The organism is Mycobacterium sp. 1245499.0 (assembly GCF_001673615.1).
GTDB classification, from domain to species: domain Bacteria; phylum Actinomycetota; class Actinomycetes; order Mycobacteriales; family Mycobacteriaceae; genus Mycobacterium; species Mycobacterium europaeum_A.
Map to the genome: position 1 here is coordinate 1 of NZ_LZMG01000038.1, position 43,827 is coordinate 43,827.

At 67.0% G+C, this 43,827-nt stretch carries 48 protein-coding genes; 17 read left to right on the forward strand and 31 right to left on the reverse strand.

Features of this window, described 5'->3' with window-relative positions; translation table 11 throughout:
* The coding region (locus A5646_RS29315; protein ID WP_197505086.1) for an HNH endonuclease signature motif containing protein at positions 1-234 on the forward strand (234 nt) is incomplete at its 5' end.
* Between the two features lie 474 nt (positions 235-708).
* On the opposite strand, the gene A5646_RS01595 is transcribed toward A5646_RS29315, so the two are convergent.
* Positions 709-1,260 carry a hypothetical protein gene (locus A5646_RS01595; protein ID WP_066881544.1) on the reverse strand — a complete coding sequence of 184 codons (552 nt, stop codon included), beginning with the start codon at positions 1,258-1,260 and terminating at the stop codon, positions 709-711.
* Positions 1,261-1,380: 120 nt separating this feature from the next.
* Positions 1,381-1,902 (reverse strand): DoxX family protein, encoded by a 522-nt coding sequence (locus tag A5646_RS01600; RefSeq protein ID WP_067019389.1) that lies wholly within the window; start codon positions 1,900-1,902, stop codon positions 1,381-1,383.
* A gap of 209 nt (positions 1,903-2,111) precedes the next feature.
* Here A5646_RS01600 and A5646_RS01605 point away from each other — a divergent pair, with 209 nt between their 5' ends.
* Both A5646_RS01605 and A5646_RS01610 read left to right on the forward strand, forming a co-directional pair.
* Positions 2,112-3,692: a pyruvate, phosphate dikinase gene (locus A5646_RS01605; protein WP_067019392.1), complete on the forward strand. Its 1,581-nt coding sequence runs from the start codon at positions 2,112-2,114 to the stop codon at positions 3,690-3,692.
* Positions 3,689-4,303, forward strand: a complete 615-nt coding sequence (locus tag A5646_RS01610; RefSeq protein ID WP_067019395.1) for a hypothetical protein — start codon at positions 3,689-3,691, stop codon at positions 4,301-4,303. Before A5646_RS01605 ends, A5646_RS01610 begins: the two co-directional genes overlap by 4 nt.
* On the opposite strand, the gene A5646_RS01615 is transcribed toward A5646_RS01610, so the two are convergent.
* The 3 genes from A5646_RS01615 to A5646_RS01625 all read right to left on the reverse strand — a co-directional run bounded on the left by A5646_RS01615 (position 4,304) and on the right by A5646_RS01625 (position 7,055).
* Positions 4,304-5,545, reverse strand: coding sequence for a wax ester/triacylglycerol synthase domain-containing protein (locus A5646_RS01615; protein ID WP_231998211.1), 1,242 nt, complete (start codon positions 5,543-5,545; stop codon positions 4,304-4,306).
* Between the two features lie 16 nt (positions 5,546-5,561).
* Positions 5,562-6,470, reverse strand: a complete 909-nt coding sequence (locus A5646_RS01620; protein WP_066869156.1) for an alpha/beta fold hydrolase — start codon at positions 6,468-6,470, stop codon at positions 5,562-5,564.
* Between the two features lie 108 nt (positions 6,471-6,578).
* Complete coding sequence (locus A5646_RS01625; RefSeq protein ID WP_066869050.1) at positions 6,579-7,055, reverse strand: VOC family protein; 477 nt, start codon at positions 7,053-7,055, stop codon at positions 6,579-6,581.
* A 122-nt stretch (positions 7,056-7,177) separates the two neighbouring features.
* On the opposite strand from A5646_RS01625, the gene A5646_RS01630 reads away from it, so the two are divergent.
* A complete protein-coding gene (locus A5646_RS01630; protein ID WP_067019398.1) occupies positions 7,178-8,041 on the forward strand; it encodes an alpha/beta fold hydrolase in 864 nt (287 codons plus the stop codon).
* Positions 8,042-8,092: 51 nt separating this feature from the next.
* Here the strand turns inward: A5646_RS01630 and gnd are convergent, their stop codons facing one another.
* Positions 8,093-9,115, reverse strand: coding sequence for a phosphogluconate dehydrogenase (NAD(+)-dependent, decarboxylating) (gnd, locus tag A5646_RS01635; RefSeq protein ID WP_066869058.1), 1,023 nt, complete (start codon positions 9,113-9,115; stop codon positions 8,093-8,095).
* A gap of 16 nt (positions 9,116-9,131) precedes the next feature.
* Positions 9,132-10,541 carry a glucose-6-phosphate dehydrogenase gene (locus tag A5646_RS01640; protein ID WP_066869061.1) on the reverse strand — a complete coding sequence of 470 codons (1,410 nt, stop codon included), beginning with the start codon at positions 10,539-10,541 and terminating at the stop codon, positions 9,132-9,134.
* 121 nt (positions 10,542-10,662) lie between these two features.
* Between A5646_RS01640 and A5646_RS01645 the strand changes: the two genes are divergently transcribed.
* Positions 10,663-11,496, forward strand: a complete 834-nt coding sequence (locus tag A5646_RS01645; RefSeq protein WP_066869064.1) for an adenylate/guanylate cyclase domain-containing protein — start codon at positions 10,663-10,665, stop codon at positions 11,494-11,496.
* On the opposite strand, the gene A5646_RS01650 is transcribed toward A5646_RS01645, so the two are convergent.
* Entirely contained in the window at positions 11,448-11,657 is a 210-nt protein-coding gene (locus A5646_RS01650; RefSeq protein ID WP_066869068.1) for a hypothetical protein, read from the reverse strand. The two genes, A5646_RS01645 and A5646_RS01650, sit on opposite strands and share 49 nt — an antisense overlap.
* Before the next feature lie 153 nt (positions 11,658-11,810).
* On the opposite strand from A5646_RS01650, the gene A5646_RS01655 reads away from it, so the two are divergent.
* Positions 11,811-12,491, forward strand: a complete 681-nt coding sequence (locus A5646_RS01655) for a guanylate cyclase (RefSeq protein ID WP_066869070.1) — start codon at positions 11,811-11,813, stop codon at positions 12,489-12,491.
* A 7-nt stretch (positions 12,492-12,498) separates the two neighbouring features.
* Here A5646_RS01655 and A5646_RS01660 read toward each other — a convergent pair whose 3' ends face one another.
* From A5646_RS01660 to A5646_RS01690, 8 genes are all read right to left on the reverse strand, one after another.
* Positions 12,499-12,822, reverse strand: a complete 324-nt coding sequence (locus A5646_RS01660) for a putative quinol monooxygenase (RefSeq protein WP_066869073.1) — start codon at positions 12,820-12,822, stop codon at positions 12,499-12,501.
* Positions 12,823-13,181: 359 nt separating this feature from the next.
* Positions 13,182-13,805 (reverse strand): C40 family peptidase, encoded by a 624-nt coding sequence (locus A5646_RS01665; RefSeq protein WP_231998208.1) that lies wholly within the window; start codon positions 13,803-13,805, stop codon positions 13,182-13,184.
* Positions 13,806-13,933: 128 nt separating this feature from the next.
* A complete protein-coding gene (locus A5646_RS27675) occupies positions 13,934-14,293 on the reverse strand; it encodes a hypothetical protein (protein ID WP_082984599.1) in 360 nt (119 codons plus the stop codon).
* 83 nt (positions 14,294-14,376) lie between these two features.
* Complete coding sequence (locus tag A5646_RS27680; RefSeq protein WP_082976117.1) at positions 14,377-14,748, reverse strand: hypothetical protein; 372 nt, start codon at positions 14,746-14,748, stop codon at positions 14,377-14,379.
* 52 nt (positions 14,749-14,800) lie between these two features.
* On the reverse strand, positions 14,801-15,229 hold the full coding sequence (locus tag A5646_RS01675; RefSeq protein WP_156749079.1) for a hypothetical protein: 429 nt from the start codon (positions 15,227-15,229) through the stop codon (positions 14,801-14,803).
* 95 nt (positions 15,230-15,324) lie between these two features.
* A complete protein-coding gene (locus tag A5646_RS01680) occupies positions 15,325-15,723 on the reverse strand; it encodes a VOC family protein (protein WP_066869085.1) in 399 nt (132 codons plus the stop codon).
* 990 nt (positions 15,724-16,713) lie between these two features.
* Positions 16,714-17,265, reverse strand: a complete 552-nt coding sequence (locus tag A5646_RS01685) for a VOC family protein (protein ID WP_067019404.1) — start codon at positions 17,263-17,265, stop codon at positions 16,714-16,716.
* Between the two features lie 140 nt (positions 17,266-17,405).
* Positions 17,406-18,158 (reverse strand): SDR family NAD(P)-dependent oxidoreductase, encoded by a 753-nt coding sequence (locus A5646_RS01690; RefSeq protein ID WP_067019407.1) that lies wholly within the window; start codon positions 18,156-18,158, stop codon positions 17,406-17,408.
* 124 nt (positions 18,159-18,282) lie between these two features.
* Here A5646_RS01690 and A5646_RS01695 point away from each other — a divergent pair, with 124 nt between their 5' ends.
* Entirely contained in the window at positions 18,283-18,936 is a 654-nt protein-coding gene (locus tag A5646_RS01695) for a TetR/AcrR family transcriptional regulator (RefSeq protein ID WP_197505089.1), read from the forward strand.
* Between the two features lie 25 nt (positions 18,937-18,961).
* On the opposite strand, the gene A5646_RS01700 is transcribed toward A5646_RS01695, so the two are convergent.
* Complete coding sequence (locus A5646_RS01700) at positions 18,962-19,558, reverse strand: TetR/AcrR family transcriptional regulator (protein WP_066869096.1); 597 nt, start codon at positions 19,556-19,558, stop codon at positions 18,962-18,964.
* A gap of 103 nt (positions 19,559-19,661) precedes the next feature.
* Between A5646_RS01700 and A5646_RS01705 the strand changes: the two genes are divergently transcribed.
* Complete coding sequence (locus A5646_RS01705) at positions 19,662-20,399, forward strand: SDR family NAD(P)-dependent oxidoreductase (protein WP_066869099.1); 738 nt, start codon at positions 19,662-19,664, stop codon at positions 20,397-20,399.
* Between the two features lie 71 nt (positions 20,400-20,470).
* Here the strand turns inward: A5646_RS01705 and A5646_RS28680 are convergent, their stop codons facing one another.
* The 5 genes from A5646_RS28680 to ychF form a co-directional block, all read right to left on the reverse strand.
* The gene (locus tag A5646_RS28680; RefSeq protein WP_156765490.1) at positions 20,471-20,617 is read right to left on the reverse strand and encodes a hypothetical protein; all 147 of its coding nucleotides are present in this window, start codon (positions 20,615-20,617) and stop codon (positions 20,471-20,473) included.
* A 131-nt stretch (positions 20,618-20,748) separates the two neighbouring features.
* Positions 20,749-20,931 carry an alpha/beta fold hydrolase gene (locus A5646_RS29325; RefSeq protein WP_066869102.1) on the reverse strand — a complete coding sequence of 61 codons (183 nt, stop codon included), beginning with the start codon at positions 20,929-20,931 and terminating at the stop codon, positions 20,749-20,751.
* A gap of 161 nt (positions 20,932-21,092) precedes the next feature.
* The gene (locus A5646_RS01715; RefSeq protein WP_082976116.1) at positions 21,093-21,659 is read right to left on the reverse strand and encodes an alpha/beta fold hydrolase; all 567 of its coding nucleotides are present in this window, start codon (positions 21,657-21,659) and stop codon (positions 21,093-21,095) included.
* 72 nt (positions 21,660-21,731) lie between these two features.
* Positions 21,732-22,688, reverse strand: coding sequence for a DUF1214 domain-containing protein (locus tag A5646_RS01720; protein WP_067019410.1), 957 nt, complete (start codon positions 22,686-22,688; stop codon positions 21,732-21,734).
* Positions 22,689-22,701: 13 nt separating this feature from the next.
* Entirely contained in the window at positions 22,702-23,793 is a 1,092-nt protein-coding gene (gene ychF, locus A5646_RS01725) for a redox-regulated ATPase YchF (RefSeq protein ID WP_067019414.1), read from the reverse strand.
* Positions 23,794-23,935: 142 nt separating this feature from the next.
* Here ychF and A5646_RS01730 point away from each other — a divergent pair, with 142 nt between their 5' ends.
* The gene (locus A5646_RS01730; RefSeq protein ID WP_197505090.1) at positions 23,936-25,126 is read left to right on the forward strand and encodes a DUF6542 domain-containing protein; all 1,191 of its coding nucleotides are present in this window, start codon (positions 23,936-23,938) and stop codon (positions 25,124-25,126) included.
* A gap of 14 nt (positions 25,127-25,140) precedes the next feature.
* Here the strand turns inward: A5646_RS01730 and A5646_RS01735 are convergent, their stop codons facing one another.
* Positions 25,141-26,151, reverse strand: a complete 1,011-nt coding sequence (locus A5646_RS01735) for a 4-hydroxy-3-methylbut-2-enyl diphosphate reductase (RefSeq protein WP_067019417.1) — start codon at positions 26,149-26,151, stop codon at positions 25,141-25,143.
* Positions 26,152-26,240: 89 nt separating this feature from the next.
* On the opposite strand from A5646_RS01735, the gene A5646_RS01740 reads away from it, so the two are divergent.
* The 4 genes from A5646_RS01740 (at position 26,241) to A5646_RS01755 (ending at position 29,502) form a co-directional block, all read left to right on the forward strand.
* On the forward strand, positions 26,241-26,840 hold the full coding sequence (locus tag A5646_RS01740; protein WP_067019420.1) for a lipid droplet-associated protein: 600 nt from the start codon (positions 26,241-26,243) through the stop codon (positions 26,838-26,840).
* The gene (gene xseA / locus A5646_RS01745; RefSeq protein WP_067019423.1) at positions 26,837-28,081 is read left to right on the forward strand and encodes an exodeoxyribonuclease VII large subunit; all 1,245 of its coding nucleotides are present in this window, start codon (positions 26,837-26,839) and stop codon (positions 28,079-28,081) included. The genes A5646_RS01740 and xseA overlap by 4 nt, the downstream gene beginning before the upstream one ends.
* Positions 28,071-28,340, forward strand: coding sequence for an exodeoxyribonuclease VII small subunit (locus tag A5646_RS01750; RefSeq protein ID WP_067019425.1), 270 nt, complete (start codon positions 28,071-28,073; stop codon positions 28,338-28,340). The genes xseA and A5646_RS01750 overlap by 11 nt, the downstream gene beginning before the upstream one ends.
* A 61-nt stretch (positions 28,341-28,401) precedes the next feature.
* Positions 28,402-29,502, forward strand: a complete 1,101-nt coding sequence (locus A5646_RS01755) for an NAD-dependent epimerase/dehydratase family protein (protein ID WP_067019429.1) — start codon at positions 28,402-28,404, stop codon at positions 29,500-29,502.
* Here A5646_RS01755 and A5646_RS01760 read toward each other — a convergent pair.
* From A5646_RS01760 to A5646_RS01770, 3 genes are read right to left on the reverse strand one after another with little or no spacing between them, the layout of a single operon-like run.
* On the reverse strand, positions 29,499-31,043 hold the full coding sequence (locus tag A5646_RS01760; protein WP_066869130.1) for a carboxylesterase/lipase family protein: 1,545 nt from the start codon (positions 31,041-31,043) through the stop codon (positions 29,499-29,501). The two genes, A5646_RS01755 and A5646_RS01760, sit on opposite strands and share 4 nt — an antisense overlap.
* Before the next feature lie 26 nt (positions 31,044-31,069).
* Positions 31,070-31,867 carry a dienelactone hydrolase family protein gene (locus tag A5646_RS01765; RefSeq protein ID WP_067019432.1) on the reverse strand — a complete coding sequence of 266 codons (798 nt, stop codon included), beginning with the start codon at positions 31,865-31,867 and terminating at the stop codon, positions 31,070-31,072.
* Between the two features lie 31 nt (positions 31,868-31,898).
* Entirely contained in the window at positions 31,899-32,597 is a 699-nt protein-coding gene (locus tag A5646_RS01770; protein ID WP_067019435.1) for a DUF4245 domain-containing protein, read from the reverse strand.
* Positions 32,598-32,652: 55 nt separating this feature from the next.
* On the opposite strand from A5646_RS01770, the gene glpX reads away from it, so the two are divergent.
* From glpX to A5646_RS01785, 3 genes are read left to right on the forward strand one after another with little or no spacing between them, the layout of a single operon-like run.
* A complete protein-coding gene (gene glpX, locus A5646_RS01775) occupies positions 32,653-33,732 on the forward strand; it encodes a class II fructose-bisphosphatase (RefSeq protein WP_156749083.1) in 1,080 nt (359 codons plus the stop codon).
* Between the two features lie 31 nt (positions 33,733-33,763).
* Entirely contained in the window at positions 33,764-35,179 is a 1,416-nt protein-coding gene (locus A5646_RS01780) for a class II fumarate hydratase (RefSeq protein WP_066881564.1), read from the forward strand.
* Between the two features lie 54 nt (positions 35,180-35,233).
* A complete protein-coding gene (locus A5646_RS01785) occupies positions 35,234-36,259 on the forward strand; it encodes a hypothetical protein (RefSeq protein ID WP_067019438.1) in 1,026 nt (341 codons plus the stop codon).
* A gap of 10 nt (positions 36,260-36,269) precedes the next feature.
* Here A5646_RS01785 and A5646_RS01790 read toward each other — a convergent pair whose 3' ends face one another.
* From A5646_RS01790 to A5646_RS01810, 5 genes are all read right to left on the reverse strand, one after another.
* The gene (locus A5646_RS01790; RefSeq protein ID WP_067019448.1) at positions 36,270-37,733 is read right to left on the reverse strand and encodes an adenylate/guanylate cyclase domain-containing protein; all 1,464 of its coding nucleotides are present in this window, start codon (positions 37,731-37,733) and stop codon (positions 36,270-36,272) included.
* A 135-nt stretch (positions 37,734-37,868) separates the two neighbouring features.
* Positions 37,869-38,744, reverse strand: coding sequence for a polysaccharide deacetylase family protein (locus A5646_RS01795; RefSeq protein ID WP_067019441.1), 876 nt, complete (start codon positions 38,742-38,744; stop codon positions 37,869-37,871).
* A 55-nt stretch (positions 38,745-38,799) separates the two neighbouring features.
* A complete protein-coding gene (locus A5646_RS01800) occupies positions 38,800-40,101 on the reverse strand; it encodes a PhoH family protein (protein WP_066881567.1) in 1,302 nt (433 codons plus the stop codon).
* A gap of 252 nt (positions 40,102-40,353) precedes the next feature.
* Positions 40,354-41,181 (reverse strand): acyl-ACP desaturase, encoded by an 828-nt coding sequence (locus tag A5646_RS01805; RefSeq protein ID WP_067019451.1) that lies wholly within the window; start codon positions 41,179-41,181, stop codon positions 40,354-40,356.
* A 122-nt stretch (positions 41,182-41,303) separates the two neighbouring features.
* Complete coding sequence (locus A5646_RS01810; protein WP_066869151.1) at positions 41,304-42,773, reverse strand: glycine hydroxymethyltransferase; 1,470 nt, start codon at positions 42,771-42,773, stop codon at positions 41,304-41,306.
* A 116-nt stretch (positions 42,774-42,889) separates the two neighbouring features.
* Here A5646_RS01810 and coaA point away from each other — a divergent pair.
* The coding region (coaA, locus tag A5646_RS01815; protein WP_231998209.1) for a type I pantothenate kinase at positions 42,890-43,827 on the forward strand (938 nt) is incomplete at its 3' end.

The following is a 43,827-nucleotide window of genomic DNA, read 5'->3' on the forward strand; positions in this document are numbered from 1 at the left end:
TGCGAAGTCCACCACGTCCAAGACTGGGTCAAGACTGAGCGCACCGACATCGACCAACTCACCCTGGCCTGCGGACCACACCACCGCCTCCTCGAGAAGGGCTGGACCACCCAAAAACGCGCCAACGGCGACACCGAATGGATCCCCCCACCACACCTCGACCGCGGCCAACCCCGGGTGAACACCTTCCATCACCCCGAGGATCTATTGGGCGAGGGAGACGGCACGACGTAAAGCCCGAGCGGTCAGAGCCGAGCGAAGGCAGCGCCGGGTAAGACTATTGCTGCGGAGGAGGCGGAGGAAGGGGCGCCGGCGCCGTCCGGCGAGGACGCGGCCGAATTTGGCCGCAGTTCAGGCCGATTATGCAGTCCGAGCCGCTTGCTTGGGGTTGGACGGCGTCGTTGCAGCAAACGCCGTCGGGCGATGCGGGCGTCGGGGCCGCGATCGGCGCAGGGGCGACCTCGATCGGCGCGGGGGCGGCGTTGGTACGCGGAATACCCACACCACCGATGCCCCCGAGTCCCAGTGCAAGCACGGCACCGACGCACATTGCGGCCCTGCCCGTTCGATTCGCCATGGCACCCGATCCTAATTTTTCGCTGGTGAATATATAGAGCCGCAGCGCGGCTTTGTGGCGCGGTGGCGCACCCCGAGTAGCTCTTTCCTCCGAGACCATTCGACCACCTCCACAATTGGTGCGAACTCGAATCAGCGAACGCCTTCGGCCTGCCACCAGTCGTACAGAGCGGCTTGGGTGCTCTCCGGGGCGATGCCCTGCTCGGCGACCACCAGCGTCCGCGCGGGGATGTCCGTCCAGACCAGATAGACGCCGTCGTCTCGGCCCGTGCCGAGGAACACCACCGACCCGTTATGGCCGCCGCGATTCCACTCGGTGGGCCCCTTGGTGCCATCAGGGAACGGTTGCGCCGGAGTCTGCGGGGCCTCCGTGAGGCTGCGCTGGAAGTCGGCGTTCAGATCGTCGGTGTTGGCGTACAGCAGGTAATCCGCGTTCCAGGGGCCGCCGGGATCGTGACTGTAGTTGTCACAGTTGACCGCGGCTACCGCCACGGCGGAGTGCGCGCCGGCGGGGTGGCAGTCGGCGGGGGTGTAGCCGCCCGAGAGGTGGCTCATCAGCGTCTGCACGTCGGCCGGATTATTGGCGGGGTCGGCCGCGGCCGTCGTGGCTAACCCAGTGGCGGTCAGACCGGTCATGGCGGTAACCACGCCCGCGCGGGCCAGTCGGGAACGCAGGCGGGCCATGGGTGCCTCCTTTGCTGGGCAAAGAGCTACGGCGGTGAGTTTAACTCCTAGTCGCGCACGGCGCCTCTTATAGAGGCGCTCTGAGCTGCAGCGCATCGCCAGGCGACATCAGCGGCGAGATCAACCGGCTTGCTTGGCCGGCGGCCGATAGAAGATCGCCAATTGGCCGATCGCCCCAAGCAGGCCAAGCCCCGCCGAGATCGCCAGACCCTGCCAGCCGTCGAACCAGTTCTTCCCGAAGACCAGGTAGTCCAGGCTGTACTTGCCCGCGCCCAGGGTGGCCACGCCCACGGCGCTGACCGCCAGCACCAGGTTGTACTCCCAGCCCTCCTTGACGATGAAGAAGCCGTTGGCGCGGTGCACGGTCCAGGCCGCGACCAGCATCAGCGAGACGAAGCCCGCCGCGGGGATCGGGGTCAGAAAGCCGGCGGCCAGTCCCAGGCCGGCGGCCAGTTCGGTGGTCGCCGCCACGGTGGCGTGGAACTTACCGGGCTTCATGCCGATGCTTTCGAACCAGCGCGCGGTGCCAGGGATGCGTCCCCCGCCGAAGAACTTGTTGTAGCCGTGCGCAGCCAAAGTCACGCCCAACACCAGCCGCAGGATCAGTACTCCGACGTCATGGAACGTGTCATATGAAGTCATAGTTGTAAACCTAGATCATGGGATGGGTGGCAGGACAAGAGCCGCCGAGCAGCTACGTCGCTTAATCCGCTGGTCCGTGTGGGAACATTGCGGGCGTTCCGACGTCGGCCCGATCAGTAGTTATGCCACAAAGGGGGTGCACCACGGCTCGTACCGCACGAGGCGGCACCCACGCGTCAAGCAGACGAGTCCCGCCCATCGAGCACTCCGTGGTGTTGCTGGACGGAAGGTCGAGCCACCCGCGGGAGTTGCTGGGCAACAAGGGCCACGGTATCGACGCGATGCGCCGGCAGAACCTGCCGGTACCGCCGGCGTTCTGCATCACCACCGCGGTGGGACTGCGCTATCTCGCCGACCCGGTGGCCACCATGGACGCCATCTGGGACGACGTTCTGGACCGGATGCGCTGGCTCGAGGCGCAAACCTCGCGCACGTTCGGGCGTGGCCCGCAGCCCCTCTTGGTCAGCGTGCGCTCCGGAGCCACCCAGTCGATGCCGGGCATGATGGACACCATCCTGGACCTCGGCATCAACGATGCCGTCGAGCAGGCGCTGGCGGCAGCCGGGAACCAGGCCTTCGCCCGCGATACCCGACGGCGGTTCACGGAAATGTTTCGGCGCATCGTCGGCGTCGGTGAACACGAATCGGTGCCCTCCGATCCGTATGCACAGTTACGCGCGGGCATCGAGGCGGTGTTCACCTCCTGGAATTCGCCGCGCGCGATCGCCTACCGCGCCCACTACGGAATCGACGATCAGCACGGCACCGCGGTCGTCGTGCAGGCCATGGCTTTCGGCAATCTCGGCCCCAATTCCGGTGCTGGAGCGTTCTTTTCGCGTAACCCCATAACGGGTGACAACGAGCCGTTCGGCGAATGGCTGCCCGGCGGCCAGGGCGACGACGTGGTCTCGGGATCGGTCGACGTCGAACCGATCGTCGCGCTGCGCGACGAACAGCCGGCCGTTTACGACGAGTTGCTTGCTGCCGCCGGCAGCCTGGAGCGGCTGGAGGCCGACATCCAGGAGATCGAGTTCACCGTCGAGGACGGCAAGCTGTGGCTGCTGCAGACCCGCTCGGCGGAGCGTTCGGCACAGGCGGCGGTGCGCTCGGCGCTGCAACTGCGGCACGAGGGACTCATCGACGATGCGGAGATGCTGCGGCGGGTGACCCCCGCGCATGTCCGGACCCTGCTCCAACCGGCGCTGCAGCCCGAGACACGTTTGGCGGCACCGCTTTTGGCCAAGGGAGTGCCGGCCTGCCCGGGCGTGGCCTCGGGAACGGCGTACACCGATGTCGATGAGGCGCTGCGCGCCGCCGATCGCGGCGAGCCGGTGATCCTGGTGCGTGACCACACCCGGCCCGAAGATGTGTCGGGCATGCTGGCCGCGCAGGCCATCGTCACCGAGGTCGGCGGGGCCTCCAGCCATGCGGCCGTGGTCAGCCGCGAACTGGGCCGGGTGGCGGTGGTGGGCTGCGGCCAGGGGGCCGCGGCAGCGCTGGTCGGCAAGCAGATCACCGTCGACGGCGCGGAAGGCGAAGTGCGCGACGGCAAGTTGAGCCTGTCGGCTTGGTCGGAGGACGATACGCCGGAACTGCGGGAACTGGCCGACATCGCGCGGCGGCTCAGCCCGCTGCGCGCCCACCCGGCGGGCGACCACGTGCGGCTCGACGACAGCTCCGAGGCCGCCGTGCGCGCCGCCCTGGACGCCGGGCACGCCGACGTGGTTTCGGCGACCCCGTTGATCGTGATGCTGACCGCGCTGCGCCTGGCATCGAAACCAGCACAATGACGGAATTGGAGGTGCTGCAAGCGGTTCGGCTCAAGGGCCGGGTGAGTCCGGCCGACCTGACCGCGACCCTGGGCACCGACCTGGCCGCCATCACCCCCACCGTCGAGCGGCTGGCCGCGGCCGGACTGCTGACCGAAGGCGTGACGTTACGGATCACCTCCGCCGGCAGCGACAGGCTCGCGGCGTTGCTCGCCGAGGAGCGCGCGGGCATCGATTCGACCGCCATGGCCGCCGCCTATGCCGACTTTCGCGCGGTCAACGCCGACTTCAAACGCCTGGTGACGGATTGGCAGCTCAAGGGCGGCCCCGGCGGCGCTCCCAACGCCCATGACGATGCCGACTACGACGCCGCGGTGTTGGCCCGCCTCGACGACGTGCACGCCCGCACCATGCCGATCGTCGAGGCGGCCGCGGCGCAGCTGCCGAGGCTGCGCGCTTACGGCACGAAACTGGTTGCGGCGCTGGACAGGGTGCGGGCCGGGGAGACGACGTGGCTGACCCGTCCGCTGATCGACTCCTACCACACCGTGTGGTTCGAGCTGCACGAAGAGCTGATCGGCGCCGTCGGTTTGACCCGCGAAGAAGCCGCCAGATCCGGTGATGCGCAATAGCTAGAGCGCCGCGTCCAGCAGCGCCAAGTAGGCATCGATATCGGGCACGGCCGATGCCGCCGCGTGCACGCTGATCGCGATGGTGTCGCCGATGCCGTGCACACCGTGCGTCAGCCCCATCATCGGCGAGAGCGCCGGATATCCCGACGTCAGCACTACCGGGGCCGCGCCGAAGCTCAGATCGGCCGCCCCCCGGTTGACGCTGGACACCACGGTGTTACCCGACACCTGGGTCGCGCGCTCGTGTACATCGAATTGCCCGATGCCCCACCGCAATAGGCCGGCGGGCACCGCGGCGAACGCGAGGTCGGCGGCCCTGGTGGCCGGGTGCTCGAACCGGCGCCGGCCGTTGGCCAGGTCGGCCGCGATCCGTTCGGCGCGCGCGTTCGGTCCGAGGCTGGGGTACAGCCCCACCACGACGTTGCCGAAGTGGTTGTACGCCCGCGCCGCGCCGGGCTTGGCCATCGGCACCTCGGCGCCCAGCGAATCGCATTGCCCACCAAGCAGGTTGGCGAGGGCCTGGGATATCGCGCTCAGCACGCCCACGGTGACCGTCGGGCCCGGCAGCTGGGAGCGATGACGCACCAACGTCCGCGCCGCGCGGGCGCCGCCGGGACATGCGTTCGTCTGCAGCACCGGACGCGACCCGGCCCCGGCGGCCAGCCGGCCCGCGCGGATGTCGCGTTCCAGCGCGCGGTGGGTCCGCGCCGCGTGGACCGCCCGCCAGGGCAGGAACCCGGGGCGTGGGACGGGCACCGGCGGCACCGGCTCGGACCTGCCGAACAGCCAGGCCGCCATGGCCGCGGAGCGGGCGCCGTCGGCCAGCGCGTGCGCGACCTGCAGCACCGCGACCGTCCCCGGTCCGGCGACGCCCGGAATGCCGCGCACCGGGGTGAAAACGTGCAGCCGCCAGGCCATCCGGCGAATGTCCAGCTGGTCGGCCGCGAGGCCGGCGACCGCGGCCAGCACGCCGTCCCAGCTGTCATGGGCCAACTCGTGGCGGACGACCTGCTCGGGCGTGACGGCCGCCGGCACCCACCGCGGGTAGCGCAACCGGCCGCGGTCTTTCAGCCGTATCGTCAGCGCCGGCTCGGCGTGGGCCCGCCCGCGGAGTCGCTCGACGGCGTGCGGGTAGTCGGCGGCCTCGCCGTCGAAGGCGTACAGCAGAAACTCGTCGTTGGGGATCTTGGCCGACATCCAGTAGAACTGCGCGTCGACGGCGGCCATCCGGTGCCCCGGCACGGCGATGGCCACGGTGTCAGCCCGGCGAACCGATGAACCCGAGCACCAGGTCGGCGACCTTGTCGGGCTGTTCAAGCTGCAGGAAGTGCCCGGCATGTTCGACGATGCCGACCTCGCTGCCCGGGGGCAACACCTTTTCGGCCCAGCGCGTGAAAGCCGGTGTCATGCAACCGTCGTCGCGGCCGTGCAGGTACAGGCAGGGCAGCAGGGGTTCTTCGGTCCACAGCTGATTCAGCTCGGCATACCGCGCCGACGGCCGGGTGTTGCGGATGGTGGCGCGGTACGGTCCCAGCGCCGCCCGCCAGCTCTCCGGCGCCCCGATCGCGGCGTCGACGTGCCGCAGATCCTCGTCGGCGCGATAACCGGGCGACCACCGCCGCCACAGCAGCGGCAACACCCAGGACGCGGAACGCTCAGGCAGCCAAGGCAATTGGAAGTACACGATGTACCAGCTGCGGAACACCTGGCGCGCCAGATGCGCGGCCAGCCGGCCCCGCTCGGCGGCGCCACCCCCGCGCCGCCGGAACGCCGCCGACGGTGGCACCGACATGATCACCGCCTTGGTGAACGGGCTGTCGGGCATGGCGGCCAGCCCGGTCCCGGCGATCGCGCCCCAATCGTGGCCGATGATCACGTCGTTGTCGGTGCCGCCCGCGGCCTCACGGACCCGCAGGGCGTCGTCCATCAACGCACCGACCTGATAGCTGCCGTCGACCGGGATCGACGACGGCGCGTATCCGCGCATGAAAGGCGCGACCACCCGCCAGCCCGCCGACGCGAGCCGCGGCGCGACTTTGCGCCAGCCATAGGGCGTGTCGGGGAAGCCATGCAGGCACAACGCGATAGGACCGTCGTTCGGCCCCCAGGTGAGGCACTTGAGATCGCCCGCAGGCCCGGTCACGTCGATCCAGCCTGGTTCAGCCATGTTCACTCCCTGCTCGACGTCTCCGCAGGGATCAACCTAACCTGTGCGGCCGCGCGACGCACCGACCCTGGTCGATATGGCGTCAAAACACCGCTGTATCAGCGGTTTTCACTGTTGCAGTGCGGCGGCCCGCTCCAGCTCGGCGACGACGATCTTGCGCATGCCATACATCGCGTTGGTGGCCGCCGCCGCCCGGTCGCGATCCGGATCGCTGATCAGTTCGTAGAGCCGGTCCGGGACGATTTGCCAGCTCAGCCCGAAGCGGTCCTTGAGCCAGCCGCATTGCGATTCCTCGCCCCCGTCGGTCAACCGGTCCCAGTAGTAGTCGACCTCGTCCTGGTCCTTGCAGTGGATCGTGAAGGACACCGCTTCGCTGAACTGGAAGTGCGGACCGCCGTTGATCCCGATGAACCGGGTGCCGTCCAGCACGAAGCTGCCGGACAGGACGGTCCCGGGTTCGCCAGGTCCGGCGTCGGTGGTCTGGTTGAAACCCTCGATGTGGGAGTTGGGGAACACCGAGGTGTAGAACTTGGCGGCTTCCTCCAGGTTGTCGTCGAACCACAACGACGGGGTGATCGATGGCATGTCCTTCGGCCTCCTTGACGGCTCGTGCGTTTCTGCATTGCTAGACCCGGGCGCCGACGAAAACTCACCGCGTCGTCCACCCGCGCAACAGTGCTTAACCGGCCTATGTAACGTCAGATCGCATGAGTACCGTCAGCAGCAGTCCCGAGACGGTTGAGTTTGCCGGTATCGGCGGGATCACCCTGGTCGCCGACGAATGGAATCGCGGCTCCGGCGGTGCCGGGCGGCCGAGCATCCTGATGTTGCACGGGGGCGGCCAGAACCGGTTTTCCTGGAAGAACACCGGTCAAACGCTGGCCGATGAGGGGCTGCACGTGGTAGCGCTCGACTCGCGGGGACACGGGGACAGCGCGCGCTCGCCCGACGCCGACTACGAGATCGAGACGCTGACGGGCGACGTCATGCGGGTCCTCGAGGCGATCGGTCGCCCGGTGACCATCATCGGGGCCAGCATGGGCGGCCTGACCGGCATCCTGGCCGCGTACCGGGCCGGTCCGGCGAGGGTCACCCGATTGGTGCTCGTCGACGTGGTGCCCCGGTTCGAAAAGGGCGGCAGCGCCCGCATCCGCGACTTCATGTTCAGCGGCCTCGACGGCTTCGACTCGCTGGAGCAGGCGGCCGACGCCGTCGCCGCCTACCTGCCCTACCGGAGCAAGCCACGCAGCCCCGAGGGCCTGAAGAAGAACCTGCGCCTGCGCGACGGCCGCTGGTATTGGCACTGGGACCCGGCGTTCATGACCAAGCCCGGCGACGATCCCGAACTGCGCACCGAGAGCTTCGAGCAGGCCGCCAAGAGTCTGACCATTCCCGTGTTGCTGATCCGCGGAAAGCTGTCCGACGTGGTGAGCCCGGAGGGCGTGCGGCACTTCCTGGCTACCGTCCCGCGCGCGGAATTCGTCGAGCTGTCCAACGCCGGCCACACCGCGGCCGGCGACGACAACGACGCGTTCAGCGACGCGGTGGTGGCCTTCGTCAACCGCCGCTAGTTCAATGGCGGCGACCCGCTTCGCCCGGCCACGCCGCCCTCGCGATCGCCGCTAGTTCGCCGGCTTCTCGGCGTGCCCGCCGAATTGCTTGCGCATCGCCGAGAGTGCCTTGTTGGCGAAGTCGTCGAGCGAGCGCGAGGCGAAGCGGGACTGCAGCGCGGTGGTCAGCACCGGTGACGGCACTCCCTCGTCGATCGCCGCGATGGCGGTCCAGCGGCCCTCCCCGGAGTCGGAGACCCGGCCGGAGAACTCCTTCAGGTCCGGCGATTCGTGCAACGCGATGGCCGTCAGATCCAGCAACCAGGAGCCGATGACGCTGCCGCGCCGCCACACCTCGGCGACCTCGGGAATGTCGAAGTCGTACTGGTAGAACTCGGGGTGTTCCAGCGGCGCGGTTTCGGCGTCGCCCTCCTGCACGTGCTTGCCGATGTCGGCGTTGCGCAGGATGTTCAGCCCCTCGGCGAGCGAGGCCATCATGCCGTACTCGATGCCGTTGTGCACCATCTTCACGAAGTGCCCGGCGCCGGACGGGCCGCAATGCAGATAGCCCTGCTCCGACCGCTCGACCTCGCCTTCGCGGCCCGGCGTGCGCGCCGCGGCGTCGACGCCCGGTGCGACGCTGGCGAAGATCGGCTCGGCGTGCAGGAAAGCCTCGTCGTCGCCGCCGATCATCAGGCAGTAGCCGCGCTCCCGGCCCCACACGCCGCCGCTGGTGCCACAGTCGAGTAGGTGAATTCCCTTCTCCGACAGCGTCTTTGCGTGACGGATGTCGTCTCGGTAGTAGGAGTTGCCGCCGTCGATGACGATGTCTCCGGAGTCCAGCGTCTCGGCCAGCTCGTCGATCACCCCGGTCGTGATGGTTCCGGCCGGGACCATAACCCAGATCAGTCGCGGTGCCTTCAGCTTCTCGGCGAGTTCTTTCAGCGAGGACACCCCGGTGGTTTTGTCCTCACCCTCCATCGCCTTGACCGCGTCGGGATTGTGGTCGTAGACCACACATTCGTGTCCGTCCTTGACCACGCGGCGGACGATGTTCGCGCCCATCCGGCCGAGGCCGATCATTCCAAGCTGCATCGTGTCCCTCGTCTCCTTACTGTTCCTTGGGCGTGCTGCGCGGCAGCCACGGCTCTTGCCAGCTGTGGTGACCACGCAGCAGCGCCTTCGCGGCCTCGGGCCCCCAGGAGCCCTGGTCGTAGTGATGGATTCGGCCCGGCTTGTCCAGCACCGGCTGCACGATTCGCCACGTCTCTTCGATGGCGTCTTCGCGGGCGAACAACTGGTGATCGCCGTTGAACGCGGCGTAAAGCAGGCGTTCATAGGGCCGTACCGGTTCGCCGAGATCCTCGGCGAACGACGAATCCAGGTGAACGTCGTGCCAGGAATCGCCGGCCTGCGCGGACAACTGCAGCCGCATCCCGGGATCGGGGTCGATGCGCAGCACGATCTGATTGCACTCGGGCGGGCGGCGATTGGGCAGAAACGAAAAGCCCGGGACGTGGTGCAGAAACATCCGGACCTCGGTGACCTTGTCCGGCAACGCTTTTCCGGCACGTAGGAAAATCGGCACGCCGGCCCACCGCCAGTTGTCGATCTCGGTCCGCAGCGCAATGTAGGTCTCGGTGGTGGAATCCTTTGCGACACCGGCGACATCGGTGTAGCCGCGGTACTGTCCGCGCACGCAGCGCTCCGGATCCAGGGCGGGCATCGCCCGAAAGACCTCGGCCTTCTTGTCGTTCAGGTCGTCGGCGCCGGCGCCGACCGGGGGCTCCATGGCGACCAGGGCAAGCACCTGCAGCAGGTGGTTTTGCACCACGTCGCGAAGCGTGCCCACCGCGTCGTAGAACTTGCCGCGGTCCTCGATCCCGAAATCCTCGGCCATGGTGATGTGGATTTCGGAGATGCTGTCGCGGTCCCACAGCTTGGCCAGGCCGTTGTTCGCGAACCGCAGGTATTGCAGTTCCTCGACGGGTTGTTTGCCCAAAAAGTGGTCCACGCGCAGGATTTGGTCTTCGTCGAGAACCGCGCGCAGTCGGGCGTTGAGGTCGCGCGCCGAGTCCAAGTCGTGGCCGAACGGTTTTTCCACCGCCACCCGGGCCCGCTCCAGCAGGTCGGCTTTCGCCAGGTTCTCCACGATGGGCGCGAACAGGGCGGGCGGCATCTCGAGGTAGTAGAGCGGATGGGAATCCGATGGGATCTTCTTGGCGAGCTGCGTGTAGAGGCCGGCGTCGGTGACGTCGCCATGCAGGTAGGACAGCCGGTCCGCCAGCCGATCGAAGACGGCGTCGTCGAACTGCTCCCCCGATGCCTTGATGGCGTCGCGCGCCCGGTCCTGCAGCTGTTCGAGGGTGATGTCGTCACTGGCCACGCCCACGATCGGGTGGTTCAGCATGTCGCGGCGCTCGAGCCGGTACAGCGCCCGGAACGTCATTTTCCGCGCCAGGTCCCCGGTGATTCCGAAGATCACCAGCAGGTCAGATGGGTTACTGTCGTCGTCGGCCAAAACCGCTCCTCCCGAAAGTCACCTGATCGGCTCCCTTGAGATCACTACCCGCGGCCGGCGGACTCAACACTAGACACTGCCGATAGGGCCGACAACCTGGGCGGACCGCGGCCTTGAAAGGATGACCGGCATGGCTGACCCGCTGCACGTCACGGTCTACGTTCTGGCCGGGATCGCCGCGATCGAAGGTATCGCTCTGATCGTGTTGTGGCGGTTGCTGGTGCGCAGCCAACAGCAACTCGACGAGCTGCGCCAGCGGACCGACACCCGCAACCAGTTGCTGTCGGGCGGGCGCGAGGCCGTCAAGAGGGTGTGGAACACCGCCAACCTGATGCGCAAGGAAGGCTTCGGCGCCGTGGTCCGCAGCAGCATCGAAGACCTCGCGGACTGGGCCGAAGTCGAGCGACCCGACCTTGCTCGCGTCACCCCCGACGGCCGGGTGGTGATCTTGTTCTCCGACATCGAGGAGTCCACCGCACTCAACGAGCGGATCGGCGATCGGGCCTTCGTCAAGCTGATCAGCTCGCACGACAAGCTGGTCTCGGATCTGGTGCGGCGACGGTCCGGTCATGTGGTGAAGAGCCAGGGCGACGGATTCATGATCGCCTTCTCCCGCGCCGAGGAGGCGGTCCGGTGCGGTATCGACCTGCAGCATGCGTTGCGCAGGCAGGCAAACCGCAAGCGGCGCGAGGAGATTCGCGTTCGGATCGGGATCCACATGGGCCGCTCGGTGCGCCGTGGCGACGACCTGTTCGGCCGCAATGTCGCGATGGCGGCCCGGGTCGCCGCCCAAGCGGTGGGTGGGCAGATTCTGGTGAGTCAGCCGGTGCGAGACGCGCTTTCCGATTCCGACGGCATCCGGTTCGACGACGGCCGCAATGTGGAGCTGAAGGGCTTTTCGGGCACCTACCGCTTGTTCGCCGTCGAGTCGCCGGCCGATTCCGAGCCGGACTGAACGCCGTCGCCGTTGTATTCGGCCAATCGCTGATGCAGGCGATCGCGGACCTCGTCCGCGGTGTATGCCCGCCGCTTGCGCTGGTCGCGGACGACCAGCACGCCCCCGGCGACGACACCGGCGGCACCCGCCAACCCCAGCCACTTCCACACATTGCGCATGACATCAGGCTATGCGCCGCCGGATCGTTGTGGCCCGGTTGTGGTTGACTTGTGTGCCCGCAACGCACGGCGACGGATCACGCGCGCCGTGCCGGCGGGCTGATAGTGGCGACGACAACGGCGAAACCTGCAGCGGCGGACGGGCTTACCAAGATGCTCACCTTGAACCAAGCGCTCGAAGAGACCCGCACCGGCGACCTTTGGCTGTTTCGCGGCGGCTCGGGACCGGACCGCGCGATCCAGACGCTGACGAACAGCCCGGTGAACCACGTCGGCATGACGGTGGCCATTGACGACCTGCCGCCGCTGATCTGGCACGCCGAACTGGGTGACAAGCTCGTCGACCTGTGGACGGGGACGAATCATCGTGGCGTGCAACTCAACGACCTTGCCCAATCGGTCACGCAGTGGTCGCAGCGTTACCACCAACGGTGCTGGCTACGCCAGCTGACGCCGCCGGCCACCCGGGAGCAAGAGAACAAGCTGCTGCGCGTGATCGCGCGGATGGACGGCACCGCGTTTCCCACCACCATGCGGTTGACCGGCCGATGGCTGCGCGGCCGGCTCCCGAACGCCTACGACTGGGGGCGGGGAATCCCGTTCGTGGACAGGAAGGTTCGCGAATCGACACAGCGGCGCAAGGAACGCCAGCGGCTCGGCCTGGAAGTGGCCTACTGCGCGGAAACCGTGGCAATCACCTACGAGGAGATGGGGTTGCTCACCACCGAGAAGTATTCGAACTACTTCGACCCCGGGTCGTTCTGGAGCGGTGACCGGCTTCCGCTCGCACCGGGCTATGCCCTGGGCGATGAAATCGAGATATCAATCGGCTAGTCGAGGGTCAGTCGACCGCCACCTCGCCCATCTCAGACCAACCCGTGGCATCGATGGTCTGATTGATGATCTTCGGGGTGGACTTCAGCGCGGGCGGGAGTTCCTGCATGAAGCGCTTGAAGTGATCGCTGTTGACATGGACACCGCCGGCCTCATCGTCGCGGAACGCCTCCACCAAGACGTACTCCGCCGGGTTGTCCAGGCTGCGCGACCACTCGAACCACAGATTGCCTTCCTCGGCCCGAGTCGCCGCGGTGAACGAGGCGACGAGATCCGGCCAGCGGTCGGTCCAGTCGGGTTTGGTTTCGAACTTGACGACGATGAAGATCATTGCGGCCCCGCCTAGGTTCGCTGCTTCTGGTTACGCCCGCCCGGTCTCCGCGGGCAGCGCCAGCCTATCCGGCCCCGATTGGTGGCGGACCGCCGCGACGGAGGACTGCTGGCCGTAATTTGCTTTAAGTAATGGTCAGAGCAAAGTGGGCTCATGCGTCTCTCAAGACGCATGAGCCCACTTGCGCCGCACGGTTCCAGTGGCGGAGCTCACAAACCGGACGATGCCGGGAGTATTTCACTACCGATACTGCCACCCGATTCGGCTCGCGCTACCGAGGACACAATCCATTATGGCGAACTACGTCGGATGTATTTTGTTATCAATTCGCAATTCCTGCGTGGCCGGATAAATGTAATTCACATTCCGGGCGGAGCCGGCGGCGCCGGAGCGTCGATCAGGACGGCCGGTGGCGGCGGAGCGTCCGGCGGTGGCGGCGGCGCATCCGGTGGCGGCGCAGGAGCGTCGGGCGCGGGCGGCGGTGCGTCCGGCGGAGGCGGCGGCGCGTCGGGCGGGGGCGGCGGAGCGAACAGCGGCGGCGGCGGCGCGTCCTCCGCGGGCATCGGAAGGAACATATGGTGCGTGAATCCGGCCTGGTAGGCGCCCGCACCGCCCATGTGCACCCCGCCACGCTCACCGCTGGAGACCGCCGTTCCGTCCGGCAGCGTCACCGCCGTGTGGCCACCGTTCCAGCCGATGACCAACGCGTTGGGGGCGGTTCCATATTGGAAGCCGCGCGCCAACAATGCACCCTCTTCGTTTCCGGTGTTGAATCGATCCCCGAAAACGGGCCTGTCAGTTGCTGCATTAGCAATCCAGGACGCGAGTCCCGAACAATCGGTCCCGGCGGGCGAATCTCCACCCGCAATATAGGGCGTGCCGGAGACCTGACTGATTAACGACATCAATGATGCAATAACGACCATGGGCAGGGAGGCTAGCAATAACAATTGTCGTGAACCAAAATTTGTGGCGCAGGTCATTCGCTATTCAGACCATGACGTGCGCCGCACCTAGAGCAAACTTATTAGGCACCGGTATATTTTCGGCGGCTAAGCGCCTGCGGTTGCCGAGCGCCCGCCCTCGGCCCCCGGGCGCTTGCCGCGGAGGCCTAAGCCTTGTCCCGGCTTCGTTCGCTTTGCGCCGTCTCCCGATCGACGTCGGCTTGCTCTCGCTTGGCGCGGGCTCGCACGCGCTTGCCTCGTTCGTCCACGCGCCGCAGCCGCTCGCGTTCGCGCTCCGCGGCCGAGCCCTCGCGTTCGTCCGCTCGCTGCTCGCGTTCGTCGGCCGCCCGCTCGCGGTCGTCGGCGATCTGCTCACGCTGGTCGGCGACCCGGTCTCGTCTACCGGCCTGAAATTCCCGCCTTTTCAACTCCGCCTCGCGTCGGGCAACGGAATCTTCGCGCTCGTCGAGCGCGTGCGCCCGCCGTTCCAACTCCGCGGGCGGCTCGCGACGATCCTCGGCGGCCACAGCTCACCCTAACGCTGCGGCGGCCCATTGCTTCGACCGCCAGGCGCCGTAGCGGCCAGTTCCTCACGCAGGGAGATGTCGGATCAGATGGGCGTCCAGATCCCGTTGTTCCAGATTCCCCAGTTGCCGGCACCGGTCGGGTTCCACATCATCTGAGCCCCGGGCGCCCAAGCCGGTTGCGGTGGCTGCGGCGGGGCCCACGCCGGTGGCGGTCCCCAGGGCCCCCAACCCGCGGGCGCGGACGGGCCCCCGGGGCGTTGCCAGTCGTGGCATTGATGCCAGTCCCAGTCCAAGACATTTCCCCAGGCGGGGTTCCACGGATCGCCGGGACACCAGTGGCCGGTGGGCGCCGGGGCCGGGGCCGCCGCGGCGACGGGGCCACCGGCGAGACCCAGAACGCCCAGCGCCAAGGCGCCGCCCACCACCACGCTCGCTGTCCGCTTCACCGTCTGCATCCCCTCACACTTTCTCGATAGCGGCATCCGGGCAAGTAGCAATTACGGGCGACTACTGGCGGCCGTCGAGGAGATGGGCGTAGGGGTCACTCTCGGAGCCGACGGTCTCAGGCATTGGATAGTAGGTCTTGATCAGAAGATTTCCGTCATCGTCCCATGCGAAAGTCTCAATGCTGTAAGCCATTTGAACGTTGGGCTCAGTACCGAAGCGATTCTCACAGACCCAGGCCATCTCGTTGCCGTTCACCTGAACGGTGATCATCTTGATCTTGAGGATGGACTGGAACATGTCGAACGCGTCAGACGTGGCGGCGTCGAAGCCGTGCTTTTCGGCCGTACCGACCGGATCGAACATGCGCACCTCGCCCGGACAGATCGTGCGCCAAGACGCTACCCATGCGTCCTTCTTCCCGGCATTCCATAATTCGGCATGCTTGGCCGCATGCGCCAAGCGAGCCTGGCGACTCGGGACACTGGCCATGACGGATTCCCTTCGTTACGCCCCACGTAGGAAGCATTGATAGGTCAATGAAACCACTGAGCGTGCTCAATTTGAAGGGTCGCTCTGCGGGCCGGTCATACTCCGAACTTGGCACGCGCCTCCTGCGTCACCGGGGTGAACAGGTTGACCAGGTTTCCATCCGGATCCCGAAACAACAGTGCGCGGTTGCCCCAGGGCATCGTGGTCGGCTCCGTCACCACCTCGCCGACGTGCTCGCGGAGGCGCGCGTATTCGGAGTCCACGTCCTCGACGATGAATTCCAGGATGGCGCTCCGGTTGGCCCCGGGTTCGGCGGAACCGTCGCCGAACAGCGGGACGGTCTTGTCACTGCCGATGGCCAGCGTGCCGATCGGCGTCGGGATCTCGGCGAACAGCTCGTTGCCCCAGACGGCCGAGACCCCCGTGACCAGCTGGTAGAAATCGACGAGCCGCCTGACGTCGGCCGTGATGATGCGGGTCGATATGAATTTCATGCGGTGCCTCCAGGTGAGCGGTGGGCGTCTGAGCACGGAATGTTAAGCGCCGCCCCCGACACCTCCGACCGCCATCACCGTGGCGGGCATCCTGACGAGTTCAGGTGCCAGTCGATCCTTCGGCACCGGTTTCGCTAATGCGATCTCGGGTGGCTGCCGTCAAATATGTCCAGCGCCGCAGGATGGCGTCAGCTTGAGCGGCGCGGTGGCTCTCGGCTGCTTGTCTATGCGCTGCGACGTCACCTAGTCCCGCGCCTATAGCGCGATCGTGAACTCGGGCCGCCCGATTGTGGGCATCGGCGGCAAACAGTTGGGCCCGGACCGTATTGCGCTGTCGCGCCCGAAGGCGGTCTTCCAGGCCCTCGGCGAACGGGTGGGTATCGCCGCTGGCGGGCGGCGGAGGTTCGACTGGCCGGCCTGGTGGTGTCTTATCCGCCTGGCCACCCAGCGCGGGCGCTGACGCATCGGGGCGGCGGCCTGCAGGCGTTCGCCTCGGTTCGTTCCCCAGTTGCGCTAGCAGCAGTCTTGCTCGAAGGCATGACCCGATCGCGGCAAAAGACACTTCCTGGGCGGTCGCTCTGTGTAGTCCGGAAACGATGCACTCGAACTCAAGGACGTTGAGCAATCGATCGCGTTGAGCCGTCGCCAGGTGCCAGGTATCGGCGTGGTCAGCCACAGCCCCGCCTTTCGAGTTTTTACTTCCCCGTTGGGCCATGTGGATGGCTGGCGCGCCGCGTAGCTCAAGACAGTTACTCGTCTGCCGCCAGAGTGCCGTAGGAGAACCGCTCGGCCCGGATGGCGTTCAACGAGTTCCGACGAACCCGTTCGAGCCCGTCGCTGTGCTCAACGTACGTCATCGGACGACGACGCCCAAGACTTGCAACCAGTCCGACGTTCGTTTTCTGGACGCGAGCTTCGTTTGGCGGCCTCGCGCGTCCGGCATATGCCGCCCGTTTCTCGCCCGTCCAGACCGTGACCCGACGCGCCGAATCACCGGCCCGGAAGGGTTCTCCTGGCCTGCCAGGCGACGCCCGGCACCGTCTTCGCCAGATCCGGTCGGTTCCTGGCGAACGCGCGGAGGGCGCGGTAGAACGACCAAAGTTGGCGGGGAGTAGGCGCTTTCGGCACCCACGCCAACTCCCAATGAATCCCGTTGATCGGGTCGTCGAAGAAGACCGCGTAGTAGCCGGGCCAGTACTGCGGGTATTCCTTGGGTTCGTCGGTGACCGGGATGCCGCGCGCGACCAAGAATTCGCGGTGGAAGCGGTCGACCTCTGCCCCGTTGCGGGCCCACAGCGCAATGTGGTTGATGCCGACCGCCTGGTCGGCGTGCGTCAGCTTCGCCCCGGTCCGCGCGGGTTGGATGCCGATGTAGCTGTGCGGGTTGACGTTTCGCGTCATGTAATACGTCGACTCGTATTCCATGTTGAGCGACGAGAAGCTGCTGTAGCCGAGCCAGCCGAACAACGCGTCATAGAACGCGATGGAGTCGTCGTAGTCCAACACCGCGAACTCGACGTGACACACACCCCGCCACCGCATCGTGCTCCAACCTTAGTCATCCATGAACAGACTGTCCGCGTATCGCGCTGATGCGACTGACGGGATAACGCGAATGCTTGCGATAACCGCTCGAGTCACCAGAAGCGGCCCGTTCAGAAGGGAGACACCGAGGCACCCGATCAGTTTGGGATAGCGACGCTCATACCCCCGTCGATCATCCAGACGGCGCCCACGGCGTAACTCGCCAAGCCGGAGGCTAAAAAGGCTGCGACATGGGCTATTTCGGCGGGATCCGCGGCGCGTTGGACGGGCGCGCCTTTCCCATGCTCGACCAGGTTTTCTGGATTGCCCAGGATGTTGGTGACGACATCACCGACGCCGAGGGCGTTGATCCGGATGCCGTCATCGATTGCCTCCAGGGCGGACGTTCGAGTCAGCTGCGCGAGGGCTCCTTTGGACGCGGCGTAGGCCGAAATCGTCTTGAAGCTTTGAAAGCAGGCGTACGAACCGATGTTCACGATCGCGCCGCTCCGGCGGGGAATCATTGCCCGCATCGCCTCTCGGGTGTGGAGAAACGCCCCGGTGACGTTCGTGTCAAGGATGTGATTCCAGTCTTCCAGGGTCGTTTCGATGACCCGCTTGTTAATGATGGTGCCGGCGTTGTTGATCAGGATGTCGAGTTGCCCGAAGCGGCGACCGGCCAACTCGACCGCGTCGTTCGCCGTGTTTTCCTGGCCGACGTCGCCGACGAGTGGCACCACAGTGTCGATGTCGGAGTACAGGTGCTCGATCGCGGGGTTGATGTCTTCGGCGACGACATTGACGCCGTATTCGATCAACTGTCGGGTAATGGCCCGACCGATGCCGCTGGCCGCGCCGGTCACGATCGCTACCTTGCCGCGCAGGTCTTCGCTGAGGTGGTCGACGCTCATGCACCCTCCCGTGGTTATAAGAATGGTAGCTCAAACAACGCTACGTAGCGTAGCGATTGGTGTCAAACGGAGATATGGTCGTACCCAGCGATGCCCTGGATGAAGACGCCCTAAATGAAACGCCTTGGATGAAGACGCCCTAAATGAAGACGCCTTGGATGAAGAGGAGCCCGTGATGTCGGCAACGGAATCGGATGGGCAGCGAAGCGGAGGGCCGACGAGGAGCGAGAAGACGACGGCGATGATTCTGCGGGCCGCGTTGGAGCTCGGCACCGAAATGGGATTCGATGCGCTCACCGTGGAACGGCTGGCTCAAAGAACGGGGGTCGCCAAAACGACGATCTACCGGAGGTGGCCGAACATCTCCACGGTGGTGATGGATGCGTTCCTCGCCGAAGTGGATCGGGCCGCTCCGATCGTCGAACGTGGCACCGCCCGCGAAAGCTTGGCGGCATCACTGAGATCCCTGGTCCGCCTGTACCGGACTCCGCACGGCCATATATTGCGCATCTTGATCGGACGGGCCCAGATCGATGACGAATTGCGCAACGCGATGACCACACGCTGGGTCGAGCCCCGGCGAGCACGCGCCCGATCCGTCGTCCGGCGCGGGATCGACTCCTCGGAGCTTCGAGAGGGGCTCGATCCCGACGTCGTCCTCGATCTGCTTTATGGGCCCGTTTATCACCGCCTGCTTGTTCCCTACGAGCACAGCGACCTGTCGGAGGCCTACATCGACGCGCTACTAGACGCCGTCTTCACCGGGTTGACTACCTAGACCGGTTCGCTTCCCGTCGCGAAACTCACTGCGCAGGCGAGGGAATGGCCTGCTCGATCAGTGCGGCCGCGATGCCGACAGCGGTCGGCAAGGCATCCGTGCCCAAGGCTCTGGTCCGAACCGAGGCGCCGTCGAGCAACAGCGCGAGCTGCTCACCGAGCAGGTCCGGATCGGCGGCACCGGCCTCCCGGGCGGTTTCGCTCAGGCGGGTGGCCACAGAGGTCTTGTACTCGCGGGCCCGTACGCGCGCGGGATGCTCCGGATCGGAGATCTCTACGGCGGCGGCGATGAACGGGCAGAGGGGCATCAGGTCATGGGTGAACGCAGGCGGCTTCTCGAACACCGCGAGCAGGCGCTCGCGGGGCGTCAGCTCGGCGCGTTCGAGGACCTCGGGCATTGTGTCGACATCGTGACGCCGCAGATACTCGGCGATCAACCCATCCTTGCTGCCGAAGTGCTGGTAAGCGGTGCGCTTGGAGACCTGTGCCGCCGTGCAGAGCAGATCCATTCCGGTGTTGTTGATGCCCTGCTCACGAAACAGCTGTTGCGCCGCGCCGAGGATGCGTTCGCGCGCTCCTCGGCCCCGTCGCCGGCCCCGCGGACCTTTTTCCAGCTCGGTCACGTCGTCCAGGGTAACGGAAAGTGTACTTAATTGGCGTGCGGTTGGACGTTGCGCTAAATTAAGCACACAGAACGGTATACCTAAAGTCCGGCGAGGAGGGCATGTGGGAAAACTTGACGGCAAGGTCGCGGTGATCACGGGCGCATCGAGCGGTCTGGCGCTCGCCAGCGCGAAGCTGTTCGTCGACGAGGGTGCGCACGTCTTTGTCACGGGCCGGCGGCGGCAGGCTCTGGACGAGGCCGTCGCGTTGATCGGACACAGCGTCACTGCCGTGCAGGGCGACGCGGCCAACCTCGATGACTTGGACCGATTGTTCGACGCGGTGAAGCGGGAGAAGGGCAGCATCGACGTGCTCTTCGCCAGCGCCGGAACGGGAGGGGAAGCACGCAAGCTCGGTGAGATCACCGAGGAGGACTTTGACACCGTCTTCGGTCTGAACACCCGTGCCACCCTGTTCACGGTGCAAAAGGCGTTGCCGCTGTTCAACGATGGCGGCTCCATCTTCATGACAGGGTCGATCGCCTCGGCCAAGGGCTGGCCCGATTACAGCGTGTACTCGGCGAGCAAGGCTGCCTTGCGTTCGTTCGCCCGCACCTGGCTCAACGAACTGAAGGAACGGCAGATCCGAGTGAACGTCCTGAGCCCGGGCCAGATCGCCACACCGATTCAGGAGAAGATGTTCGACGCCGAGACGAAGCGGCAGTTCGAATCCCTGATTCCGCGAGGAAAGATGGGACGTCCCGAAGAGATTGCGACGGTGGCGCTGTTCCTGGCCTCCGACGACTCGAGCTACGTGAATGGTGTGGAGCTGGCCGTCGACGGCGGCACCTCAGCGATCTGACGTCCTGCCTCAAGGCCGACCGCTTCGGTAGTTGGAAAGACGTTCAAGCGGAACTCCACCAGGTGGCCGACCTAGTCAGCCGTGAAATCGACCGCCTTGCCGCGTAGCGCGCCGACGGCCTTCAGGCACAGGGCAGCCGCGGGATCCGCGACGCCGACCGCGATCGGGAGTGCGATAACCGGATCGAGCCTCAAGATCCGCCCGGTCAGCGCGATCACCGGACCGGCGATGGCGGGCCGCGGCCGACGCGCCCAGCACCCACGCACCCAGCAACAGAACCGCCATTGTGACCGGAAACTTCACCATGTCGCGGTCGAGAGTCAGGTCGAGAGTCACGAGAAGGCGGCCCTCAGTTCACGTCACCGAGGAGCTCGACGAGCAGCTTCTCTACGGTTGCGGCTTGATCCGCCATCACGATGTGGTTCGCATCGTCGACGACCTCGATCCGTGCATCCGGTAGCGTCTCACGCAACATGCGTGCGGCCTTCGGACCGTTCAGCGCCGACTCGTCTCTGCCGATGACAGCCAGCACAGGAACCGCCGTGAGTCGATCTAGTTCGCAATCACTGCGAAATGGCCAAGGTCGAGGCTGAGCGTTCCTGAAAGACATCTTGAAATGCATTGCACCATAGACAAATTGACTCATGGACGGCATCCACGGCTGTTGGCGCAACAGTTTGCGGTTCTGAGGCATCACCATTGTGTCGAGCACGCGCCAGACGTGTTCCTCCCTGAGCGGCAGAAGCAGCGGCGCGAGTCCCCGGGACCATGAAGCGGGCTCATTCCGCCCGCGATGCCAACTGGACACAACAGCGCCAAGCGCTCCACCTTGTCGGGGAAGACAGTCGCGTAGTGGGTGGATATCCACGTGCCACGCGAAGCGGCCACAAACGCCGAGCGCTGAATGTCTAGAGCGCGCATCGTTTCATCAAGCCAAGTCACGATGTCAGCGATGGTCTTGGTCGGCTTCGCAGCGACGCTCTTGCCGGCTTCGTCGATAGCATCGATCATGGTGACGCTGTGGTTAGCGGTGAGAGTTCGAAGGAGCGGCACCCAGGACGTGGAGCTGATCGACGACCCATGGAGCGCCACAAGCGACGGCTTCGACCGGTCTCCTGCATGAAGCACATGGGTGCTGCCAAAGGATGTCTCAACGTCAGATTCGGTGATTGGGACAGAGCTGGCCGACAGCGCCGCGTCGTACAGCCGGAGATAGGCGGCACGCGCGTCGTCAGAACGGAATTTCGAGAGTCTGACCAATTCGCACCTGCCTGCTCCGCGCTACTGCTTAGCGTTACACGTTGAACCGGAACTCGACCACACCGCCGTGCATCAGGACTCACCGCGCGCGGTAAGCGCCGGCGGCGTCCAACTGCCATCGAGGATCTCAGCGCGAGGCCGGTAGAGGCGGATGAGATAGTTCCAACCTTCCGGCGTCACAATCGCGTTAGGGGGCGGATCGTCGCCAGCCGACGCAACGAAACGAACAGTCACCGACCCGTCGGCGTTGGGCACGCCGGTAACGCTGTTGACCGTATAGAGGTTCGCCTCGTTCAGTTCGAAGAACCCACGCTTGTTGTAGACCGACACCGACCAGAAGGCGTCGACGGGCACGTCGTCGAACACCAAGTCATAGTCGCCGGGCGCGACGTTAGGAGCTACGCCGATGTAAGCCGCTTCAGACGTGGGCAACCCTCCCCATCCGGCGGCTGATCCGATGAGGTGACGAACCGGATCCACCGCCGTCCGGGCACCGAACATGCGGTCGAAGTTGTCGAGCCCGCGAGCCAGGGCAAGCAGGGCGTCGCGGGTCGCATCGAGGCTTTCCGGGTTGTATTCGGGCATCGCGAACGGTTGTGACGCACCCGTCTGCAGCACAAGACGATCCTGCAAGGCACCGACGGCGGCCACGTCCGCAAAGTCGTTGGGATCGACCAGGATCCGCACACCGACGAGCACATAGCGCGACCCATACTTGTCGCTGGTTAGAAGATGCTCGCCCGGTTCGTGGATGACATCATTCACGAAGTGGTCTTCGCTGACGACCATCGCCGATAAGTAACGACCGTCGGCGTCGGGCAGGGTGAGTCGGGCCGGTTCGGCAAGATCAACGATCGCGAAGCTGTAAAGGGTATCCCGATTCAGCCTGATCACTGTCTGCTCGTCGATGCGCGCAGGTGTGCGGTTGTGCCGAAATGTACCAACGCTTCCGGCGTCAGCCTGAATATCGCGAAACATCCGGTGGGTTTCTGCCCGAACAAAGTTGTCGACGTTTACGTGGATTGACACCGTCCCGGTCCTCTCACTTCTTCACCCCAGACGTTGCTTGGAACCGGAACTCGACCACGTCGCCGTCGGCCATCACGTAGTCCTTGCCCTCCATGCGGACCTTGCCCGCCGCTTTGGCCGCCGCCATCGAGCCAGCGGCGATGAGGTCGTCGTAGGAGACGATCTCGGCTTTGATGAAGCCCTTTTCGAAATCGGTGTGGATCACCCCGGCGGCCTTCGGTGCGGTGTCGCCCTGATGAATCACCCACGCGCGCGCCTCTTTTGGGCCCGCCGTCAGGTAGGTCTGCAGCTTGAGGGTGTGAAAACCGGCCCGCGCCAAGGCATCCAGTCCCCGCTCGGTTTGCCCGATCGACTCCAGCAGCTCGGCGGCCGACTCGTCGTCGAGCTCTTGGAGTTCGGCCTCGATCTTCGCGTCGAGGAACACCGCGTCCGCGGGGGCGACCATCGCGGACAGCTCGGCCTTGCGGGCATCGTCGGTCAGCACTGACTCGTCGGCGTTGAACACGTACAGAAACGGCTTGGTGGTCATCAGGTTCAGCTCGCGCAGCGGTGCGGCGTCCACGCCGGCCGCAAACAGCGTCTTGCCCGAGTCCAGCACCGCCTCCGCGGCGACGGCGGCCTCGTGCACCGGCTTGCGCTCCTTGTTGTTGCGGGCTTCCTTCTCCAGCCGCGGCACGGCCTTCTCCAGGGTTTGCATGTCGGCGAGGATCAGCTCGGTCTCGATCACCTCGATGTCGGCGCGCGGGTCGACCTTGCCGTCCACGTGCACCACGTCGTCATCGGCGAACACCCGCACCACCTGGCAGATCGCGTCACACTCGCGGATGTTGGCCAGGAACTTGTTGCCCAGGCCGGCGCCCTCGGAGGCGCCCTTCACGATTCCGGCGATGTCGACGAACGTGACCGGCGCCGGAACGATCTTCTCCGAGCCGAACATCTCGGCCAGCTTGTCCAGCCGGGGATCGGGCAGCGGGACGACGCCCTCGTTGGGCTCGATCGTCGCGAACGGATAGTTGGCCGCCACCACGTTGTTCCGGGTCAGCGCGTTGAACAAGGTCGACTTGCCGACGTTGGGCAACCCCACTATTCCCAGGCTCAGGCTCACGGGGAACCAAGTCTAGGGGTCCTGGCGACCACGGGCGCCGGGGACCGTTGATCACCGCCGATACTGCACGCCGGCATGGCGCGCGCAGGATCGCAACGAGGTATTTACGGGCCTTTCGGCCCATTCCCGGTACGGTCTACATGTGTCAGCACAGCGGGCGAGTTCGACGGTGGCGGATGGTCACCGTTCGATCCTTCCAAACATCCCAGGTGTCCCCTGGTACGCAGCCCTGCTTATCGCCGTCACCGCGACCGCCATCGGTTACGGAATCGACGCTGGTCACAAGGAGCTGACCCACGTCTTCGCGGGCTTCTATATAGCCGGCTGCGTGGCGGCGGTGCTGGCGGTGCGCCAGGACGGCATCTTCACCACGATCATCCAGCCGCCCCTGATCCTGTTCGGCGCGGTGCCGGGCGCCTACTGGCTGTTCCACGATGCCAAGGTCGGCCGCCTCAAAGACCTGCTGATCAACTGTGGCTATCCGCTGATCGAGCGCTTCCCGCTGATGCTGGGCACCGCCGGCGGCGTGCTGGCGATCGGATTGGCCCGCTGGTATTTCGGAAACGCCTACAAGACAAGGACATCGGCGGGCGCCTCTGAAGACGCTCCGGACACCGCCGGTGTGGCCGTCAAGTCGTTCTTCAATGGCATCGTCGCCAAGGCGCAGTCGGTGCTGCAGTCGGATACCGACGACGACACCGACGAAACCACCGATGCCCGCCGCGCCCGCAGGTCGAGCTCGTCGTCGAGGACGCGCCGCACGACGCGCAGCACCCGCTCCACGACCCGCTCGGCCCGTAGCCGTTCCCGGCATTCCCGCGAGCCGTTGGGCGACGGGTCCGAACCAGCCGAGCGGCCCGAACGTCCCCGGCGCAGCACCCGCCGCACCGCCGCGTCGGCCCGCGATTATGACGCCGCCGAGCCGCCCCGACGGTCCCGCCGACCCAGGCCGGACGCCGACGCCGATCCGCGTGGCCAATCGGCCCGGGAACCGCGTCGCGAACCGCGCCCCCGCCGCAGCCCCTACGACCGGCCCACCCCGCGGAGCAGCCGTTTCGACGGCTTTGAGTCCTACGGGGACAGGTATGAGCCGCCGAGCGGCCCGACTTCCGGGGGCCGGTACGAAAGCCGCGAACCGTACGCGCCGCCGTATGAACCGAGGCGCCGGCGTCCCCCGTCAACCGGCTCGAACGGAACCCATCACCCCATCTCCCAGGTCCGCTACCGGGGCGCCGGTTCGCAGGAACCGCCCCGCGAGCCGCACACCGAGCGGCGCAGCCGCACGCGGACGCCCGGCCGGTCGCCGGCGGAATCCTGGGAATACGACGTCTAACGCACGTCGCAAGCTCAGCGAACTGACCGGATCTCCCGCGGCAACGCGAACACCAGGGTCTCCTGCGCGGTCGTGACCGGCTGCACCACCTCAAAGCCGCACTCGGCCAGCCGCGCCAGCACGCCCTCGACCAGGACCTCGGGAACCGACGCCCCGGAGGTGACGCCCACCGTGGTGACGCCGTCGAGCCAGGACGGGTCGATGTCGTCGGCCCAGTCCACCAGGTGCGCGGCCGCGGCCCCGCCACCCAAGGCGACCTCGACCAGCCGCACCGAGTTCGACGAGTTGCGGGACCCGACGACGATCACCAGCTCACACTCGGGTGCCATCGCCTTGACCGCCACCTGGCGGTTCTGGGTCGCGTAGCAGATGTCGTCGCTGGGCGGATCCTGCAGCTTGGGGAATCGTTGCCGCAGCCGCTCGACGATTTCCATGGTCTCGTCGACCGACAGCGTGGTCTGTGAGAGCCACACCACCTTGTTCTCGTCACGCACGGTCACGTTGTCGACGGCGGCGACCCCGTCGACCAGCTGCACGTGGTCGGGCGCCTCCCCCGCGGTCCCGATGACCTCCTCGTGGCCCTCGTGGCCGATCAGCAGGATGTCGTAGTCGTTGCGCGCGAAACGCCTGGCCTCGTTGTGCACCTTGGTCACCAGCGGGCAGGTGGCGTCGATGGTGTGCAGGTTCCGGTCGGCGGCCGCGGCGTGCACCGTGGGCGCGACGCCGTGCGCGGAAAACACCACGATGGCCCCCTCGGGAACCTCGTCGGTCTCCTCGACGAACACCGCGCCGGCCTTTTCCAGGGTGGTGACCACGTGGCGGTTGTGCACGATCTCATGACGCACGTAGACCGGCGGCCCGTGCTTTTCCAGTGCGCGTTCCACGGTCTCCACGGCCCGGTCGACGCCCGCGCAGTAACCACGCGGTTCGGCCAGGAGCACACGCTTGCGGACTGGGTCGCCGGCTACCGAACGCGCTGGTCCTCCCACAAGGCCGGGAATCCCCATGTCGATAGTCGGCGGCATGACGTCCAGGGTACTTACCGCGGACACGGGCTTGCCAGCTCGCGCCGCTGGGCTTGGAGTTAGCCGCCGCTTAGGGCAATCTTGGACCCATGGGCACTGCACCGTATGGAGTTCGGCTGCTGGTCGGCGCGGCAACAGTCGCGGTCGAAGAGACCATCAGGCTGCCGAAAACCATCCTGATGTACCCGATGACACTGGCCAGCCAGGCAGCGCACATCGTGATGCGCTTCCAGCAGAACCTTGCCGAGCTGGCTATCAAGGGCGACAGCACCCTCGAATCGATCTTCCCGCCCAAAGACGAGAAGCCGGAATGGGCGACCTTCGACGAGGACATCGATGACGCGGCCGACGGGGCGTACGGCGCGTTGCAGGACGGCGGTGAGGGCGAGCGCAGGGCCGAGGGCCGGTTCGCCCTGTACTCGGTGGCCGACGCGCACGAGGACGCCAGCGCCCTGACCCGGCCGGCCCGGCAATCGAAGAAACCGGCGGCCGGCGCCTCGGTTCCGCAACCGGAAGTGGTCACCGAGCTGGACTACACGTCGCTGACGCTGGCGCAGCTGCGGGCGCGTCTGCAGTCGCTGAGCGTCGACGAGCTCGAAGCGCTGCTGGCCTACGAGCAGGCCACCAAGGGCCGTGCACCGTTCCAGACGCTGCTCGCCAACAGGATCACCCGCGCGAACGCGAAGTGACCCCGGCCGTTACCTCCGAACCGAACTCCGCCGAGAATCCGTTTCCGGTGCGCGCGGTGGCCATCCGGGTCGCGGGCTGGATCGACAAGCTGGGCACCGTCTGGGTCGAGGGTCAGCTGGCCCAGATTTCGATGCGCCAGGATTCCAAAACCGTGTTCATGGTGCTGCGTGACCCGGCCGCCGACATGTCGCTGACCGTGACCTGCCCGCGCGATCTGGTGCTGAACGCGCCGGTGAAGCTGGCCGAGGGCACGCAGGTGGTGGTGCGCGGCAAGCCATCGTTTTACACGGGCCGGGGCACATTCTCGTTGCGGCTGTCCGACATTCGCGCCGTCGGGGTGGGTGAGCTGCTGGCCCGCATCGATCGGCTGCGCCGGCTGCTGGATGCCGAAGGCCTCTTCGATCCCCGGCTCAAGCGTCCGATCCCCTTCCTGCCCAACATGATTGGACTGATCACCGGGCGGGCCAGCGCCGCCGAACGCGACGTCACCACCGTGGCAGCCGCACGCTGGCCCGGGGTGCGCTTCGCGGTCAGTAACACCGCCGTGCAGGGACCCAACGCGGTCGCCCAGATCGTCGAGGCGCTGGGCGAACTCGACCGCGACGCCGATGTCGACGTCATCGTGCTCGCCCGCGGCGGCGGCAGCGTCGAGGACCTGCTGCCGTTCTCCGACGAGACGCTGTGCCGCGCCATCGCGGCCTGCCGCACCCCGGTGATCAGTGCGGTCGGCCACGAACCCGACAACCCGCTGTGCGATCTGGTCGCGGATCTGCGCGCGGCCACCCCCACCGACGCCGCGAAGAAGGTGGTCCCCGACACCGCCGCCGAGCAGCGGCTGCTCGACGACCTGCGCCGGCGCAGCGCGCAGGCATTGCGCAACTGGGTGACCCGCGAGCAACGGGCCCTGGCCCAGATCCGCAGCCGCCCGGTGCTGGCCGAGCCGCTGGCGGCGCTGACGGCGCGCGCCGAGGAGGTGCACCGCGCCCGGTCGGCGATGCGCCGCGACATCACCCGCCTGGCCGCCACCGAGACCGAGCGGGTCGGCCACCTGCGCGCGCGGCTGGCCACGTTGGGGCCGGCGGCCACACTGGCCCGCGGTTACGCCGTGGTGCAGGCCATCGGGCCGACGAACCAGGTGCTCCGGTCGGTCGACGACGCGCCGGCGGGCACCCGACTGCGGGTGCGGGTGGCCGACGGCGCCGTGGCCGCAGTGAGCGAAGGACCCTCCGATGGCGCGTAAAAACGACGGCGGGGACAACGCCGACGTCCCTCAGGAGAGCGAATCCATTACACCTATTAGTCACCTGGCGTATGAAGCCTGCCGGGACGAACTGATCGAAGTCGTGCGGGTGCTCGAGCAGGGCGGCCTGGACCTAGATGAATCGCTGAAGCTCTGGGAAAGGGGCGAGCAGCTGGCTAAACGGTGTGAGGAGCACTTAGCTGGTGCCCGCAAGAGGATCGAGGATGCGCTCACGGCGGGCGAGCCTGAGGATGCTTGAATCCGGCGACATCGGGGGGCGTGGATGAAAACCTTTTTCCGAACTGGAACACGTTTCAGTTATGCTTTGGCCCATGGGTGATCCATCGCTGACGGCCGAACTCGGCCGTGTCCTGGTCACCGGGGGCTCCGGATTCGTCGGCGCCAACCTGGTGTCCACCTTGCTCGACCGCGGGCATTTCGTGCGTTCCTTCGACCGTGCGCCCTCGCCGCTGCCGGCGCATCCGCAGCTGGAGGTACTGCAGGGTGACATCACCGACACGGCCGTGTGCGCCCAAGCGGTCGACGGCATCGACACGGTTTTCCACACTGCGGCCATCATCGACCTGATGGGCGGCGCGTCGGTGACCGACGAGTACCGGCAGCGCAGCTTCGGGGTCAACGTCGGGGGTACCGAGAACCTGGTCCGCGCCGGGCAGGCCGCCGGCGTGCAGCGCTTCGTCTACACCTCGTCCAACAGCGTCGTCATGGGTGGTCAGAACATCGTCAACGGCGACGAGACGCTGCCCTACACCAACCGGTTCAACGACCTCTACACCGAGACCAAGGTGCTCGCTGAGCGATTCGTCTTGGGACAGAACGGAGTTGACGGACTGTTGACGTGTGCGATTCGGCCCAGCGGCATCTGGGGCCGGGGCGATCAAACGATGTTTCGCAAGTTGTTCGAAAGCGTGATCGCCGGCCACGTCAAGGTGCTGATCGGCCGCAAATCGGCCCGGTTGGACAACTCCTACGTGCACAACCTGATTCACGGTTTCATCCTGGCCGCCGAACACCTGACGCCCGGCGGCACCGCGCCCGGCCAGGCGTACTTCATCAACGACGCCGACCCGATCAACATGTTCGAGTTCGCCAGGCCGGTGGTCGAGGCGTGCGGGGAGAAGTGGCCGCGGGTCCGGGTGAACGGACCCGTGGTGCGCGCGGCGATGACGGGTTGGCAGCGATTGCATTTCCGATTCGGGATACCGGCGCCGCTGCTCGAGCCGCTCGCCGTCGAGCGGCTGTATCTGGACAACTTCTTTTCGATCGCAAAGGCGTCGCGCGACCTCGGTTACCAGCCCTTGTTCAACACCGAGCAGGCACTGTCGGAATGCCTGTCGTACTACGTCGAGATGTTCGACCAGATGAAGCGACAAGCCTTGGCGGACAAAGCATCCGCCTAGCGGAAGCTCACCATGTCGCTGCCCCAGGCCGCGCGGATGCCGGCGTCGATGTCGTACGCTACGGTGTCGCTGCGGCCGATGACCAAGCAGGAACGGTCGGTCTCCTCATACGGTGTCCATTCCGGCGCGCCGGCGGGACCGGCGGGGGCGGCGTGTGCGGCGAAGTTGATCCATCGGGTGCGCACCCTCTTGGACACCGCCTTGGCGGCCTTGGTGCCGCCCAGCTTCAGCGTGGGATCCTTGGGCGCGCCGAGATTGCCCCAGACGAAAGGCAATTCGGTGGCATGAGCGGCCCCGACCATCAGCAGCTTCAACAACGGGGTGGCGTAGTCGAACCGGTAGAGATACACCGGCGCAACGCGGGCGTGCCCCTCGGCGAGCCACACCGACGGCATCCGGAAGCCGACGTCGGTCGCGATGTTCAAACTCCTTGCCCTGCGCCGCAATCGCGAATACGCCGAGCCGATCTCCTCCTCGGTGGGCAACTGCAGATCGGGTTGTTCGGCGGCGATCTGGTTGAACATCGATGTGATCGCGTTCGGCGTGATCGGCATCAGCGGCGAGCGCATCAACCGGAACAGCGCCGCCTCGTGCTTGTTGGTGCCGATGATCAACGGGACCGGATGTGAGCGGCCCTCTTGGGCAAGCTTGACCGGATAGTCGCTCAGCACATCGCCGTCCACGATCGGGACGAAGGCCAGCGTTCCCGGGTTGCGCACCGGCACTTCGTCGAACACCTGTTGCGTCGCGGCCAGGATCGCCGCCATCGGGATGTCGATCAGCCGCCGGGAGTCCGCGGGGTCGACTCCCAGCCGGTCGAGGAACGCCCGGGCCACCCGGCCGGCACGTTCGCGGTCGTATACCGAAGTGGCCGGCGAGCTTTGCGCGATCGCGGCGGCGAACAGACCCTCGGCCGCCGGGCTGGCCAGCAGCGTGGTGACCATCCCCGCCCCGGCGGACTCGCCGAACAGCGTGACCCGCCGCGGATCACCGCCGAAGGCGGCGATGTTGTCGCGCACCCACTCCAGCGCCGCCAGCGCGTCGCGCAGCCCGACGTTCGAATCGAAATGCCGTCCACCGGAATCGAACGACGACAGGTCGAGAAAACCGAGCACCCCGAGCCGATAGTTGACGGTCACCACGACGACGTCGCCGTGGCTGACCAGCCTGCGGCCGTCATAGAGGGTCTGGCTGCTCGACCCCAGGACGTAGGCGCCGCCGTGCAGCCAGACCATCACCGGCTTGGCGTCACCGGGGTGGATGTCAGAAGACGCCCAGACGTTGAGCCGCAAGCAGTCGTCGCCCTGCGGCGCGCCAAGATCCAACGGCATGTTGGGAAACACCGGTTGCGGGCAGGCCGGCCCGAACGCGGTGGCGTCGACGACCTCGGTACTGCGCGGGGGCGGCTGCGGCGCCCGGAAACGCAGCTCGCCCACCGGCGCCGCCGCGTACCGAACGCCCTTCCACGCCTTGACGCCGTTTTCTTCGATGCCCCGGACCGGGCCGTAGCCGGTTTCGACCACCAGGTCGTCGTTAGCCATGCGCGTGCAAAATCTCCTGAATGAACCTAGAAAAGGCGTTGCGTGAGGAACTCGACAACTCGCTTACGGGCCTCGTAGGCGGGGTGGCCGTCGAGCTCGCGGACCTCGTCGGTGAGCACCGAGTGCGCCATCTTGCCGAAGCCGTGCTGATTCGTGGGGCCCGAATCGATGTCGATCACCTCGAAGGCATCGCCGAGGCGCTTCTTGAGCGTCGCGAACCGCTCGGCGGGCGCCATCTTGTCCTCGCTGAACCGCAATCCCATGGCGCACAGGCCGTCGTTGGCGCACCGGTCGGCCACGGTGGCCAGCTCGGATTCGCTCAAGCCCGGGTCGCGGCGCCGCGCCGCTCCGAGCGGGACCGGGACCGACGGCTGTGACAGCACCGGCGCCAGCACGCTGTCGTCGACCGCGGCGGCCAGCGCGAAGCCACCGGTGAAGCACTGGCCGATCACCCCGACGCCCTTGCCTGGCGTCGATGCGTTGAGGTCACGGGCCAACGCACGCAGGAACGACGCCACCGGCCGCTGCTTGTTCAGCGCGAGCGCCGCGAATTCTCTTGCCACACAAGCACGTCCGATGACGCCAAGGAGGTACCCTGCCGTCTCGGCCTTGCCCGGCTGGCCGAACAACGACGGCATCGCGACGGTGAACCCGTTGTCCACCAGGTGATTACCCAGGGCGAGCACGCCGGGATGGATCCCGGGGATTTCCGGAATCAACACCACCCCGGGGCCGCTGCCCTTGCGATAGACGTCATGGGTGTATCCGCCGGCGCTAAACGGTGCCGCCGACCACCCGGACAGATCAGCCTCCGGTGCAGTCACGTTGATGCGTCCCTCTGCTTGCGCTGGTGGATTAGCGGCTTGGCAAAGGCGGTTGCGATTGCGTCGCCGACGCCAGCGTACGGAACTGATCGGTGTTTCCGGCGCCGGTTATCGCAATTTGGGTGGCGCCGCCCGGGCCGCTGAGCCGGGCCGTCCATATCGGCTCGGCGTCTGCGCCGTTCTGACCGGCGCCCTGGTAGACCACCCAACCGGTGCCGCCGACGTCCACGGTCCCCGTCGGGTAGGCCGACTGGTGAATCGAATTGACCAGCTTGTCCTCGTCGGCATTGCTCTGGGTCAGGCTCAGGTATAGCCCGGTCGGGGTGATGTACCCGACCTCCGAAACAGGCGCGTTCAGCCGTTGACCGCTCGCGGGGTCGGTCCGGCCGCCCGGGATGCCGCCGCGGTGGCCGGAGTTGGCCTGCCAGCCGGTGGGCAGCTGCGGCTGGCGGATGGGAAAGCCGAGCGCGGAGGCGTCCGCGCGCAGGGCCGCACCGGCGTCGTACGACGGGACGGGGCCCTGGTGGTGGCCGAACTGGACCGAGCACATACCGAGCATGCCGGCCAGCACGATGCACCCGATGACCAGCGGTATCAGGGACCAGAACATGTCCCGGCCGTCCTGCAACAGCCGGGGTTTGGCCGGCCTGGGCGCGGGGCCCGCTGGCGGAGACGGCGCGCCGGAGGCGCTCCCATCACGCTGGGAATTCAGCGGCGGCTCCTCCGTCATCCCCCAAGTATCCCAGTTCCAGCGGACCGATCCGCTTCTGGGACAATCGGCAACCATGACAGTTGAGGGCGACCACTCGACCGCCGCCGCCGGCGGGGCCCCCGCGCCGGGCAGACCGCGCGGTGAGGCCCCAGACCGCAACCTGGCTCTGGAACTGGTACGCGTCACCGAGGCCGGGGCCATGGCCGCAGGTCGCTGGGTCGGCCGCGGCGACAAAGAGGGCGGTGACGGGGCGGCCGTCGACGCGATGCGTGAGCTGGTCAACACCGTGTCGATGCGCGGCGTCGTCGTCATCGGCGAGGGCGAAAAGGACCACGCGCCGATGCTCTACAACGGCGAGGAGGTCGGCAATGGCGACGGCGCGGAGTGCGACTTCGCCGTCGACCCGATCGACGGCACCACCCTGATGAGTAAGGGCATGCCCAACGCCATCTCCGTGTTGGCGGTGGCCGACCGCGGCGCGATGTTCGACCCGTCGGCGGTGTTCTACATGAACAAGATCGCCGTCGGGCCCGAGGCCGCGCACGTGCTCGACATCACCGCGCCGATCGCCGAGAACATCAAGGCCGTCGCCAAGGTCAAGGCGTTGTCGGTGCGCGACATGACCGTGTGCATCCTGGACCGGCCGCGGCACGCCCAGCTGATCCACGAGGTCCGGGCGACCGGAGCCCGCATCCGGCTGATCACCGACGGTGACGTGGCCGGCGCGATCTCGGCCTGCCGGCCCCATTCGGGCACCGACATGCTGGCCGGGATCGGCGGCACGCCGGAAGGCATCATCGCCGCCGCCGCCATCCGGTGCATGGGCGGCGCGATCCAGGCGCAGCTGGCTCCCACCGACGACGAGGAACGCCAGAAGGCCATCGACGCCGGCTACGACCTCGACCAGGTGCTGACGACCGAGGACCTGGTGTCCGGTGAGAACGTGTTCTTCTGCGCCACCGGGGTCACCAGCGGTGACCTGCTCAAGGGCGTCCAGTACTACCCCGGCGGGTGCACCACCCAGTCGATCGTCATGCGGTCGAAGTCGGGCACCGTCCGGATGATCGAGGCCTACCACCGGCTTTCGAAGCTCAACGAGTACTCCGCCATCGACTTCACCGGCGATAGCTCCGCCGCCTATCCCCTGCCCTGACCGCCGATCGAACAACGAGGAAGACCCATCTATGGCCTTGAACGACTCTGATGACACCGAGTACCGCATCGAGCACGACACCATGGGCGAGGTCCGCGTACCCGCAAAAGCGTTGTGGCGTGCGCAAACTCAGCGCGCCGTCGAGAACTTTCCGATCTCGGGCCGCGGCCTGGAGCGCACCCAGATCCGCGCGCTGGGCTTGCTGAAGGGCGCGTGCGCGCAGGTCAACAAGGACCTGGGGCTGCTGGCGCCGGAGAAGGCCGACGCGATCATCGCCGCGGCCGGCGAAATCGCCGACGGGCAGCACGACGACCAGTTCCCCATCGACGTGTTCCAGACCGGTTCGGGCACCAGCTCCAACATGAACACCAACGAGGTGATCGCCAGCATCGCCGCCGCCAACGGTGTGACGGTGCACCCCAACGACGACGTCAACATGTCGCAGTCGTCGAACGACACATTCCCCACCGCCACCCACATCGCGGCCACCGAAGCCGCTGTGCGCCATCTGATTCCGGCGCTCGAGGTGCTGCATGACGCGCTGGCCGGCAAGGCCCGCGAGTGGCACACCGTGGTCAAGTCCGGCCGCACCCACCTGATGGACGCCGTCCCGGTGACGCTCGGCCAGGAATTCAGCGGCTACGCCCGCCAGATCGAGGCGGGCATCGAGCGGGTGCGCGCGACGCTGCCCCGGCTCGGTGAGCTGGCCATCGGCGGCACCGCGGTCGGTACCGGCCTGAACGCCCCCGACGGCTTCGGCGCCAAGGTGGTCGAGACGCTGGTCGCCTCCACCGGCCTGAGCGAATTGCGCACGGCCGCCAACTCGTTCGAGGCCCAGGCGGCGCGTGACGGGCTGGTCGAGGCGTCCGGCGCGCTGCGCACCATCGCGGTGTCACTGACCAAAATCGCCAACGACGTCCGCTGGATGGGGTCGGGCCCGCTGACCGGCCTGGCCGAGATTGCGCTGCCCGACCTGCAGCCGGGCAGTTCGATCATGCCGGGCAAGGTCAATCCCGTTCTGCCGGAAGCGGTTACCCAGGTTGCCGCGCAGGTGATCGGGAACGACGCCGCGGTGGCCGTCGGCGGCTTGTCCGGTGCCTTCGAGCTCAACGTCTATATCCCGATGATGGCCCGCAACATCCTGGAGTCCTTCAAGCTGCTGACCAACGTGTCGAAGCTGTTCGCCGAGCGTTGCATCGTCGGCCTGGCGGCCAACGTGGAGCACCTGCGCGAGCTGGCCGAGTCGTCGCCGTCGATCGTGACGCCGCTGAACTCGGCGATCGGATACGAGGAGGCCGCCGCGGTGGCCAAGCAGGCGCTCAAGGAGCGCAAGACGATTCGCCAGACGGTGATCGATCGGGGCCTGATCGGCGAGAAGCTGTCCGAAGAAGAACTCGACCGGCGGCTCGACGTGCTGGCGATGGCCAAGGTCAAGCCCGAAGACTGAGCCACCCCGTCATCCGATGACGGCGGTGGTCGACGAGAGTAAGGGTGGTTTTCCATGACGGCTCCTCCCGGTGGTCCCTACGGCCAGGGGCCCTACGGAAGCAATCCATATGGGCAGGACCCGAATTGGGGCGCGCAGCCGCCGGCGGGCGGTCCCGGGCCCTACCCGCAGGGTGGTCCCGGCCCTTACCCGCAGGGCGGCCCCGGGCCCTATCCGCAGGGCGGTCCCTACGCCTACCCGCCGGGCGGCCCGTACCCGTATGCGCCGCCGGGCGGCCCCGCCTACCCGAACCAGCCGTATCCCCAACCCGGACAGCAGTTTCCGCCGGGAGGCCCGGGCGGCCCGTACCCCCCGGAGCCACCGCCGGGTGGGTCCGGCTCCAAGCTGCCGTGGTTGATCGTCGCCGGTCTGGTCGTACTCGCGGTGATCGCGCTGGTGGCGACGCTGTTGGTGATGCGGGGCGGTCACGACAACAAGCCGGCCGCCGCGCCCTCGACCACGAGCACGTCGGCCTCCCCGCCCAAGAACTCCGCGCAGAACGCGACGGATTGCACCCCGAACGTGTCGGGCGGCGAGATGCCCCGCACCGACTCGATCGCCGCCGGCAAGCTGTCCTTCCCGGCCAGCGCGGCGCCGGGCGGGTGGACGGTGTTCTCCGACGACCAGGGCCCGAACCTGATCGGCGGGCTGGGTGTCGCCCAGGACGTGCCCGGGGCCAATCAGTGGATGATGACGGCCGAGGTCGGCGTCACCAATTTCGTTGCCAGCATGGACCTTACGGCTCAGGCCACGAAGTTGATGCAATGCATCGTCGCCGGTCCCGGCTACGCCAACGCCCAGCCCACGCTCGGGCCGACGAAGTCGTCGTCGATCACCGTGGACGGCACCAAGGCGGTCCGCGTCGACGCCGACGTTACGATCGCCGACCCCAGCCGTAACGTGAAGGGCGACTCCGTCACCATCATCGCCGTCGACACCAAGCCGGTGACCGTCTTCATCGGCAGCACCCCCATCGGTGACACGGCTTCGGCGGGCCTCATCGGGAAGATCATTGCCGCGCTAAAGGTCTCGAAGTCCTGACGCGGGTCGGCTAGCCGGCGGAGCCCGTCGGCGCCGAGACGTGGGTGGCCTCGGACCGCCCGCGCAGGACCGTCGAATAGCACTCGGCCCACTGCGCGCGCTCGGCCTCCCCCGCGGCATCGACGGCACCCGCCGAACACAGGATGCGCCGGTCGGAGGTTTTGGCGAGGTCCGCCAATCGCGCGGCCTCGTTGACGGCGTCGCCGATCACGGTGTACTCGTACCGGTTCTCGGCGCCGATGTTGCCGGCGAACACCCGCCCCGCGGAGACGCCGATGCCGAAATCGACCGGCAGCCGCCGCAGTTGAGACCCCAGCGCACGCGCGGTCGCCAACGCCGACGATGCCGGTTCGTTCGTCGGCAACGGCACGCCGAAGACGGCCAGCACGGCGTCGCCGGCGAACTTGTTGACCAGGCCGTGGTGTTCGTCGACGGCGTGCACCACGATCCGGAAGAAGTCGTTGAGCACCTCGGCGACCTCCTGTGGGGGGCGGCTTTCGGCGAACTGGGTGGAACCGACCAGGTCGATGAAGAGCACCGCCGCTTCGACCACGTCGCCCGACAGGGAAGCCCCCTCGTTGAGGGCGCGCTGCGCGACGTCGGCCCCGACATGGCGTCCGAACAGGTCACGCAGCCGGTCCCGCTCGGCGAGACCGGCCACCATCCGGTTGAATCCGGTTTGCAGACGGCCGATTTGGGAACGTTCGTAGGCGCCGACGTAGGTTTCCATGCGGCCGTGCTCGACCTCGGCCATCGCGTCGACGACCTCGCCGACCGGATCCGAGATGGACCGCGAGGTCAAGATCATCGTCGGCAGCCCCAGCACCAGCGCCGCCAATGACACCACCAGAATCGGCACGTCCAACGACGCGGACTTCTCGATCAGCCATCCGTACGACCGCAAGACGACCAGCGTCGCGATCACGGCAATGGGGAACGCGCTGCACAGGAACCACAGCAGAACCAGCCGGGCGTACACGCTCGGCACCGCCAGCCGCGGCTCGGCGCCAAGCGTGGCGGCGCGCATGATGGGCCGCAGGGTGCGCTGCGCGAGCAGCATCCCGGTGCCGGCGGCCGCCGACCCGCCGAGCAGCACGCCGAGGCCGATGGGCAGCAGAAGCCGCGGCCCGCCACCGAGATTCAGCAGGATGAAGATGCCGCCGGTCAACGCCCAGGACGTCACCAGGATCGCCGACTGACGGCCGGCCAGCTTCATCACGGCTTCGCGTTGTTGCGGAGTGGGTTCGGCGCCCGCGACAAACCAGCGCACGGTGGGAGCCAGGCTCACGGCGCCGGCCACCGCGACACTGACGATGCCCAGCACGATGAGCAGGATCACCGGCGCAGTGTTCTGCCGCGCGAAGTCCGCGTTGGCGCCCACGGAAGTGTGGCCCCGCAACGGAATCAGGATGGCGGCCGCTTCGACGACGGCCAACGCGTAGGACAGGCTGAGATCGAACCCGTACTGAAACAGCCATCGCCTAAAGGACTTTCGCCCTCCGGCGGCTGGCCGCTGCGCCGTACCGCGCCATCGTCGCGGAAGCCGATCCCGAAGCCAGCCCACGGTGATCACCCTACAAACGTAGTCGCGGGCGACCCGAAATGTGTGCTAGGCACCGTTGTTCGGCCCGCCGGAGTTCTGCCCAGGGATGTCGGTGATCGGGAAGTTGGGCATCGGTTTGGGCGAGGGCGTGTTGGGCAGCGTGGGGATGTCGGCGGGCGGGATGTCGTGCAGACCGTTGACCGGTGGACCGTTTTCGCGGCTGCCGTAACTGCTGCCGGGCGCTCGCGGTCCCAGCAGGTCGCTGACCGTCACCATTCGGTACCCGTTGGCCCTGAGCACCGGGATGAACTGATACACCAGATCGACGGTGCTGGAATAGGTGCTGTGCAGCAACACCACCGAGCCCGGCTTGATGTAGGTCATCAGCATGTAGCGGGTCGCGGCCGTGTTCGAGTCGTTCGCCCAGTCGAAAGGGATGACATCCCAAAGGATTTCGGCCAGCCCGTATTGGCCGGCCGTCTGACGCACCACGGGGTCGGACAGCCCGCCCGCGGGGCGATACAGGTTTGGGGTGCGCCCGGTCGCGGCGGTGATCGCGTCGTTGGCCTTGGTGAACTGGGCGGCGATGTCCTCGCGCGGGATCGTGGTCATGTTGGGGTGTTCCCAAGTGTGGCTGCCGATCTCCATCCCGGCGTCGGCGATGCGCTTGGCGCCGGCCGGGTTGGCGGCCACCTTGTTGCCGATCAGAAAGAACGTCGCCTTGGCGTCGTTCTCCTTGAGGATCTGCAGCAGCCGCTCGTCGAACGGCCCCGGCCCGTCGTCGAAGGTCAGGGCGACGCATTTGACGACCGAGCAGCTGAGGTCGTCGGCGCGGGTCACGTGACCCGTGAGCCCCCCGATCACCAGCACCGCGACCGCGGCCGCCACGCCGACCACCGTGCGCCAGTAGCGCCAGGTGAGGGTGTCGGGTCGTTTCGCCACCGTGGAAGTTTATCGAAGGCGGGCCTGCCCCGGATCGAGCGCGCTGGTCAGGCGCTCACTGCGGGCCCGCGATCTCCTCGAGCATCTCGGTGACCAGGGCGGCGATCGGCGATCGCTCACTGCGCAACAACGTGATGTGGGCGAACAGCGGATGGCCCTTGAGCTTCTCGATCACCGCGGCGACCCCGTCATGGCGGCCCACCCGCAGGTTGTCGCGCTGGGCGATGTCGTGGGTGAGCACCACCCGCGATCCGGTGCCCAGCCGCGACAGCACCGTCAGCAGGACGTTGCGCTCCAGCGATTGGGCCTCGTCGACGATGACGAAGGAGTCGTGCAGCGAGCGGCCGCGGATGTGGGTCAGCGGCAGCACCTCGAGCATGCCGCGCGACAGCACCTCCTCGAGCACGGCCGGGCTGGCCAGCCCCTCGAGGGTGTCGAAGACGGCCTGCGCCCACGGGCCCATCTTCTCGCTCTCGCTGCCCGGCAGATAGCCCAGCTCCTGACCCCCGACGGCATACAGCGGCCGGAACACCACCACCTTGCGCTGGGTCCGGCGCTCGAGCACCGCCTCCAGACCGGCGCACAGCGCGAGCGCCGACTTGCCGGTGCCGGCCTTGCCTCCCAGCGACACGATGCCCACCGACTCGTCGAGCAGCAGGTCGAGCGCCACGCGCTGTTCCGCCGAGCGCCCGCGCAGCCCGAACACCTCCCGGTCGCCGCGAACCAGCTGGACGCGTTTGTCGGCGTTGACCCGGCCCAGTGCATGCGAGCTGCCGCCGAGCAGCCGAACGCCGGTGTGGCAGGGCAAGTCTCGCGCTTCGGCCAGATCGATCTCGCCGTCGGTGAACAGCGCGTCGATGTCCTCGGTGGCCGTCTCGATCTCGCGCATGCCCGACCAGCCGGAGGCCACCACGTCTTGGGCGTGATACTCGTCGGCGGCCAGGCCCACCGCGGCGGCCTTGACCCGAAGCGGAATGTCCTTGCTGACCAACGTGACTCGCTTGCCCTCGGCGGCCAGGTTCGCGGCGCAGCTGAGGATCCGGGAATCGTTGCTGTCATTGCGGAAGCCGCTGGGCAGCACCGTCGGGTCGGTGTGGTTGAGCTCGACGTGCAGCGTACCGCCTTGTGTCCCAATGGGAATGGGCTGATCTAGGCGACCGTGTTCCAGCCGGAGATCGTCGAACAGCCGCAACGCCTGGCGCGCGAACCAGCCCAGCTCGTGATGGTGGCGTTTGGCCTCCAGCTCGCTGATCACCACCAGCGGAACAACCACCTCGTGTTCGGCGAACCGGCTGCACGCCCAGGGGTCGGACAGCAGCACGGAAGTGTCGATCACGTAGGTCCGGATTTCGGTCACGTAGCGCTCCTCGAGCGGGATGAGCCCGCGCGGACCCGCACAGGCATGTCGACGGGAACCGCAGCACCAGGACCGGGGCCGGTCCTTCCGTTGTGGTGACGGGAGGTGCCGCCCTGGCAGCAGAGCTTGACGCTGACCATCGAGAACGACGCTACTCCCGTGGTCGTCCGCCCGCTGTGCAGGCGCGCCGACGTTGCGGAGCGCGACCACTCCCAGTGGGTGGTCGATGTGGTGAGGTGGGTGCGGGCCGGCCTAGCCGACGACGAATTGCCGCAGCTGGGGCTCGTCCGCGACTCCCCATGCGGCGATGCGGTCGGAGATCGTCTGGCGCAGCTGCTCCGGACCGAAAATGCCTGCCTCGTCGACGTTTCGCACCTTGTCCGCATATGCGTCGATGTCGGCGCCGGGCACCTGAAGGTCGGCCGCGCGGGCGGCGATCGCCGCGATGGTCTCGTCGCGGGTGTACTCGAGGCAGTGCGCGACGAGGTTGGAGAAGAACAGTTCGTGCCGGCGCTCGTCCCGGGCGATCCGGTCGACCAGGCCGGCCAGGATGGGCTCCTCGAGTTGCGCGGCCAGGTTCTCGCAGAACACGGCGTGGGTCCGTTCGACGAACGCCATGTGCACCAGGATCTCCACCTGCGAGTAGGTGTCGGCGCGGTAGCCCTTCATGACGTACTGGACGCGGGCCTCTTCGTTGGCGGTCGGGTCGACCTCGCGGGTCACCACCAGGTACTCGCGCAACGCGATGGCGTGCAGGTGCTCCTCGGCGGTCCACCGGCCCAGCCAGCGGCCCCAGTAGTCCTCGAGGATGAAGTGCTCGACCAGCTCGCGGTGGTGCGCGGCCAGGTTGTCCTTGAGCAGCAACATGATCTCGCAGGCGTCGGTCAACGGCCTCGGCAACGTCATCGACGACGGGTCCCAGTCGCGCCCACCGAGGAAGGCGAAGTTCTCGCCCCGTTCGAACGGCACGTAGTCGTGCGCGAACCAGAGTTCTTCGGTGGACAGGTGGCGGTCGATGTTCGCTTCGACGACCGGCTCAAGTTCCAGGGTCAGCGCGTTAGCGACAGGTCTTTCGGCCATGAGATAACTGTAACCCGCGTACACAGGTTCATGAAATCGGCCGGGTCGTGTCGCGCCAACTGGTGACTTAGGTCCTCAGGCCCGTCCCGCCGGGCACTCTAGAGCCCCTCCTACGGCGAAGCCTAGAGCGCGAGGCCCGGGTAGAGCGGGTTGGCGTCCAACAGTTCGGCCGCGGCCGCGCTGACCCGTTCGGCGGTGCCATCGGCCAGCGAGTACTTGGCCTTGGAGGTACCTTCCGGCTTCGTGTTGGCCAGAACATCGACGATCAGTTCGGCCACCCGGTCGAAGTCGGCCGGACCGAAGCCGCGGGTGGTCAGCGCCGGGCTGCCGAGCCGGATGCCACTGGTGTACCAGGCGCCGTTGGGGTCGGTGGGGATGGCGTTGCGGTTGGTGACGACGCCGGCGTCCAACAAGGCCGACTCGGCTTGACGTCCCGTAAGGCCGAACGATGTGACATCGAGCAGCACGAGGTGGTTGTCGGTGCCCCCGGTGACCAAGTGGGCATCGCGCTTGAGGAAGCCGTCGGCCAGAGCCTGGGCGTTGTCTGCGATCCGCTGGGCATAGGCCTGGAACGCCGGCTGCCGCGCCTCGGCGAGCGCGACGGCCTTGGCCGCCATCACGTGCGACAGTGGCCCGCCGAGCACCATCGGGCAGCCCTTGTCGACAGCGTCGGCGTACTCGGGTTGGCACAGGATGAGGCCGCCGCGGGGACCGCGCAGCGACTTGTGCGTCGTCGTGGTCGTGACATGGGCGTGCGGCACCGGATCCTCGTCGCCGGTGAACACCTTGCCCGCCACCAGGCCGGCGAAATGCGCCATGTCCACCATCAGGGTGGCGCCGACCTCGTCGGCGATCTCACGCATCGTCGCGAAGTTGATGCGGCGCGGGTAAGCGGAGTAGCCGGCCACGATGATCAGCGGCTTGAACTCGCGCGCGGCGGCCGCAACGGCGCCGTAGTCGACGAACCCGGTGTCGGGGTCGGTGCCGTAGCTGCGCTGGTGGAACATCTTGCCGGAGATGTTGGGCCGGAAGCCGTGGGTGAGGTGGCCGCCGGCATCCAGCGACATGCCCAACAGGCGCTGGTTGCCCAACTTGTTGCGCAGCTTCTCCCATTCCGCCTCGGACAAGTCGTTGACGTGCTTGACGCCGGCATCGGCCAGGCCCGGCGCCTCGATCCGGGTGGCCAAGATCGCCCAGTACGCAACGAGGTTGGCGTCGATGCCCGAGTGCGGCTGCACGTAGGCGTGCGGCGACCCGAACAGCTCACGAGCGTGCTCGGCGGCGACGCTTTCCACGGTGTCGACGTTCTGACAGCCCGCGTAGAAGCGGTGTCCGATGGTGCCCTCGGCGTACTTGTCCGACAGCCAGGTGCCCATGGTCAGCAACACCGCGGGCGATGCGTAGTTCTCGCTGGCGATCAGCTTGAGCGAAGCACGTTGGTCGTCGAGCTCTTTGCGCGTCGCCGCGGCGATGCGCGGTTCGACGGACTCGACCACCTGCAATGCGGCGCGGTAGGCAGCGCTCGCGGTGTCGGCGTATTCGGCGCCCGGCGACGTGGTCGAGGTGGCGGTGCGGGTCAAGTCGGCTGACATGAGAACGAGACTAGTCGGCCGATTAACCCCACAGCGAGGGCGCTCGGCGCTATCCGGCGTCGAGTTTTCGCCAGCCCAGCCGTCGGGCTTTTCGGCGCTGCTGTAACACTTGCACTATGCCGCGGCTTAGCGAGCCGAGCCCTTATGTGGAGTTCGACCGAAAGCAATGGCGTGCGCTTCGTATGTCGACGCCGCTGGCCCTCACCGAGGAGGAGTTGGTCGGCCTGCGCGGTCTGGGTGAGCAGATCGACTTGCTCGAAGTCGAAGAGGTCTACCTGCCGCTGGCCCGGCTCATTCACCTGCAGGTCGCGGCGCGGCAGCGATTGTTCGCCGCCACCGCCGAATTCCTCGGCGAACCGCAGCAAAACCCCGACCGGCCGGTGCCGTTCATCATCGGGGTGGCCGGCAGCGTGGCGGTCGGCAAGTCCACGACCGCCCGTGTGCTGCAGGCGCTGTTGGCGCGCTGGGACCACCACCCGCGGGTGGACCTGGTCACCACCGACGGCTTCCTGTACCCGAATGCCGAGCTGGAGCGGCGAAACCTGATGCACCGCAAGGGATTTCCGGAAAGCTACAACCGGCGGGCGCTGATGCGGTTCGTGACCTCGGTCAAATCCGGTTCGGATTACGCCTGCGCGCCGGTGTATTCGCACCTGAAATACGACATCATCCCGGGGGCCAAGCACGTGGTCCGCCACCCGGACATCCTGATCCTCGAGGGTCTCAACGTGCTGCAAACCGGTCCGACGCTGATGGTGTCGGACCTGTTCGACTTCGGCGTGTACGTCGACGCCCGGATCGAAGACATCGAGCAGTGGTACGTCTCGCGGTTCCTGGCCATGCGCAGCACCGCGTTCGCCGATCCCGAATCGCACTTCCACCACTACTCGGCGCTCAACGACACCAAGGCGGTGGCCGCGGCCCGCGAGATCTGGCGATCCATCAACCGCCCCAACCTCGTCGAGAACATCCTGCCGACCCGGCCGCGCCGTCAGAGCTTGCGCAGCCGCAGCCGGTTGATGGAGTGGTCGGCGTCCTTGCGCAGCACCAGGGT

Bases quoted from the DNA above. Each gene is read 5' to 3' on its own strand.
- A5646_RS01595 (WP_066881544.1), bottom strand. From the start codon at position 1,260: ATGGCCCGCCTGCGTTCCCGACTGGCCCGCGCGGGCGTGGTTACCGCC.
- A5646_RS01600 (WP_067019389.1), bottom strand. From the start codon at position 1,902: ATGACTTCATATGACACGTTCCATGACGTCGGAGTACTGATCCTGCGG.
- A5646_RS01610 (WP_067019395.1), top strand. From the start codon at position 3,689: ATGACGGAATTGGAGGTGCTGCAAGCGGTTCGGCTCAAGGGCCGGGTG.
- A5646_RS01620 (WP_066869156.1), bottom strand. From the start codon at position 6,470: ATGGCTGAACCAGGCTGGATCGACGTGACCGGGCCTGCGGGCGATCTC.
- A5646_RS01625 (WP_066869050.1), bottom strand. From the start codon at position 7,055: ATGCCATCGATCACCCCGTCGTTGTGGTTCGACGACAACCTGGAGGAA.
- A5646_RS01630 (WP_067019398.1), top strand. From the start codon at position 7,178: ATGAGTACCGTCAGCAGCAGTCCCGAGACGGTTGAGTTTGCCGGTATC.
- gnd (WP_066869058.1), bottom strand. From the start codon at position 9,115: ATGCAGCTTGGAATGATCGGCCTCGGCCGGATGGGCGCGAACATCGTC.
- A5646_RS01645 (WP_066869064.1), top strand. From the start codon at position 10,663: ATGACCGGCATGGCTGACCCGCTGCACGTCACGGTCTACGTTCTGGCC.
- A5646_RS01650 (WP_066869068.1), bottom strand. From the start codon at position 11,657: ATGCGCAATGTGTGGAAGTGGCTGGGGTTGGCGGGTGCCGCCGGTGTC.
- A5646_RS01655 (WP_066869070.1), top strand. From the start codon at position 11,811: ATGCTCACCTTGAACCAAGCGCTCGAAGAGACCCGCACCGGCGACCTT.
- A5646_RS01660 (WP_066869073.1), bottom strand. From the start codon at position 12,822: ATGATCTTCATCGTCGTCAAGTTCGAAACCAAACCCGACTGGACCGAC.
- A5646_RS01665 (WP_231998208.1), bottom strand. From the start codon at position 13,805: ATGACCTGCGCCACAAATTTTGGTTCACGACAATTGTTATTGCTAGCC.
- A5646_RS27680 (WP_082976117.1), bottom strand. From the start codon at position 14,748: ATGCAGACGGTGAAGCGGACAGCGAGCGTGGTGGTGGGCGGCGCCTTG.
- A5646_RS01675 (WP_156749079.1), bottom strand. From the start codon at position 15,229: ATGGCCAGTGTCCCGAGTCGCCAGGCTCGCTTGGCGCATGCGGCCAAG.
- A5646_RS01680 (WP_066869085.1), bottom strand. From the start codon at position 15,723: ATGAAATTCATATCGACCCGCATCATCACGGCCGACGTCAGGCGGCTC.
- A5646_RS01685 (WP_067019404.1), bottom strand. From the start codon at position 17,265: ATGCGGTGGCGGGGTGTGTGTCACGTCGAGTTCGCGGTGTTGGACTAC.
- A5646_RS01690 (WP_067019407.1), bottom strand. From the start codon at position 18,158: ATGAGCGTCGACCACCTCAGCGAAGACCTGCGCGGCAAGGTAGCGATC.
- A5646_RS01735 (WP_067019417.1), bottom strand. From the start codon at position 26,151: ATGCCGCCGACTATCGACATGGGGATTCCCGGCCTTGTGGGAGGACCA.
- A5646_RS01740 (WP_067019420.1), top strand. From the start codon at position 26,241: ATGGGCACTGCACCGTATGGAGTTCGGCTGCTGGTCGGCGCGGCAACA.
- A5646_RS01750 (WP_067019425.1), top strand. From the start codon at position 28,071: ATGGCGCGTAAAAACGACGGCGGGGACAACGCCGACGTCCCTCAGGAG.
- A5646_RS01755 (WP_067019429.1), top strand. From the start codon at position 28,402: ATGCTTTGGCCCATGGGTGATCCATCGCTGACGGCCGAACTCGGCCGT.
- A5646_RS01760 (WP_066869130.1), bottom strand. From the start codon at position 31,043: ATGGCTAACGACGACCTGGTGGTCGAAACCGGCTACGGCCCGGTCCGG.
- A5646_RS01770 (WP_067019435.1), bottom strand. From the start codon at position 32,597: ATGACGGAGGAGCCGCCGCTGAATTCCCAGCGTGATGGGAGCGCCTCC.
- glpX (WP_156749083.1), top strand. From the start codon at position 32,653: ATGACAGTTGAGGGCGACCACTCGACCGCCGCCGCCGGCGGGGCCCCC.
- A5646_RS01780 (WP_066881564.1), top strand. From the start codon at position 33,764: ATGGCCTTGAACGACTCTGATGACACCGAGTACCGCATCGAGCACGAC.
- A5646_RS01785 (WP_067019438.1), top strand. From the start codon at position 35,234: ATGACGGCTCCTCCCGGTGGTCCCTACGGCCAGGGGCCCTACGGAAGC.
- A5646_RS01805 (WP_067019451.1), bottom strand. From the start codon at position 41,181: ATGGCCGAAAGACCTGTCGCTAACGCGCTGACCCTGGAACTTGAGCCG.
- A5646_RS01810 (WP_066869151.1), bottom strand. From the start codon at position 42,773: ATGTCAGCCGACTTGACCCGCACCGCCACCTCGACCACGTCGCCGGGC.